Source organism: Paenibacillus sp. A3 (assembly GCF_001399685.1).
Classification (GTDB): domain Bacteria; phylum Bacillota; class Bacilli; order Paenibacillales; family NBRC-103111; genus Paenibacillus_G.
Map to the genome: position 1 here is coordinate 1 of NZ_JTHN01000072.1, position 47,938 is coordinate 47,938.

The window sequence follows — 47,938 nt, forward strand, 5'->3', positions numbered from 1 at the left end:
TGATCGCATCGACAACGACATCCCGTTCACCGATTTCACCATCGGGTTTGACACGGCGGTCAGCATCGTTGTCGATGCGATCAATAAGATTCGGGATACGATGAGCTCTCATGAACGCTCGTCCATTGTTGAGGTCATGGGCCGCCACTGCGGAGATATCGCCCTCTATGCCGGCCTGGCCAGTGGAGCGGAGACGATTCTGGTGCCCGAGGTGCCGTACGATCTGGACGAAATCGCCAATCGCATGACGGAAAACTTCTCCCAAGGAAAGCGTCACAGTATCATTATCGTGGCCGAGGGCGTAGGCAAAGGGGAAAATATTTCGGCGGAAATTATGAAGCGCAACGGAATCGAGCCGCGGGTGACCGTGCTTGGACATATTCAGCGGGGCGGTACGCCTACGCACAACGACCGGATTCTGGCTAGCAGCCTCGGCGATTTCGCCGTACGCCGACTGATCGCAGGAGATTCCGGCAAGGCATGCGGAATGGTCAAAGGCGAGCTTGTTGCGACCGATATTGATAAAGTCGTGCATACCAAAAAACAATTCAATATGGAATTATACGAGCTTTCGAAACGGTTATCCCAATAAAAGCACAAAAAACATGCAGTCTTCCGTGGGCGGAAGGCTGCATGTTTTTTTTCATACGTTAGGACTTATTCCGAGTCTGGGCTAACACGGCCACAATTTCAGTGGTAGGACGGTTTCCTCTTGCCGCATAACGGATCTTGCCGTCCCGGCCGATGACATAGACGATGCGCTGCTGCCCAAGCAGACCGAATAACGTCTGGCCCACATCGTACAGCTGGCGGATCGTCTCCCCGGAATCGGTGACAAGCGGAAAATCGTAGCCGAACTTTTGCGAGAACTGCCGGTGCTCTTCGAGGGAACCGGGATTGACGCCCAGCACCAGCGCATCATAATCGGCATACTGGGCCTTGGAATCGCGAACCGCACAAAGCTGCTTCGTGCAGATGGGCGTGTTGTCCTTCGGATAAAAAATAAGCACGATCGGCCGTTTCCCCAGATGATCGGCTAACCTGACCGCACCTTGCGTGCTTTCTGCGGCAAATGCCGGAGCCTTGGTCCCGATGGCAAGCAAAGGCTTCCCCTCCTATGGATGACGAAGTACATTAGTTGTATTGTAGCGAATTGCTGCTGGGGGAACAAGGCTAGAAATGCTGACGGACGCTACAGTGAATTATAAAACTCGACTAAATGCTCCCAAAGCTGTTTTCCGGCGTATGACTTGTAGTTCATCTGCTTAGCGCTGCCCATGTAGTAGGTAAACGGCTTATTGCTATGTTTGCGGAAGGTCGTTTCATATTCCTTGTATAAGTTATATCTATCGGGCTTGCTTGCGTCACCGTCGATTTCCATGTCAACGCCGATGTTTGCGCTTCGGAGCTTGATATAACTATCGTTGGCAGGAATAATCGGCTTGCCGTCCGTATAGCTCAAGTACCCGTTTGTTATGCTTTTGTCCACAACCAGCAGCGGTACTTTGTTTCCGTCAAAATAGTAATGCGGCTGCAGTAAAACGACATCGGCGATATTTTCGTTAATGACGTAAGCAAGACGTTTCAATTGATCGTTATGAGGGGTTACGTACGGAGCCCATGCCACATTGAGGCTGCCGTTGTTTTTGGCCCATTGCTTGATCGACCTCATCGTTTTGACTACGGTGTTATCGTTCATGTTGCTTTGCAGCGTTTTGGTCCAGTTTGCCCCGGTATATTTCGTACCGGTGTCGGCACCGTCCAAATAAATGTTCTCGAAGTTGATATAGACGCCTTTCACATGCTTGTCCCATTTGGCTTGTCCGATGGTCTTTTTAACTGCATCAAGAAATCCGGTGATGGAGTCATCGTATGTGTTTGCGCTGCTCTTCGAGTTTCGTGACGGGGTGGAGATCCAAAGCTTGGCTTGAGGATTGGCCGCGACGATTTTATTGGCCTGATTGGCGAAATCCGTTACATCCGCTGAAGCTGCCGTCGTTTTGGTCGTCACGATAATGAAATGGTCCGCGCCTTTGGATAAATTGACAATATCTTCGGTTTTGTATTCCGGTTGATTCGAGCCCGTATAGATCAATACGGATCTCATTTGCAGATTTGAGGAAGCCTGGGCTGTGGTAGTGAGCCCAACTGTCCCTGCTAACAGGACGGAACAACATAAAAGAGACAGACACCATGTTTTTGCCTTTTTCAAAAAAGATTTCATCACTTTTCCTCCATGTATATTTTGGTTTATATTTCCATAATATGCATTTTGTTTTGTTTCTTCAAATCTTTAATTTGTCTCTAATTCATTCAAATCGTGAAGCGGCATCGCTCCTTCGGCACTTGCTTCTTTTGGCCGATTTCGGTAGGATGGGGGAGCGGTCCATTTTGACAGGATGAGGAGGCAACTGCGGTGTACATATACAAGCTGGAAGTCGAATTGCAGGAGCAGCCCATCCGTGTCGTGGTCATGGCGGAAAACGACGAGCAGACGTTCGCACTGCTGGACGAGCTGTTGGCGCGTCATTTTGTCCGCAGCCCGGAAGTGCTGGGAGCGACGATCGTCGAGAAGAAACGCGCGGTCAAAGGCGCAGGTTATGTGATTGAGAGCAAAGAGCAGTAAACATTATAGGAAGCAAAGGAGCAGTCAAACGATGAAAATTACGATTATTGCAGGAAGCAACCGTAAAGATGCTACGAGCACGCAGCTGTGCCGGTATATTGCGCGGCTGCTTGATGAAAAGCAGTGCCAGGTTACGCTGTTCGATTTGTATGAGAAGCCGCTGCCGTTCTACAACGGGGACCTCGATCAGACGGATGCGAATATCGTCGAGCTGAGACAGCGTCTGCTGGAAGCTGACGGCATCGTGCTGGCGACGCCGGAATATCACGGAAGCGTATCGGGCGTCTTGAAAAACGCGCTCGATTTTACCGGCTTCGATCACTTCGACGGCAAAGTGACGCTGTCCGTCAGCTCGGCCGGGGGAGCCGTCGGCGTCAGCTCGCTGCAGCAGCTGCAGACCATCGTGCGCAACCTGCACGGCATCAATTGCCCGGAATGGATCTCCATCGGCGGAGCCCAGCGCAGCTTTACGCCGGAGGGCGAGCCGGAAGATGCCAAGACACGGGAGCGCGTGCTGAAGACTGTCGGCTATTTCGCACAGATGATTTCGACGTTTCGGAAATAATCGGGAATGAAAGGGGAGTGGGATCGCCGTGGCGGCGATATTGCAAAATGACTGGGCTCCTTTGCTGGAAGATCAGTTTCAGGCGCCTTATTATAACCGGCTGAGATCGTTTTTGAAGCAGGAGTATGCCACGCGTACGGTATACCCGGATATGCACGATATTTTTAACGCCCTTCATTATACTTCTTATGCGGATACCAAAGTGGTCATTCTCGGACAAGACCCGTATCATGGCCCGGGACAAGCTCACGGCCTAAGCTTCTCGGTCAAGCCCGGAATCCCGGCACCGCCTTCGCTGCAAAACATATTCAAGGAGCTGCAAAGCGACCTTGGCTGCTCGATCCCGGATAACGGCTGCTTGGTGCCTTGGGCCGAGCAGGGTGTGCTGCTGCTGAACACGGTGCTTACCGTGCGGCAGAGCGAAGCGCATTCCCACAAAGGACAAGGCTGGGAAACGTTCTCGGACCGTGTCATTTCGCTGTTGAACGAGCGGGAGAAGCCGATCGTGTTCGTTCTCTGGGGAAGCCCGGCCCAGCAAAAAATGCAATTGATTACCGAGCGGCGCCATTTCATCGTGCGGTCCGTTCATCCGAGCCCGCTATCGGCGCATCGCGGCTTTTTCGGCAGCCGTCCGTTCTCGCAGGTCAACGATTTTCTGCGAAGCATCGGCAGCGCGGAGATTGACTGGCAGCTTCCGAATTTGGGCGTACAAAGCCGCAGCAGCGGCACGGCCTGACCTTTTGTACAAATGCAAAAGCCCGCTCCTTTCGATGGAAGGAAGCGGGCTTTTCACTTATCTCGCAGGTAAGGTTTTTTACTTGTAATCGACGTCCGGCGTGTATGTATTGACGGCGTTCCATAACAGGAACTCTTCGGTGCCGTTATCTTTCAGCGCACGTACTTGCTCTTCGATCTCTTTTTTGCCGTAACGGATGTGGCCAGGTACCCAAGTGGCAGTGAAATCTTGAATCCAAGGCCGCACGACCGGCTTCAGAGATTGCAGCGGATCAAGCTTCTTGGTGGTATCCTTCATCGCCCCGTTGATCGTCACGTATGGCGCGGCATCCGGCACTTTGGCTCCGAACCAACCGTTCGAATAATGGCTCGGATAAATCATCGGGCAGATGACGTCGACGTTCTGGGATATTTTCTGGAAGTCTTGGCCGATGCCTTCGGCGGCCGGTACGGAAGCGGCATAGCCGAAGATATCAACCGATACCCGGACTCCCAAGGGGGTGAGCTGCTCCCGGGCGTACTTCACGAATTCGGCAACCGCTTCGATGCGGGAGCGCTCGTCTTTATCGTACTTCAGTGTATCGGCCCGCTTCTCGAAGCCTTCCGGGAACCGGACGTAATCGAACTGGATTTCCTTGAAGCCCGCCTTGGCCGCTTCTTTCGCAATCGCGATATTGTAGTCCCATACTTCTTTCTTGTACGGATTCACAAAGCTTTCCGGCGGATTTTTGCCATTGCCCCAGACGGAGCCGTCCGGATTCACAAAAGACAGATCAGGCCGTTTTTTTGCCAGTATGGTGTCTTTGAACACGACGATGCGGGCAATCGGATATACCTGGTGCTCCTGCAGCGTACTCATCAGCTTCGGCATGTCGGTAATAACTTTTTTCGTCGTCTCCATCGCGTTCAGCTCAGGATTGCCGGTATCGTACGTTATGTACCCCCAGTCGTCCTTCAGGTCGATGACCATCGAATTCAACTCGGTTTCGTCCATCAATTTCAGCAGCGTATTCATACGCGAGCCGCCTGCGCTGTGTGCCGTGACGTAGATGCCTTTCACCTTCGGCGCATCTTTCTGCGGGTCTTTCTTGTCCGCCGGCGTCAGCCGGTCGAACAGATTCCCGTCAGGGGAAGGCTGCTGGGCGACGGCAGTTTTGGAGTCGATCGAAGCTTGGGCCACCTGCTCGAATGTCGCATCGGGATGATCGGCGCTAACGCCCCCCCAGGCCATGAGGAACGCGGCCAATAAAAGTTCCATGAATCAGTCTCTCCTTGCTAGTTTGATATCTATCATTATAATAAAAGAGTCGGCAATCCGATAGAGAGCTTTGATAGATTTTAAATGACACATCAAAAAAGGACCGGTGCCCGGATGAACAAACAAATCTGGACGCTGCGGGGTCTGAACTTTTCATACTATGCGACCACCGCTGTTCTCCTGCCGTTTCTGCCCCTTTACTTTGAAGGAAAAGGCTACTCTTCCTCACAGATCGGACTGCTTATGATGATCGGGCCGTTTGTGACGATCTTCGCCCAGCCGATCTGGGGCTATTTGAGCGACCGCTACCAGACGCTGAAGACGATCATCTTCGGGCTCTGGGTCATGACGGTTTTGTCAAGCATCGGCATTTTCGAAACGAGCGGGTACACCCTTGCGCTGCTCTTTATGCTGCTGCTGTACTTCTTCATGCAATCGTCGGTGCCGCTGCTCGACACGGTGTCGATTAAATCCGCGCTGCAAGCCGGGAAAAGCTACGGTTCGATCCGGATGTGGGGCTCGATAGGATTTACGCTGCTGGCGCTATCGTCCGGTTATGTATTGGACGCCTTAGGCGGGATGAACAGCATTCCTTATGTGTATTGGAGCATCTGGGTGCTGCCTTTTGTGCTGCTCGTGTTTCTTAAAGACGAGAAAGGAACGGGAGAGCGCATTTCGCTCAAGGCGCTGGGCAGCTTGTTCGGAAACAAGCCGTTCCTATGGTTTCTGCTGCTGATCTTTATGCTCATGGTGCCGCACCGGATGAATGACGGACTGTTCGTCCTGTATTTGAAAGATTTAGGAGCTACGGATTCAATGGCGGGATGGGCCTGGGCGCTTGCGGCAGGAGCGGAAATTCCGACCTTCGCGCTGCTCGGCCGCTATATGCATCGGTTTCACGAGCTGGCGCTGCTGGGGATCGTCGCGGTGCTGTACACGATTCGCTGGTTGTTATATGGCTGGGTATCGGACCCGTCCGTATTGATGTTATTACAAGCGACGCACTGTATTACGTTCGCCGCCTTTTGGATCGTTTCGGTGCAATATGTCGTCCGGCTCGTGCCGCAAGAGCTGCAATCTACGGGCCAGTCGATGCTGTCCATGGTGTTTCTGGGGCTTGCGGGCATTGCCGGCGGTTCGGTCGGAGGCTGGATCAAAGACGAATGGGGCGGCTCGTACATGTATTACATGGGAGCGGGGATGGCTTGTATCGCAGCGGTGCTGCTGCTTGGTACACATGCGTATTATCGCAAAAAAAACCATCCGGCCTGATCGGGGACGAATGGTTTCATGTACTGGAATTATTTATTCGCTGTCGGCTGAACGGGTTCGCTTGCCGACGAAGCCGCAGGAGCCGCCAATTCTTTTTTCGGGGCTTCGGGCTCCGGAGGATTATCGTCGGAACGGCCGCCGTTGCCTGACGTTGCATCTTTAAATTCGCGGAACATTTTGCCGAAACCGCGTCCTAGCTCCGGAAGCTTGTTCGGTCCGAACAAAAGCAGAGCGACGAGAGCGATCAAAATGATGTGCCAAGGGGATAATGCTCCCATAGTTTAAGTACACCTCCGAAATGGTATGATCTAATCATACCATTTATTTAATTGTACTATAACACATTTTTGTTACAAAAAGACAACGATTTTAGGACAGTCCTAAAAATATTTTAAGAAAATCAATCAGGCCTCTTGTTCGTTCAAAAAGGTAAGCCGCACTTCTTTCAAATTCATCAGCGCCGAGCCGGTTATTATATCCGGCTTGACCGTTAGCGTATAGATACCAGGCCCGGGAATGCGCACCGTTCCAAGCTCGGCGCTTCCGAAATCGTACCAGCCGCCCTTCGGCTGCACCATTCCTTGAAGCCGCTGGCCGCACAGCTCTACGCCATACGTGCCTCCGGCTTCGCCTTCCGCCGCTCCGTATACGACCGTTACCTGGCAAGTTCCAGCCGTTTCTGCGCGGAACGTCCATTGGATATAGTCTGCGGGATTGATCCAGTCCGTGACAACGTCTCGGTCTCTTTTGCCGGTATCGTAACGCAGCGCGCTGCCGTGGATGTCGCCGTCGAAGGCGCCGAACCGGTTGATATAATCGCGCTCCAGCAGCCGTTTCACCGGATTGGCGTCAATCGCGCCTTCGTACTCGACAACGATAACGGTGATGTTCGGGTCAAGCGGGTCAGCAGGCACATCGATCAGCACGTCTTCGCTGTTCAACCGGCGATGGGGAAGCGGGCGCCGCTGCGGATCGGCCAGCAGGTACGCGCTTACGACGTCGTTGCGCAGCCCCGGAACGATCAGCCGCCCGCTTGCGGGCCATTCGAACACGTGCAGATAGAGGAGGCCGTCCTTTGTCGTGCAGCGACCCCACTGCGGCTTGCCGAGCGGGCTTCCGGTCGTCCCGTATACGCTCTCGCCGTTCGTTTTCAGCCATTGTCCGATCTTGCGCAAAATATGCTTCGACGGTTCGTCGAATTCGCCCTCCGGTGTCGGGCCTACGTTCAGCAGATAGTTGCCGTTCAAGCTGAACACGTCGATCATGTTGTGGAGAATGCTTGTCACGGATTTCCAGTTGTGATCCGTTTTCTTGTAGCCCCAAGAATCGTTCATCGTGTGGATCGATTCCCAATCTTTGCGGTTGATCCGGATGTGCAGCTGATTGTCGCCGGAATTGCCGTAATCCCCGAAGCCGTCCCGGCGCACGCGGCGGTTCACCAGACAATCCGGCTGCAGGCTGCGGACCGTATCGACAAACCTCTGTCCCTGCTCGTCGGTCACCTTATGCCCGCAATCGAACCATACGATGGCGACATCGCCGTAGCCGGTCAGCAGCTCCCGGACTTGCGGAAATGCCTTTTCCTCCAAATACCGCTCATACCGCGTAAATTTGTCCTCATCGTTCACCCACGATTCCAAAGGGTCCCATGCCCCGATATTGTTCGGATAATCATGTGTGTTGCCCTGGGAATCGGGATGATGCCAGTCCATCGAGTGGGAGTAATAGAAGCACAGCTTGATTCTTTCCTTGCGGCAAGCCGCGGCTAATTCCTTCATCGGGTCGCGGCCGAAAGGGGAGCGTTTGACGATATTAAAATCGTCTGCGGCCGAATTGTACAAAGCAAAGCCGTCGTGATGCTTCGCCGTGAACACGATATATTTCATACCGGCATCTTTAGCGGCCTGTACCCAGGCTTCCGCATTGAAGCTGACCGGGTTGAACGCTTCCGCGAGCCGCTCGTATTCCTTCACCGGAATTTCGCCGCGCAGCATAATGTGCTCTCCGTAAGCGCCCGGCACCGTCCGGCCTTTCCAGACGCCGCCCAGCAGCGAATACAATCCCCAGTGGATAAACATGCCGAAGCGCGCCTCCCGCCACCAAGCCAGCCTGCGGTCCTTCAGCTCTTCCTTCGGCGAGAGCGGGGTCGCCTGATCGGCCGCTTCCGCTTCCGCATTATCCATATACATATCCCGTTTGATCACCGAGAAGCCTCCATCCGTTCGCGGTTGATTGCTGCCGCGTTGCTTACTCCCATTGTACCCGGCATATGATATAATCCCTATGGATGCGGTTAACGCTTATTTGTACGAAATTAACCTTTTTTCGAACCGTCAAGTTACGCTCTTCGAGGTGCTGCGATGTCAAACAACGAACCGGATTTCTCGCTGCTCAGCCATTTGCTGACGGATATGAAGACGGAATTGCTCAACGCAAGACGGAGCAAATGCAATCCCGACTGGATTCAAAAGCCGTTCACCCCCGCGTACAGCAAAATTTATTACATTTGCGAAGGGGAAGGGCGGATGACGGTTGGCGGGCAGGAACTGTTCCCCCGGCCAGGGCAGCTTGTTTTTGCTCCGGCCGGGCTGGTGCAATCGTTCTCGGTTACCGATCCGGCCCGGACGTATTCGATGTATTGGTGCCATTTTACGTCCGACTTGAATTGGGCGGGACTTTTTTCGTTGTTCAAGCTGCCCTATTGTTTGACGGCACAGGAGCCTTCCGAAGCGATTGTACTGTTCGAGAGGCTGGCGGACGAGCATAGCGCAAAGAAAGGACCGGCCAGGTCGATCCGGATCGAGGCTGCGTTGTTGAGCGTCATTGCCTGCTATTTGGAGCAGGCGGTGTTGAGGCAGGAGGAGCAGACAGGCCTATCGTTCCGTCACAGCAAGCTTGGAGAGGTGCTGGACTACATTGACGCGCATTTGGCCGAGGAGATGACAATTGCCGAACTGGCCGACATCGTGCATCACCATCCCAATTATTTTGTGCGCTTCTTCAAGCGCCAGCTCGGGACGACGCCGATGACGTACATCTACGAGCGTCGGCTCGAAAAAGCGAAGCAGCTCATCGGTTCGACCGACATGACCATCGGCGAGGTGGCGCAGGCGACTGGCTTTCACGACCTTTTTCATCTGTCTAAAAACTTCAAAAAATCGGTCGGTATCGCGCCTACGGAGTACCGCAGCTTATCCCGCGGATTGCAGCTGCCTTCCGAATAGGGGCATAAAACAAGACCGCTCTTCCTGCCACCGTAGCGGAGGCCGAAGAGCGGTCTTATACTGGTTATGACGCTTTACTCATTCAATGAAGGAAGGCGTCCTTTTGATGTTCCGAAATGCTGTATTGAATAATTTCCATGGCATCGTCTGTTTCGAGAGCTTCCAGTCCGTTGCGCAGCACGATCTCCGATTCGAGCTCGCGTTTCTTAAGGAATGGATACAACTCCGGCGTAAGTCTCATGACAATGGTTGCCAATTTTACGGTTTCCACAAGCATCACCCTTCCCGTCATCTGTTGTTTAGAGATCAGGACTTACGAGTAATTCAGGTTAAGCCTTGGAAAAACGGTATGAAATTACTCCTCCAGTATAGCATATTTCTAAAGTTCTATGTACCGGAAATTTTGCTTAATTGCCTTGTTCGCTCCGGTCGGAGCGGCGGAACAAACCCATGACGCCTACGGTTTCGGTGATGTTGACGAAAGCCTGCGGATCCCATTGGCGCACCAGGTTTTGCAGCTCGTTCAATTCGTAGCGCGTTGTCACCGTCATCAGCATATGCTGCGGTTCCTTCGTATATGCTCCTTCGGTATCGATGACCGTGACGCCGCGCTTGAGCTTTTGCATTTTTTTCAGGAGCAAATCCTTTTTCTTGGTGATGATGAAGACGGTTACTTTCAAATGCCGGATATGAATCGTATCGATGACTTTGCCTGTAATGAACATGGACAGCATGGAGTACAGGGCCAGGTCCCAGTTGTTTTTGAAAAAGCCGAGGGCCACGATGACAATGCCGTTCAGACCGAACAGAAACGTGCCAAGCGAAAAATCCCGTTTGCGCGTGAGGATGGAAGCGATGATGTCAAAACCGCCGGTCGATCCGCCTACCCGCATCGAAATGCCGGTTCCGATCCCGACCAGCACGCCTCCGGCAACGGAAGACATAATTAAATCTTTGCTGACGGTCATCGTAGGGATCAGCTGCATGAACCAAGTCGTCAGTACAACCGAGACGACGCTCAAAATAATGAATTTGCGCCCGAGCGTCAGCAGCCCCCAGATCAGCAGCGGCGCATTAAAGATAAGAAACAAGAGCGAAATATTCCAATCCGTAAAATAACCGACCAGCATGGATACGCCGGAAATGCCGCCGCTGAGCAATTGATGGGGGATCAAGAACAGGTTGAAGCTCGAGGCGATCAGAGCCGAGCCAAGAAGACAGGCGATTAAAGAACCGGTCCAGGAACGTTGAAGCTGAAACATGAATGCACCTCCCGCATGCTTTTAGTATGAAGCGTTTTAACGGTTTTGAACCCCGAAAGCCGAAAAAGAGCCAAGCTTCCCTTGGGTAAGGGAAAGCTTGGCGGTCTTATTTGCGCTTGAACGATCCGGAACGCGAACTGGTGCTCGGCTTCGAGGAACCGGAGGAAGGCGTCTTATAAGTCGGTTTGGAGCCGTCGCTCTTTCTGGCCGAATCCCCTACGGTCGGATTGCTTTTCGGCGGTGTGCCGGTCTGCGGATTCGACGGTGTGGTCGTCTGTGAATTCGACGGCGTGTTTGTTTGTGAATTTGGCGGCGTCGTGCTAAAGCTTCCCTTGCGGTCGGACGTCGAAGGCTGCGGCTTGGTCGTCGAGCCTGTCGAACCTGTAGATCCCGCCGAACCCGGGTAAGGGACGGATTGGTACCTGCCGTAATCGTTATAGCGTTTGCTCGACGTATACCCCTTGTAATCGTAGCCCGAGCCGCGGCTGCTGTTGAACCATCCGCCGCCGAACAGGGATTGCAGCAGCGTTGCCGCAACATAGCCCTGAAGGAACGAGGAGTCGTAGTTTTCTTTGGCGTATTGGATGGAGTCAACCTCGACCAAGGTCGTCCCTTCGGCGTTCGGGTCCTTTTGTACGTTGATGATCTTATTATCGTAGACCAGGAACATCCGCTCTGCCGAATCCTTGCTCATTTCGGTCGGCTTTTCCTTGTCTGCGATTTCCTTGGCGACGGTCGGCACGTCTTTGCCAGCGACGGAATAAATTTTAGCCGTGCTCTTTCCTTGCCCTTGAACGTCGATTAACGAATAGTTGTCTTTAATATAGTTGCCGGCGTCGCCGCAAGCGGCCAGCAACGTAAATACCAGCAGGATGGCAATCCATTTGGATAATTTGTTGATCATGCGGCGGTCACCTCCGTTTCAAGCTGTTTATGAATCCGATTAGGAAATGAGGACTAACGGTCATCGGGAGCCCTTCATAAATTTAATTTGTCCCGCCGGTGTCGGGGAGCCTTCCATGGCGACATACTTTCCGTCCTGCCATTGCAGGAAGAAGTAACGGTTCTCCGAACCGAAATAGCGCCAGAACATGACCTCGTCTCCTGCGCGGAAATCGGTGTTCCCTTCGACACGCACCGTATCCGTGCGGTTATGCTCCATATGGTACGTTACTTCGCCGCCGACGTCGAGCACGGACGGCACGTCGTTCGGATCGTCAAGCGAACCTTCCACAAATTCGCATAAAAAACATTCGTACGTACGCCCTTTTTCCACAAGCAGACATGATATATGCTTGCCGTTTTGCAGATAATATGCAAAGCGGTGCGGCGCAAACCCGCGGTCAAAATAAACGGCCTTGCCGGATACGACATATTCTTCAAGGTCTACGTTAAGAATATCGCCGACCACCGTTTCCTCGAGCGGATTCGTTGGCTTCACTTCCGGCTCCGGATTGTTGCTTTTAATAATTGAACCGACTCGTTTCCATATGGACATGGGCATTTCGCTCCTTTTCAAAATCGACGAATATATTTATTATATACGATATTCGGCGAATTTGGGTTTCAAGTTTGAACAATTCTGGAATATGACAGCAGGGTATGGTATACTACTAAAGATATTCTTAAGTACGGCCTTGACTGTTCATATTGACACGGCTTGGAAGGTGTTTCATGAAGAGATTAAAAATAGAAGATAGGAGCGCACTTAAGGGTATAGACAAAAGAAAACCCTAGAACAAAGGAGATTGAAATCATTTGAAAACTTTCAGTGAATTCGGCTTAGAGCCAAAGGTACTTCGCGCAATTACGGAAATGGGCTTCGAGGAGTCGACCCCGATCCAGGAAAAAGCCATTCCGGTAGCGATGGAGGGACGCGACCTTATCGGCCAAGCGCAAACGGGAACAGGGAAAACCGCGGCATTCGGCATTCCGCTCATTAACAAAATCGACATTAAAGAAGAGCGGATCGTCGCTTTGATCATGTGCCCGACACGTGAATTGGCAATCCAGGTAGCGGAAGAGATCGAGAAGCTGGGACGCTTCAAGGGCATTCGCTCCCTGCCGATTTACGGCGGTCAAGATATCGTAAAGCAAATTCGCGCGCTGCGTAAAAAGCCGCAAATCATTATCGGTACGCCGGGCCGTCTGCTCGATCACATCAACCGTAAAACCATTAAGCTGGACGACGTGCAAACCGTCATCTTGGACGAGGCTGACGAAATGCTCGACATGGGCTTCATGGAGGATATTCAATCGATCCTGAAGCTCGTACCGGATGAGCGTCAAACGATGTTGTTCTCGGCGACGATGCCGATCAACATTCAGAAGCTGGCTCAGCAATTTTTGACCAACCCGGAGCACGTATCCGTCATTCCGAAGCAAGTTAGCGCGCCGCTGATCGACCAATCCTACATCGAGCTTCACGAGCGCCAGAAATTCGAAGCGCTCTGCCGCTTGATCGACATGGAAGCGCCGGACCTTGCAATCATCTTCGGCCGGACGAAGCGTCGGGTCGACGAGCTCTCCGAAGCATTGCAGAAGCGCGGCTATACCGCAGAAGGTCTGCATGGGGACCTGTCCCAAAATCAGCGTGACAACGTGATGCGCAAATTCCGTGACGGAAGCATCGATGTTCTCGTTGCAACCGACGTAGCGGCCCGCGGTTTGGACGTATCGGGCGTTACTCACGTCATCAACTTCGACCTGCCGCAGGACCCGGAAAGCTACGTGCACCGGATCGGCCGTACCGGTCGTGCGGGCAAGGAAGGCGCAGCCTATACGTTCGTTACGCCGCGCGAGATCGACCACCTGCATTTTATCGAGAAAATTACGCGTCACAAAATTTCCCGCAAGCCGATGCCAAGCCTGGCGGAAGCCATCGAAGGCAAGCAAAAAATGACGGCAGAGCGCGTGCTGGAAGCGATGCAAAGCGAAGACCACAATCAATATAAAGGTCTTGCGATTTCCCTGCTGGAGCAGCACGATTCCGTTCATCTTCTGGCTGCAGCGTTCAAGCTGCTTACCGGCGAGAAGAAAGACATCGAAATCGAGTTGACACCGGAAGATCCGATCCGTGCGAAGAAAAGAAGACCGGACATCCGCAGCAACGGACGCAGACCGTCGGGCTCTTACGGTACGGCTGGCGGCGCACGCCGCAACGATCGTCCTTACGGCGACCGCGGCGGCTATCGTGGCGGCGACCGCAACCGTCGCGACGGCGGCGGATACCGTGACGGCGGGCGCGACCGCGCCTACCGCGGTCGTTCGGACCGTGACAATCGCGGAGGGTACTCCCGTTCCTCCAACCGCTCGAACGAAGAAACACTCGTGTAATAAAAAAGAAGCAAGCGCGCCACTTCGGCGGGCTTGCTTCTTTTTTTGATAAAGAAAAAGGCAGGCCCTGTACGCATTCGCACATGCCTGCCATTTCCTAGTTAAATGCATTATTAGAAAAATAAGCCGCGGCTAACGATGACCAGCAGAATAAACAGAACCAAGATAACAGCAGTGGAAGTTCTAAATCCTCCTGCGAAACCACCCATCGTGACCAGCCTCCTTCCTGTATTTTACCACCAGAAACAGCGTTATCCGCACGGATAACAGTTCTCATGTGCAAGTAAAGCTCCTCGACATCCGGGCGCGGGTATCCCTTGCTTGCCCATGGGACATTACCGCTGCATGCAGATAACGGGATGACCGGGGCTAATTGCGGTTGGTACTTTAGCATATGTTCTTTGGATCATTATGTATGGACGGCTACCTAGATGGAATGAAATAGGCTATAATAAAACATATAGATGAAGGAGGGCATAGGATTTGGAATTTCGAGGAATCATGGGTGGGTTTTACCGTATTTCCGAATGGATCATGAGACTATCGGTTATCAACGTATTGTGGGTCATATGTGCCATTCCTTTCTTTTTCTTGGGGCTCGTTTTTTTGCAGTCTCAGTCGGCTGATCAAGCACTGCAAACGCTTATACTGATGGCCATTGTCGCGCCATTCACCATCTTTCCGTCGACGACAGCGATGTTCAGCGTGGCTCGCAAGTGGTTGACCGGGGAAGAGGATGTGCCGCTGTTCAAGACGTTTTTTCGCGGCTACAAGGATAACTTCGTCCAAAGCTTGCTTGGCGGTCTGATTTATATTATTATTGGCGTCATCTTGTACACCAATTTCCAGTTTTATGGTAATCAAACGGGGACCTTTGGCATTTTGCGCTTTCTGGTGCTATCGCTCACCGTGCTGTTGATCATTTCGTTGTTCCATTTCTTCTCGATCCTTTCGCACCTGCACATGAAGATTTTGCAAATCGTCAAAAATGCGCTGTTGATTACGATCGGCAATCCGGTGCGGTCGCTCTCGATGATCGTGTTGAACGGAATCGTCCTGTATGTCAGCTTTAGCATGTTTACGTTCCTGATTCCTTTTTTTATGGGCAGCTTGATCGCGGTCGTATCGTTCTGGCACTTTAACCTCATATTCGGAAAGCTGCAGGAGAAGCAACAGGAGCTGGCCGAGAAAGAAGCGGAACAGCAGCGCCTGCAGGCGGAAAACACCGATGATTCGGAGGTGCCCGAAGGGGACCGCAAGGCGGATAAGCCATAATTTTCCGCAGGTTCCAACAAGAAGAGCGGCGCAAAGGTTTACTTTCGCCATGGAGTGGACTATAATAAGAATACAACAAAATCCTGCGATGTGCGTTTCGGTTTTACAGTTGTTTTGAACCAATGACTGTTTCTTGGGAGACCTACATTGAATCGCGGCTGTCATGCCCTCGAAAAGGGACTTCAAAACCGATTCTGCGGACACCCACCTGCGAGAGCGGGTTTGAGACACGAAATCGGACGGCATATGCGGGTTTTTTTGTTGCGTTAAAATGTTAGCGTTCACAATAAAAGAGAGGGATGTTGGAGATGAAGCTCTTTATCGACACAGCCAATGTGGAAGAAATCCGCAAAGCACATGAACTCGGTGTCATCGCCGGTGTTACGACGAATCCGTCGCTCATTGCCAAGGAAGGAAAAGATTTCTTCGAAACGGTGAAGGAAATCATCTCGATCGTCGGAAACCTGCCGATCAGCGCCGAGGTGATCAGCCTTAAAGCTGACGAGATGGTGGAACAGGGTAAAAAACTGGCTGCTCTTGGCGACGGTATTGTCGTAAAAGTTCCTATGACGGAAGAAGGACTGAAAGCGACGAAACGTTTCAGCGAGATGGGCATCAAAACGAACGTGACGCTGATTTTCAGTTCGACGCAAGCTTTGCTTGCCGCACGCGCCGGAGCTACGTACGTCTCCCCGTTTGTCGGACGTCTTGACGATATTAACCAAATCGGAATGAATTTGATTAAAGAAATCGGCCAAATGTTCAAGGTACATAACATTAGCTCCGAAATTATTACGGCAAGCGTACGTACGACGACTCACGTCATCGACGCGGCGCTGCTCGGAGCGGATATTGCGACCGTTCCTTATAAAGTGATTCAACAAATGATCAAGCACCCGTTAACGGATGCCGGCATCGAGCGCTTCCTGAAAGACTGGGAAGGCGCCAACCAAAGCACATTCTAATAGCCAAGTGGGACGGGACAACCTTCCTGCAACAGGGCCCAAGCTGCGCAATATGCGACAGCAGGCCCTGTTTTTAATTGTCACACGCAATCGCGTTTCATTTCATGCCAGGCGATGCCGCCATGTTCGGATGCCGAAGAACGGATATAACGGAAGCCCAGACGTTCGTAGAACGAAATCAAATGCTTCTCGCATAGCAGCAGTACGGCTTCGAGCCCGCCCGCATCCGCTTGCTCCAGCAAAGCTCTCATCAGCCGGGCCCCGAGTCCGCTGCCGCGGTAATCCGGGTGAACGGCGACGGTCAGCACGCATAAAAATTGTCCGTCCGGGTCGCTGGCTCCGATCTGCTTCATTTCTTCATCAGCAAGGTTTTCATGAGACAGGCGAACGGCGTTTGCGATTCCGACGACCCGTCCGTCGTGCTCGGCGACCTTGAAATAACGGCCGAACGTCTGCAGGCGGTAATCGAACGCTTCGAGGGAAGCAGCGGCCTCCGGGGGATAGGACATCGTTTCAATCGCATAAGCTTCGGCCATATCGGCTGGCAGTGCTTGTCTTATCATCATCAATGAGCTTCTCCTTCAAAAAAATAGGAAATGTACAGCGAAATCGCAAACTTGTCCGGGATTCGAATCATAGACTGGCTTCCATGTTAATATACTGGTAGCAAGGGAATCGCAGAAATCAATTTTGTACAAAATATGAACGGTTTTAATTCGATAGCTCTTTCTCTTCCCTGCAAACAATGATATGATAAAAGATAGTGTTAACCGGAATAGATTGTCACTTCATTGAGGAGGGAAGGCTTTGCTAAAGCGCACCTTAATCGGTCTCATTCGCAGCCACGAAACAACAGGAGAGAAGGCTAAGGATCCGGCTTTGAAGACCCGATACTATAAAATCTCCAAAGATCAGGCATGGGACGAAGTCGTGAACATGTTCAAGAAGCTAAGCGGCTACAAACTTCTCCACGAAGTCAAGAACGTCGGCGAAATCGTAGTGGAACGGCGTACCATTACCGGCCGCACGCAGGATATCACCCTTACCATGTTCGGCATTAATCCGCTCAAGACGGCGATCGATATCTATTCGGCTTCCCGCGGCTCGCTCGGAGACCTCGGTTCGAACTACAGGACGATCCTTGATATATATAGGCACATCGACAAGCGGCTGGCCGCTTATAAAATAAACGATTAAAAAAAACAGCGAGGAGCTCCATGGCTGCCCGCTGTTTTTTTGTGTGTCATGACTGACGGTCGGAAACGAAATTAAACGAGCTTTTTCACTGCTTCGATCGCAGCTTCGTAGTTCGGATGCTCCGTCATTTCGCCGAGGTATTCCACGTATTGTACGGTATCGTTCGCATCGATGACGAAGATGGATCTCATCAGCAATTGCAGTTCGTCAATCAGCACGCCGTACGCTTGGCCGAACGAACGGTTTTTGTAGTCCGACAGCGTTACGACTTTATCGATGCCCGCAGCGCCGCACCAGCGGGATTGCGCGAACGGAAGATCCACACTGATCGTCAGTACAACGACATTGTCGCCGAGTTTGGCTGCTTCTTCATTGAAACGGCGGGTTTGTGCATCGCATACGCCAGTGTCCAAAGAAGGCACCACGCTGATCAGCTTCACTTTGCCGGCATAATCGGCAAGAGATGCGGTTTCGAGCAGGTTTTTGTTGACTGTGAAATCGGGAGCTTTATCGCCTGGCTTAACTTCCGTTCCGATGAGGGTAATCGGGTTGCCTTTGAATGCCGCTTTTGCCATGAGTACATGGGCCTCCTTCAATGTTTGAGAATGATTGGTATTTCACCAAAATATATTATAATCTTTTATAAGAGAACTTGTCCAATAGGAGTGCACAACTTTAAACATAAATAGGGGGAAGGAATAGCTTTGGAACTTAGACAGCTGCAGTATTTTGTAAAGGTGGCGCGCAAACAGCACGTAACCCAGGCAGCGGAAGAGCTGCATGTGGCGCAATCGGCGGTCAGTCGTCAAATCCATCAACTGGAAGAAGAGCTTGGTGTACAATTGTTTGTGCAAAAGGGCCGCAATCTGCAGCTGACTTCGGTCGGAAAGCTGTTTTTGTGCCGAGTGGAGGACATCCTGACCGATCTGGATCGCGCGGTGGACGAGGTCCACGAATTTCTCGACCCGGAGCGGGGCGAAATTCGGATCGGTTTTCCCCACAGTCTCGGTATTAACTTGTTGCCGACAGTTGTAGCGAGCTTCCGTAAAAATTACCCGAACGTCAAGTTCCGCCTGCGTCAAGGGACTTACAACAGCTTGATCCGCGACGTCATGAAAGGAGAAATCGATCTGGCTTTCATTTCACCTTTTCCGGAGAAGCATAATCACGTGGTCGGTGAAGTGCTGCTGCAGGAAGAGCTGTATGCCATTGTGCCGGAAGGCCATGAATTATCGGGAAACGATTCGATTAAGCTGGAGCAGCTCCGGGGCGAATCGTTCGTCATGTTCAGCGAAGAGTATTCGCTCCGCGCGATCGTATTGGAAGCTTGTGCGAAGGCGGGCTTTACGCCCAAGATCGGATTTGAGGGGGAAGAAACGGATACGATCCGCGGGCTGGTAGCGGCAGGCATGGGCGTCAGCCTGCTGCCGGAGATGGCATTGAAGGAAATCAACGAGCTTCAGCCGGTCAAAGTGCGCATTACGGAACCGATCGTTACGCGCAGCATTGGCCTGATTCGGCGGAACGGCGAAAAGCTTCCGCCCGTGGCGGAAGTATTCCGCAAATTTTTGCTCGATTTTTTCGAGAAAAAAACCGCCCGGGCTTAACATGTATATTCATGGACGCGGCCTCGGGTTTAAGCGATCATCGCGCTAATAGCGGTGACGCCAACCAGCCAGTCCATAAGCGGAACACGGGGAAGCCGGGAGCTTCTTGCTTTTTTTTCGGTCTCTTTCGCTTGCTCCAGCATTTGCATTTCAAGTTCGAACGGGTTCAACATGGTGTCTCTCCTCCTGAGGAAGCCTTTATTTTCGCTTGCTTGCGGCTTCTGGTTTCATTATACCTTGCGAAAGATGAATAAAAAGTGTAGCATATATTTTATTTCTTTCATCTTTTATGGACGCATGGACCGGCGAGGAGGCGTTTTCAGAATGATCGACTTCTACTATTTGCGCCTGCGCAAGAAATATGCGGAGGTAAAGGAACAGGCTGAGATTGAGATTACGCTGACGGAGCTGACGGATATATTTCAATGTACGGCCCGCAACGTCAACCTGGTATTGAAACGGATGGAAGAAGCGGGCTGGATTCGCTGGACTCCGGGCCGCGGGCGGGGACATCGTTCCAAAATCGTATTTTTGGCCAAGTGCGAAACGATTGCGCTGGAAGCCGCTCAAGCGTTAGTGAAGAAAGGCGACATCCAGCAAGCGTTCGCTTATTTGGAAGAGCACTCCGCATTGCCTGCGCTCAAGGACCAGTTCGTTTATTGGCTGGATTCTCACTTCGGCTACCGGCCCGAGGTGAAGAACGATACGCTGACGGATACGCTGCGGCTGCCCTATTCCAAGCGGATTGCTTGTTTGGACCCGGCGCTCATCACCTTTGTCGTAGAATGTCATATGGTACAGCAAATTTTTGACGTATTGGTCAGAATGAATACGAAGACGGGCAAAATCGAGGGTGGGCTTGCGCACTACTGGACCAACGGGAATAACGGTAAGGAATGGACATTTCATTTGCGCAAAGGGGTACTCTTTCATCACGGGAGAGAAATGACCTCGGAGGACGTCAAATATTCCATCGAACGTCATCACAGCAAGGAATTGGGCTCCCCGTTCCACTGGCTGTTTGCGGATGTGGATCGCATCGAAACGATCGGCAGCTACGCCATACGCATTCATTTGCGGCGACCTAATCCGTTATTCCTGCATCATTTGAGCTACGACCGCGCTTCGATCGTTCCGCAGGATGCGGTGACGGAGCTTGGAGATGCGTTCCGCAGGATGCCGATCGGAACCGGTCCTTTCCGTGTGGTCCAAAATGACGACAATATGCTGGTTTTGGAGGCATTTCCGCGTTATTTCGAGCGGCGGGCGCATCTGGACCGGATCGAAATTTGGTATACGCCCGAGCTGATGCGAAAAGCAAGTCATCTTCAACCGCCGAACTATATGATGCGGCACCAATGCGACACGGCTGAAGAGCTGCCAGAAGACTGGCAGACGATTCAAACCATTGGGCGGGATTGCAGCTTTTTTACGTTTAATTTAAACTTGCCCGGACCGCAGCAAAATCTGTCTTTTCGAAGGGCCGTCGTGCATGGCGTTGACCGCAAGCTTTTGGTGCCGTCAAACTCGCCGGGAGATGTGACGTTCGCCAAGTGGTTTTACGAGGAAAATCGGGAGCCTAGCGATACGGATGAGCAATATGATCCGATGCTCGCTAAACGGCTGCTGGCGGAGAGCGGGTATGACGGGGAAGAGATGCTGCTAGTGCACGCGCCCCATCACAAAGGGTTTGCAGAGAACTTGCAGATCCAGCTAAGCGACATTGGCATCAAGGTAAAGCTGAACGAAGTGATCTGGGGAACGCCGGAAAGGGAGGAACAGGTAAAAAGCTCGCATTTCACCTTTAACCGCAATGTCTTGGATCATGACGTAGAGCTGTCGGTTATCGAACTGTTTCTTGCAGACAATTGTGTCGTTCGGATGCATCTTGGCAACGAGTTGAAGCAGCAGACCGATTTCATCATCGAACGCCTGTACCAAGAAGGCTCACCCGGAACGCGCGGCGCGTATTTGAATCGGCTGCGGCAGCTTGTAACCGATCAGGCTTACGTCTTGTTTCTGTTCCATCATACGCAGCGTACCGTATTCCATCCTTCATTAAGAAACGTCTCTTTGAACTCGCTCGGTTGGGTCAGGTTTCGGGATCTGTGGTTCGAACCGACGATGGACGCCCTGGAGCAGGGCGCTAATACCGAATGAAAAAAAGCCGCCGGATCACTCCAAGAAGGAGCGGTCCGGCAGTTTTCGCGTTCGGTGTATCGAGCTTAATCGTCGCTGCGGTTAGTGAAAATCATAATATACTTGATCAGCTCGAGCAGCGAGATCAGCGCAGCGGCTACATAAGTAAGCGCAGCGGCGTTAAGTACTTTGGCTACGCCCCGTTCTTCATCGTTGGTGATAAAGCCTTCGGCAACCATCAGGTCGCGGGCCCGGTTGCTGGCGTTAAACTCTACCGGCAAGGTCACGAGCTGGAAAGCGACGGCGGCGGAGAAGAAAATAATCCCCAGGCCAAGCAATCCGGTCCATTGGAACAAAAAGCCTGCGATCAAGAGCAGCGGCGCAATACCGGAAGCCAAGTTCACGACCGGGAACATCCGGTGGCGGGCAACGAGCATTGGGTAATTCACCTTATGCTGAATGGCGTGACCGACCTCGTGGCAGGCGACCGATACGGCCGAAATGGTGCTCTCGTAATAAACCGGCTCCGACAATCGTACGGTGCGGGCGATCGGATCGTAGTGATCCGTCAGCGCGCCGGGAATCGGCTCTACCGGAACGTCATACAATCCGTTGGAGTCCAGCATGCGGCGGGCCGCTTCGTATCCCGTCATACCGGATTGCACGGATACTTCGGACCATTTGTTGAAAGTTCCTTTAACCCGGAACTGCGCCCAAATGGAGAGTATGAACGCAATGATAATAAGGAAATCCATAGGGTGAAAAAGCATCGATCCATTCCTCCGTTTGTAAATATCGTTTCGATTAGGAAAGAGGGCCTTTACCTAACAGCAACAATAAAGCCTCGATGCATGCCGCGGTGGGCTGCGTGAGAATTTTGTTCAGGTTCTTCATTTGCGACGGCTTCAGCTTCTCAAGCATCGGGCCGATTTCCTTCGCTTCCTTCTCAAGCTGCATAAGTAACAGTTGCAAAGATGTCAGCTTATCTGTCACTATTTCATCTTGGCTAACCTTATTCCATTGCAGCAGACTAGCCTTGATTTCCTCTAAGGTATACTTCTCCCTCTTCATACTTTCAATACGTTTCAGACGCGCTAAGGTTTCATCGCTGTAGTAACGATAATTCGTATCGGATCTTTTCTCCGGTTGAATCAGCCCGAGCTTCGTATAGTAATCGATCGTTCTGGGGCTGACCTCCGATAAACGCGCCAACTCGCCGATTTTGTAAAGCTTCATCTCCCCATCGCATGTCACCTCATTTTATATAGATACTGGAATAGGTGCTCTTCTATTCATGATACTGAATCCAAACCATACAGTCAAACGTTACGCTTTAACCGCTGGAATAAGCGGCTCCGATTGCCTGAAGTTTATCGAAGTTCGAATATACGCGTTATTTTATATGACGTAAGCGATAGGGGATACAGCGAAAAAAGGTATAAAAAGCCGTATTATCCAAGGGTGATGTTAGATTATATTTCGTAATTTATGTTTTGTGACTGAAAATTCTATTGTCAAAACGGTATATCGTGTATATAATGACATTATAAATTTCAGAAAATGTTATAAAAACTAACATTAAAGAAGGAAGTGGTCGTTTTGTTTAAAAGGTTATTCTTATCCGTGGTAATTATGTCAGCTTTGTTGCCTGCAAGCCTCGCATTCGCTGCGGACGAAGCGACACCCGCCCAGCTCCAAGGTGCAATCGATGCGGTATGGGTTATGCTGGCGGCGATTCTGGTCATCTTCATGCAAGCGGGCTTTGCGCTGCTGGAAGCAGGTTCCACCCGGATGAAAAACGCCGGCCACGTCGCAGGCAAAACCGTATTGACTTTCGGCCTTTGCGCGATCGCCTTCTGGGCCGTCGGCTTCGGCTTGGCTTTCGGAGACGGCAACAGCTTCTTCGGGACGACCGGCTTCTTCGTTGACGGGACGGAGGAACAAGCCAAAGCGGCCTTCGGTTCCCTATCCGCGTCGGACGTACCGATCGCCATCAAGTTCCTGTTCCAACTGGCGTTCGCCGGGGTATCGCTTGCGATTGCCTGGGGCGGTTTTGCCGAGCGCGGCAAGCTGGCGGTCTACTTCATCTTCGGCACGCTGTTCACGGTCGTTATCTATCCAATCGTAGCTCACTGGGTATGGGGCGGCGGTTGGCTCGCGCAAATAGGTATGCAAGATTTTGCCGGCTCCACGGTCGTTCACTTGCAGGGCGCAACGGCTGCGCTTGTCGCAACGCTGCTGCTTAAGCCGCGGATCGGCAAGTATAATAAGGATAAAACGCCGAATTTGATTCCCGGGCACAACCAAGTTCTCTCGGTTCTCGGCGTAATCATTCTCTGGATCGGCTGGTTCGGCTTCAACCCGGGCTCGACGCTGAGCGCGATGAACGACGGCTTCTTCGGCTACATCGCCTTGACGACGAATCTTGCGGCAGCGGCAGGTGCGGTAGCGGCTATGATCGTGTCCTGGATGTATTTCGGCAAGGCCGATATTCCGAGCATGCTGAACGGCGTGTTGGCCGCCCTAGTGGCGATTACCGCAGCTTGCGCTTTCGTTACTCCGCGCGACGCTGTCATTATCGGGGCGATCTCCGGTATCCTGACCTTCTTCACGGCGCAATGGTTTGAAAGGGCGGGCGTCGACGACCCGATCTACGCCTTCTCCGTTCATGGGATCGCGGGCATTTGGGGTACGTTGTCGACCGGACTTTTTGCAACGCCGGAGCTGGCCGCAAAAGTTGGCGTGGGGAAAGCCGGTTTGTTCTACGGCGGCGGCTTGGAGCAGCTTGGCGTGCAAGCGCTTGGCATTTTCGGCGCCTTCCTGTTCGTCCTGATTCTGTCGTTCGTTATTTTGTACCTGATCAAGGTTACGATCGGCCTTCGGGTAACGGAAGAAGAAGAAATCGTCGGTCTGGATTTATCCGAGCACGGGACTTACGGGTATCCTGAGCAAATGAAGAAGGCGGCGCATGGCAGCGCAGCTACCACGGTATAGAGTAGAAAAGCTGAAGGGGATGTCGTCATGGACTGTCTCGCACTTGAAAGGTTTCGAGAGGAAACGTCCCGGGTCCGGAGCTTGCATAAGCTGAGGGCGCTTCGGGATCAAGTTAACGAGGAGTTCGGGCGCCGTCTCCTTTTTGCCGATGCGCTGGAATGGAACCGGGAGCTCAACGAATGCCACGATGCGTTAATCCGCCGCGTCATTGCGCTGTCCGAGGAGCGTCTGAAGGAAGAACGGGGGGAAGACGCACCGCTTCCCTATGCGTTCTTGCTGTTCGGCAGCGGAGGGCGGGGGGAGCAGACGTTGTGGAGCGATCAAGACAACGGCTTGATCTACGCGGACCCTTCATCGGCCGATGAGCGCATGCAAGCGGATTGTTACTTCGCTCAACTGGCGGCACGTATTACGGAAGGCTTGGAAGCGGTCGGGTACCCGCCTTGCCACGGGCAAGTCATCTGCACCAACGAGCAATGGCGCAAGCCGCTGCAGGATTACCGTCGGATGGTAAATGATTGGATCCAGGAGCCGGACTGGGAGCATGTGAGATATTTGCTAATTACAGTCGATGCACGTACGGTGTACGGGGATGAGGCGCTAGGTCGCGCACTTATCGAGGAAATCTACCGGTATACCGCGGCCGCTCCGGCCATGCTGGAGCATATGCTGCGCAATACGCTGCATCATAAAGTATCGATCGGCGTGTTCGGACAATTGATCAGGGAGCGGTACGGGGAAGATGCCGGCGGAGTCGATGTGAAGTACGGCGCATACATCCCGATTGTCAACGGAATCCGCTTGTTGGTGGTAGAAGCGGGGATCCGCCGTTCATCAACCGAAGAGCGAATAAAGTCATTGATCGCAGGCGGGCACATTTCGGAAGAGATCGGCCATGATTGGCTGGAGGCTCTGACGCTGGCATTGAAGCTGCGGTCGATGACTCCTTTTCAGATCGAGGAAGACCGATATGTGACCCGCGGCAAGCTGGCCGCAGACCAGTTGACGAAAGAACGGGTGACGGAGCTGAAGCAATGTCTTCGCATCGGAACGGACTTGCAGAAGTACGTCAAGAAAAGCATTTCTAAGGAGACAAATAAAGGTTAGGTGATCGGCTTATGAAGGATATGCGGCCGGCCGGCCGGATGTGGCATCTGTATAAAATGGGCGGGCTCACTCCGGCGATCACGTCGATGTTCGATGCGCAAAGCGCGCAGCAGATGGCCTTTATCCGCTCCATCATGAAGGAACAGCGCAAAAACTCGTTGTATGAAATTTCTCTAAGCACGGTGGAACTGGTCGTTTTCGATTTGGAAACGACCGGTTTTTCGCCGTACAACGGGGATGAAATTATTTCATTCGGGGCCGTATCCGTCACGGGGACTGAAATAAAGGAAGAGAGCACCTACTACAGCCTGGTCAATCCGAAGAAAAGCATCCCCGGGGAGATCGAAAAGCTGACGGGGATTACGAGCGAGATGGTAGCGGATGCGCCGGACTTGCTGCATGCGCTGCGCGGATTTTTGGAATTCGTCCGGCAGAAGGTGCTGGTCGCTCACGGTTCCGGTCACGACAAGCATTTTTTAAATGCGGCGCTCTGGCGGACGTCCAAAGTCAACCTGAACCACCGTCTGCTCGATACGATGATGATTGCCAAATGGCTTCATCCGAAGCTGAAAAGATACGATTTGGACACGCTGCTCGACCTGTACGGCATCGAAGTGACGAAGCGCCATCACGCGCTGGAGGATGCGCGGATGACCGCTCGGTTATGGACCGGGCTCATGCGTGAAATCAAGTCGAAGGACGTGCAGACGTTAGGGGAGTTGTATGCGCATTTGAGCCATCATTAAAGCATTTCAATCCATAACGATTTCATACAAAATCGCCTCAAGCCTGGAATGCTCCTGCTGCCTTTTCCGAAAGGCAAAGGCATTGACCTCGGGTAAAGCCGGATTGCGCAGCGAAACAATCCAGTGACTAGGCGTTGTGTGCCAAAAAGTCGCTAGGTCTTGATCCGACGGATAAGGAGCGGTTCGGGGATGGGAATGAACTATCCCTATCAGTTCTTGCTTTCCGCCGGCAGCGTATAGGGCCCGGACAAGCTCCTGGGGGTGCAGCTCGAAGTTGTGCAGCGGATTTGCCGAGGCGTTGGCGACCGGCACATAGGTTAAGGCTGCAGGAATGCCTTCTGTAGACCCAAAAAGAAGGCCGCATGCTTCGTGCGGCATCGATTCAATGCAGTGGCCGATCATTTCGGACCATGCTTGTCGGTCAATTCGAATCTGCAAACGATTCATCGGAAGAGGCGCCTTTCGTTATCTTTTGCGCCATTATACTACATTTGCCCGTTTTCCCGCTCGCTGGAAAATTTATGAATATATATAGTACCAAGTAATAGAACTTTGTTATAATAAATGATGGATACTTGGAACTGAAAGGAGAATAGTGTGGATAAATTTGAAGAGAATTTAATTAAAACCAGAGAGCAGTTGTTAAATGAGATTTCTTCTCTAAGTTTTGATGAATTCAATCGACGATTTGAGATGAATAAATGGAGTATAGCTCAGGTTTGTCATCATTTGGTTATTTCGGAAAGTTTGATGGCAAAAGCAATTATGTTTGGGCTTGATCAAAAGAACCAAAAGAATCCAACCAAAACAGAACACATACCGATTCGCTTTGTATCAGACAGGTCCAATAAGATTCAAGCGCCTAAGATTACAGAACCAAGTTCCGAACCTTTTCAAGTTCTGCAAATCGTTCAACTATTAAGCGACTCAAGAAATAAATTGATGGATGTTTTTAGCAAGATAGATGACAAGTCCATTTTGAAGGCAATAGTAGTAAATCATTCCGTTTTTGGTGACTTGCCATTAGATCAATGGGTTGAACTATTGTATTTACACGAGCAACGGCATATAGAGCAAATTAAAGATCTGAAAGCGCTGTGTTAAGGGAACGATGGTTGAGACAATTTTAAACAACTTTATTTCTAACCCGGTCTGTAACTCAGACCGGGCTTACTGCATTACCCTCCGATCTTCCCTTGCGGTTTGACGAAGAAAAAGGCAAGGATTAACGTCAGAAACGACAAAGACGTAACGGTAACGAATACAGTTTGATGCGACTTGTCCATCATCCAGCCGAACAGCGGAGGGCCGAAGGCGACGCCCAGAAAACGCAGGCTGCTGTATAACGACGTGATCATGCCCCGCTGTTCCCGTTCGACGGAGCCGGTAATCATCGTGTTTAAGCAGGGCAGAAGCATGCCGGTCCCAATACTGCTCAGAGTCAGCAGGCCGATAAATACATAAATGCTTTTGTTGTAGAACAAAATGCATAAACCGAGCGACACCGTCATGAGAACAAGGCCGATATTGATGAGCCAGCGCATCAGGGTGCCGTTTTTTTTGATGAGCGAGCCGGTCGTATAGGAAGTGACCACCATGCCGAGGAGCGGAATGGCGAGGACGAGCCCTTTCATCACCCCGTCGATATGATAAGGGGCGACCTCCAGAATATCCGATAAATAAAATAGGACGCCGAACAAGACGAACAACGCCATGGAGCCCGCAAAAAACGACGTGATCAGCCAGCGCCCCTTCTGCTTCAAAATGGCGCCGATATTCCGCAGGTACTCGCCGAGCTTGGGCGGGGCTTGCTCCTTTTTAGGCTCCTTCAACAGAAACATGACGGCCAGCAACGATAACAGACAAAAGAACGGAAAAGCGAAAAAAGCGGCATACCAGACGATTAGCGCAAGCAGAGAGCCGAGAATCGGACTGACCACTTTGCCGGTACCGTTCGAAGCTTCCGTCAACCCCAGAGCTTTGCTCTCCATCCCTTCTTTGTACAGATCCCCGGCCAGCGCCATGGCAATAGGAGCGGTCCCCGCTGCGCCCATCCCTTGAACCGCCCGTGCAATGATGATCACGGTATAAGAATTCCAAAGGGCGCCTAAGCCCGCCAAAATTCCTGCCCCTCCATAAATGATCAACGAAGGAATCATAATCGCTTTGCGGGAAAAACGGTCTGACAAGTACCCGGCGATCGGGATCACGAGGCCTGCGGTGACGGAAAACAACGTGATCACCAAGCTGCTCTGGAATTGGGAAATACCGAGGCGCTCCTGCATATCGGGCAAAATGGGAACAAGCATCGAATTGCCGAGTACCAGTACCAGCGGTACGCTGGCGATAGCGATAAACTCCCAGACGACCCCTTTTCCGCCCTTGTCTGCTGCTCTCGGGCTGTCGCTGCCGGTGGCTTGCTTATCTTTTGAGGCCGAGTCATCGATATCGCTTTCGAACGTGATCCGCAGCTTTTTCGTTTTTGCTTTCTCCATACGATATTCAACCTCCGCTAATAACCAAATCGTAAAGTTAATGTGCCCTTCCATGGAAGGCGCCATGCTTCCCGGCTTTATCCAGCGGAGCGTGATCGGCTAGTAACGTTTTCCGGCAAATGGGGAATACTGTAACCGTAAGCAAGCCGGAGTATAGACAGGAGAGAGACGATGAAGCGAAACTTGCTGATATTCGGATTTGCATTGGCTTTGGCGGGGCTGGCTGTATTTCAGAATGACCGGATCGAGCGGAAGACATCGGTCTCGGCCGCGGGCCGGCCGGAATTAAAAGTGGAATCGCCGGTGCCTGCGTTTACTCTGAAGGGACTGGATGGGGGAGAATATCAGGTCGGCGGGGTCCGGGACAAGCCGCTGATGGTGAATTTCTGGGCTTCGTGGTGCGGACCGTGCCGAGAAGAAGCGCCTGCCTTAAAACAGGTATACGACCGATACAAAGGACAGTTCGATCTTTATGCGGTCAACGTGACCAGAGGGGATGAGCTGGAGGCGGTCCGGCGCTTCGTCAACCAGGCGCAATTTTCATTCCCGGTGCTATTGGATACGAGCGGAGAGGCGGCTGACGCTTACCGGCTGTTATTCGTCCCGACAAGCTTCCTGATTGACCGGCAAGGGCGCTTGAAGGAAGTTATTCATGTGCTGCCTCCTGACCAATTGGAGGACAAAATCAAACGGCTGATCGCAAGCTGAATTTGGCATCCGCACTGTTGGCATCCGTTACATCAAAACAAGCCGCAATGTCTCCGGCCGGAGGATTGCGGCTTGTTTGCCATCATTATTTTAGTGATTTACGAGCCCGAGGCGCTCCCGGTTTTCTTCCGGTTTGTCGGCCACCCGGGTCATGCCGAGCAGCGCATACCGGATACTGTCGACAAGGGCGTGCCAGCTCGCTTCGATAATATTTTCCGATACGCCGACGGTGCTCCACGTGCTGTTGAAATCGGTCGATTCGATCAGCACGCGAACTTTCGCTGCCGTGGTGTCCTTCTCGTCCAAGACGCGCACTTTGTAATCGGACAAATGCATGTTGTTGATATCCGGATAGTATTCGACCAGACATTTGCGCAAGGCATTGTCCAGCGCGTTTACGGGACCGTTGCCTTCGGCGGCGTTGTAGATCGTTTTGCCGTGTACGTTCACCTTGACGATCGCTTCGGAAAGCACCGGCTGATCGGCCGATTTGGCCACCATAATTTTAAACGAATCGAGCGTGAACACTTCCTCCAGCTTGCCGTAGGCGTCCCGGATCAGAAGCTCCAGCGTGGCGTCCGCACCTTCGAACTGATAGCCCTGATGCTCCATCTCTTTGATTTGTTCGATGAGCTGCTTGGTCTGCTGATTGTTCGTATCGAAGTCCAAGCCCAGCTCCTGAGTTTTGAAGACAAGGTTACTTTGTCCGGCAAGCTCCGAAACGAGCACGCGCTGCTTGTTGCCGACCAGCTCGGGCTTGATATGCTCGTACGTGCTGGAATCGCGCAAAATCGCCGAGACGTGAATTCCGCCTTTGTGCGCGAAGGCCGCAGAACCGACGTAAGGCTGGTTAACCGGCATATGCATGTTGGCGATTTCGCTGACATAGCGCGCCACGGTGGACAGGCTGGCCAATTGCTCCGCGCCGATCACATCGTACTTCAGCTTTAATTGCAAATTCGGAATGACCGATACGAGGTTGGCATTGCCGCACCGTTCTCCGTAGCCGTTGATCGTGCCCTGTACTTGCCGGGCTCCGGCCATGACGGCGGCCAGGCTGTTCGCTACGCCGAGCTCGCAATCGTTGTGTGCGTGAATGCCGATCGGACAGGATATCGAGGACGTTACTTTGGTCACGATGGCCGAAATTTCGTGAGGCAGCGTGCCTCCGTTCGTGTCGCACAGCGCAATCCAGTCGGCACCGGCTTCCTCGGCCTTCTTAATCGTCGCGAGAGCGTATTCCGGGTTGCTCTTGTAGCCGTCGAAGAAGTGCTCCGCATCGTAAATGACTTCCAGCCCGTTTTTCTTCAAAAAACGGACCGAATCGTAGATCATTGCCAGATTTTCTTCCAGCGTCGTCTGGATGGCCGTGTGCACTTGGAAATCCCACGATTTGCCAAAGATCGCTGCGGCCTGAACGCCGACTTCAAGAATCCGGTTCAGGTTAGGGTCGTTTTCCGCCAACGTCTCTTTGCGTCGCGTACTGCCGAAAGCCGTAATTTTCGCATGGGACAATTTCAATTCCTTCACACGCATGAAAAACTCAATATCCTTGTTATTGCTGCCGGGCCAACCGCCTTCAATATAAGAAACGCCCAGCGCGTCCAGCTTTTGGGCGATTTTGAGTTTGTCTTCGACGGAGAGGCTGACGCCTTCGCCCTGAGTACCGTCTCGAAGCGTAGTATCGAAAATTTTAACCGTGCCCGCCATAATGATCCTCCTGTTTCTTTTAACATTTTATTGCGCTAAAGTATAATTTATAATTATAGCACAATCTACCGGCCAAAGGGTATTGCCAATCCTAAAATAACGCTGGCTTGACCCCGATGCTGCGGGCGAATTATGCTGTAAGTAAGAGGACGGGAGGCGGATGCCATGGTTGAGACAAATGGGAGTGCCAACGGCTATCCCGTGAACGGCAGAGTGATTCTCCACATCGATATGAACGCGTTCTATTGCTCGGTGCATGAAGCGGTAGAACCCGAAAAATATAAAGACAAGCCCATTGCGGTAGCCGGAAGCGTAGAGCTGCGCAAGGGCATTATCGTGACTTGCTCCTATAAGGCGAGGGCGCGCGGAGTGAAGACGGGGATGCTGGTGCGGGAAGCCGACAAGCTTTGCCCCGGTTTAATTTTGATTCGCCCCGATTTTGACCTGTACAGGCAGTTTTCCAGACGGTTTATGAAGATTGCATACGAATATTCGCCGCTTGTCGAAGCGGTGTCGATAGACGAATGCTACGTCGATATTACCGGTTCCAAGATGTTCGGAACCCCGCTCGAAATCGCCGAAACGATTCAAAAGCGGATCCGCGATGAGCTTCTTCTGCCTTGTTCGATCGGCGTCGCCCCGAACAAGCTGCTGGCCAAAATGGCTTCGGATATGAAAAAGCCCAACGGCATCTCGGTGCTTCGCAAACGGGACGTGCCGTCCGTGCTGTGGCCGCATCCGTGCGCCAACTTGTTCGGCATCGGCAAGAAGACCGCCGAAAAGCTGAAGCGGCTGCAAATCCATACGCTCGGCCAGTTGGCCAATGCCGACGAGCGGCTGTTAAGCGACCGGTTCGGCGTGCTCGGTCCGGCTTTGAAGCGGGCCGCCAACGGCGAAGACAATTCGCCGGTTAATCCGGATAAAGAACAAAGCAAATCGATCGGTCATGCGACGACCTTGCCGGTGAATTATACGGACCGGGCCGACATCCACCGGGTATTTCTGAATTTGTCCGACCAAGTCGGGCGGCGGCTGCGCCGGCAGGGCTTGGTCGCGGAAACGGTACAGATCTCGATACGCGATCCCGATATGAAGACGATCACGCGTGCCTCGAAGCTGCCCGAGCCTTCGGAAAGCGCGGACGACTTCTACCGGGTAGCCTGCCAATTGTTCGACGCGCATTGGAAAGAAGGGCTCCCGGTGCGATTGCTCGGCGTGACGCTGCAGAATCTGACAGCCAAGCAAGAGCTTGCCGTACAGCTCGACTTGTTCAGTTATCAGAAGCAGCCAGAAAAGGAAAAGCTGAACCAGGCGATGGACGCGCTCCGCGACAAGTACGGCGAAGGCGTGATTTTGACTGCGGGGATGCTTGGCGACGATCCTTCCACGCTCATCCGCAACACCAAGAGGCGCGGCACGTCGCTGCAAATGGATCATCTCCGGTTAAAGGGATTGGAGGAGGACGAGTATTGACGACGATTATCGGATTCGCCGGTTATTCCGACAGCGGCAAAACGACGATGGTTTCGCTGCTGGTTCCATATTTTGAGGAACGGGGCATTAAGGTTGCGGTTATAAAACACGATGCGCACGGGCATTATAAGGAAGCTCCCGCAGCGGACTCCACTTTATTTATCCGATCCGGGGCATCGGCTTCCGTCGTTTTGTCTCCGGATGCCGTAAGAACATACGAACGCAAAACGGTCACGCTTCAGGATACGGTCGAACGGTTAAAAGGAAGCTACGGGCTGATTTTAATAGAAGGCTTCAAGCGGGAGTCGTACGATAAAATCGCCGTATTCCGGACGGAGGAGCAGGCGCGGATCGTACAACAACTCGCTGTGCCCCCGATTGCTTGCATAGCTCCGGATCGGAAGCTGGCAGAAGCCGCGGCGCCGGACATCCCTTTCTTCTCAATGGACGCCGTAGAGTCGATCGCCGAGTTCATTCGCTCCCGCATGAAGAATCCATAACGAAGCGGTATCATATCGTTCGCTACTTTCTATTTGAACTTTGTAAGCTTTTATATTATATTTTAGGATGTGGTTACACAATCAAGGGAGGAAGATTAGACATGGCAAAATACACTTGGGTGGATAAAGAAACCTGTATCGCTTGCGGTGCCTGTGGAGCGACGGCACCGGACATTTACGACTACGACGATGAGGGTCTTGCAGAAGTAATTTACGAAGCTGACGGCAACAAAGGCGTAACCGAAATTCCGGAAGATCTGTACGATGATCTGCAGGATGCTCAGGACGGCTGCCCTACAGATTCCATCAAAGTCGCAGACGCTCCTTTTAACTAATACTCCGAATGCCTATAGCTTCATAGCAAAGAGCCTGTTTCCCTAGCGGAGGCGGGCTCTTTTTATTATGGCATAAGTTTGAAATAGATAACTTCGGTTCGGAATTTTATGGTAAGATGAATAGCGGAAACTGCAAGAAAAACAGGGGGCCTTTTCATGAAAAAGGGATGGAGCAAGTCCGGCGTTATCGCAGCGGGCAATGGGGTTATCGTGCTGCTGTGCATCGTGCTTTTGACGACCGGGGCGCTTAAGGTATTATCCGACAGTTTATACGACTTTAACGTGGAGCAAACCATGACTCAGGCCCCGCACGAGGATATTGTCGTCATCGGCATCGACTCCGACTCCATTCGGGAAGTAGGGCCTTACCCGTGGGACCGCAAAGTATACGCAGAGCTGATCAAACAGCTTGAAAGCGCTGGCGTCAAAGCGATCGGTTTCGATATCGAGTTATACTCCGAAAGCGACAAGCCGGAAAGCGACCGCGCGCTGGCCGACGAATTGGCCAAACACAACAACATCGTCATTCCATCCCATGCGAACCTGGAAAATAAATTCGACCGTTCGATGAAGGTGAAGGCAGGGGAGCTGCTGACCGCCCGCTCGGTAACGGAACCGATCCTGGCCTTCCGGCAGTCGGTTGGAAAATCGCATATCAATGCGGCGTACGATAGCGATGGCGTCATTCGCTCCAACTGGATGCAGATCGATTCGCCTCAAGGGGTATATCCGTCGTTTGGGCTTGCGATGGCACAGCTTGCTGGAGTCGATGTAAGCCGGTATCTGAACTTGCCTTTATTGGACGGCCGTCCCAAGTCGGAAATGCTGATCCGCTGGGATGCGAAGGAATTTGATTTCGAAACGATTCCGTTCGCCAAGGTGCTGAAGGGCGGCGTGCCGCTTCAGACGTTCAAAGACCGGCTTGTGCTTGTCGGCTATACGGCTCCCGGCTCGGACGAGGGCGTTACCCCGGTGGAGAAACATATGCATCTGGTGTATGCGCATGCGAATATTTTAAATCAGATCTTAAAGCAGCAGGTCGTGCTGCCCGTAGACAAGCGGATTGATTTTGCGCTCACGCTTCTGGTCGTTCTGCTGCTCGGGTGGGTGACTTGGCGGCTGCGGGCAATTAGCGGAGCGGTTTTTACGCTGGCGGTCGTCGTGCTTCTGTTCGTCGGACAATACGAGTATTTCGCGGCCTACTCGCAGTATCTGGACATTGTCGATGCGGTGGCTTGCGGACTACTTTCTTATTTTGGAAATTTATCTATGAAAACCTATTTTGAGACGAAGCAAAAAAATTACATTACGAAGCAGTTCGGACGCTATATTTCTCCCGACCTCGTCAAAGAGATTGCGAGCAGCGAGCAGGAAATTCAGCTCGGGGGGATCAGCAAGGAACTAACCGTTATGTTCCTCGACGTCCGCGGGTTTACCCCGCTGTCCGAGAAGCTGAAGCCCGAAGAAGTGGTCGACTTCTTGAATATGATGTTTAACTTGATCACGGAGCGGGCCCTCGAAAACCGCGGCACGATTGACAAATTTATCGGAGATGCGGCGATGATCCTGTATAATGCTCCGCTGGACGTGCCCGATCATCCATATTATGCGGTCAAAACCGCCTATGAAATTCAGAAGGGGATGGAGAACGTGCGCGCCGAGGTGCTGGAGAAATACGGCGTCTCGATCAGCGTAGGCATCGGTATCAACACCGGCGATGTCGTGGTCGGCAATATCGGGTCTTATTTGCGGGTCGACTATACCGCGATTGGCGACAACGTGAATACGGCCGCCCGCATCGAGTCCAATACGCAGCCGAATCAGATCCTGGTGTCCGAAGCGACTTACGAGCTGACGAAGCATGCTTTCGATTATCAATTTGCCGGGGAGAAGTTAATGAAAGGCAAGAGCGTTCCGCTCAAGCTCTTTGAGGTGCTGGGAATGAAAGGCATCATTTGACGAAATTCGTTGAATAATGCCGTTTCTCACTTTACAATATGAATAGATTTTTGGATTCCGGAGAGGGGTTTTATTGTGGCGAACGCAGTGCGGATCAATAGACGGAAGCGGAAGCCGGCTTTGGCTTGGGTGCTTGTTTTCGCTATGCTGTTTCAAGGAGTGGCCGCTTTAGCTCTCGCAAGCCCGGCGAATGCGAAATCATCCCGGTCGGCGGCTGTCGTTGAAGTAAAGGGAGAAGCAACGTACAAGAAATCGGGCGGCTCGCGGTCCTACGCGGTATATCAGGACTTGAATTTGAATCAGGGCGATTCGATCGTGACCGGTCCGTCCTCCTCGGTCGTGCTGCGGGTCGTGGACCGCGAGGACGAGATTACGATCGGTGAAAATTCCGAAGTATACATATCCGACTTAGTTGAGAAAAACGGCGGCAAGAAAACCAAGGTGAAGTCCTGGGCAGGCAGTTTATGGGCGAAAGTCAAGTCGCTGGTCGGCTCGGAGGAGGAATTCGAGGTCGAGACGCCGACGGCGGTTATGGGCGTCAGGGGAACGAACTTTATGACGTCTGTCAATTGGAAGACGGGGGAAACGACCATGGCCGTTGCGGCGGGAATCGTTTCCGCTTCGGAAGCTGATTCCGCTGCGGATCGTAAGCAGACGGAACGCGTGTCTGTGTACCCGGCTCAGCAGGTGAGGCTCGATTCCTCCGGGCCGAATAACGATCCGAGGACCCGGGCGGAGTATGCGGACCCCAAAGCATTGGTCGACGTTCTGGATAAAAAAGTGCTTGAAAGCTTTATAAAGAATATTGGGGATATCCAAAAAGAACAAGATAAAATTAAAGAACAGCTTAAGGGAAATCTGGATAAAGGCGTGGGAAAACCGGACGGGCGTTCGATATTGAAAATCAGTACGGCGGCAGATCTGGAAGCTGTCACAACCAATTTCGACCGCTTTCTGTCCCTGTTGGCCAAATCAGCCGTAGACGCAGGAAAGCTGACTCAAAAAGCTGTGGACGACGCCAATGCGAGCATTGGCGACGCCTCGAGAAAGCTTGATATTAACAATCCTCCTGCCTTAGATAAAAATGCAGGCATCGATCCGGAAGTAGAGCAGTTAAAGCAACAGGCGGAGTCGAAAAATACCGCATATGAGCAGGAGCAAAGGGAGCTGCGCGATAATCAGGCAAAGCTTGCGGCTTTGCTGGATCGTATTGAAGCCGACAGGCAGCGAATACAGGATCAGAACCGGAAAGCCGTTGCGGAAGCGGATCAAAAGGCAACGGATCAATATACGAGTACGCTTAGTGCGGACGAAAAGAAAAAATTCGAGGAGAGTCAACGGAAAAACGCCAATCAGCCTGCGCCCGATTCGTCCTCCCGTCCGACTTCGCCTCCCGCCGATTCCGGGAGCGACAGCGGTTCGGGAGGCGGTTCCACGGACGATCGTCCTTCCGCTCCCGTGCTGATCAGCCCGACAGCGGAAGCGACGGTGCGGAATCCGGCGCAAATTAAATTGAAAGCCGCCGCCGGGACAACCGTCCGTGTGCTGAACGGCACGGAGGAAGTCGGACGCGCAGACGGACTGGGAGATAGCGAAGTCACCGTTACGCTTCGGGCGCTGCAGCCCGGAACTTATAATTTGACGGCGCAGGCTTTCCGCGAATCCGCAGCAAGCGTGCCGGTTTCGATTCCGCCGATTCATATTTTGGGAGTAGGTCTGGCGCAAGTCGGCGGCATCAAGGACGGGAAGATCAACCTGGCGTTGACGATGAAAGGTTTTACAGCTGCTACGCCGTTCTATTCCGTCGAAGCGCATCTGCTTTATGATAAGGCGTCACTGGACTACAGAGGTCCGGCAGACCTGACGTCCGTTCCGGGCACCGTATTCTATGGCTCTCAAACGGCAGAGACGCTTCGTCAAGTAAGCGACGTCTCCAAGAGCGAATTGATCTACGCGGCGACCGCCTTTGAAACGCAAGGCTCCGGCGCAATAAAGCCGATTCAATTAAGCGGTGATACCTTGCTCGTAAATGTACCATTATCGGTTGTCGATTCGGCCGCCGGTTCCGCCAAAGTTGATCTGGGCTATATCAAAATCATCGACAAACAAGGGAATACGGTATACGAAAGCAGAGACATTCAATCGATTAGCGTCGGCACGAAGTAAGGTACGGGGAAGGAGCAACCTATGAAGAAAGCAACGAAACGAATCGCCGTGTCGATTCTGATGTCCGCCATGATTGGCGCATCGAGCGCGCAAGCCGCCGCTTGGTCGAAGGACGCCCTGCTGGGCGAGAACGGTCAACCGCTAACGGAGATGACGACATTGGCCGGAAACGGCGGCTTGGGGAGCGCGGACGGAGCAGGCGCGTCCGCTTCCTTCCGGATGCCGAGAGGATTGGCCGTATTGAAGGACGGTACGGTGCTAATTTCGGATTCCCGCAACCAGCTAATCCGCAAATTATCGCAGGGGACGGTCAGCACCTTCGCCGGGGCAGCATATAAACAGGACGGCAAAGGCTTCCCTGTCGGCGCCCTGTTGGACGGGAAGAGCGATGCCTCGCTTTTCAACGAGCCTCAAGGACTTGCGGCCGACGCCAACGGCAACGTATACGTAGCCGATTCGGGAAACCATGCGATCCGTAAAATCGATACCGCCGGTCAGGTCAGCACCGTTGCCGGTAGCGGATTACTCGGAAGAAAGGACGGCAAAGGGAAGGATGCTTTGTTCTATCGTCCGACGGATGTGGCCGTCGCAGCCGACGGTACCTTGTACGTGGCGGACTCGCTCAATCATGCGATCCGAAGCATCTCGCCTTCGGGCGATGTCAAGACGCTGAACGCCTTGTCGTCCCGCGTCGTAGAATTGTTCCCCGGACAAGTATCGCCCGCGGGGGATTTTGCCGACGGGGATTTGAAAAGCGCCAAATTTAACGAGCCGACCGCTCTTGTGCTGGACGGCAAAGGAAATTTATTCGTAAGCGATTCCGGGAACCAGCGCATTCGATATATCGATTTGCAGCAGGGGAAGGTAACGACGCTGGCGGGCGGAGGTCAGGCAGCAACGAACAAAGAGCTGCATGTTCCGGGCGGTTTCGCCGATGGGAGCGCGTCGGATGCGAGATTTAACTTTCCGATGGGCCTTGCCTTGACGGAGGAAAGCGGACTTGTCATTGCTGACAGTCAGAACCATGCGATTCGTTACTTGCTGGACGGGCAAGTCAGCACCATTGCCGGGACATCCGGTCACAACACCGGAAGTGCCGACGGGATTGAAGGAAGCGCTGCGCTCCATCGTCCGATGGATGTCGGAGTTCGTGCCGACGGATCGATACTGGTGGCCGACGCCTACAACAACAAGCTTCGCGAAGTCCGTCCGTATCGGTTGCCGGACGGTTTTCCAAAGGATGGCGCCGTCAAAGTCGTCGTGGACCGGCAGAAGATCGCGTTCGAGGCCCAGCCGGAGATCGTCAACGGAAGAACGATGGTTCCGATCCGGGCAATTACGGAAGCGCTTGATTATAAAGTGACGTTCGACGATGCGGCACGGGCCGTGCAGCTCGCCAAGGGCGGCGAGACGATCGAGCTGTATATTGGAAAGACCGGGATCAAGCGGACGGTAGCCGGACAAGAAGCAACCGTCAAGCCGACGGATGTCGAGCCGTTTATTTCGCAAGACCTCACCTTCGTACCGGTACGTTTCTTTGCCGAAGAAATCGGAATGGACGTTCAGTGGGACGAAGCGACACGCACGGCGATCCTGCGCAGCAAAACGAAATCGTCAAAGTGATATGGAATCTCGACAAAATAAGACCTGTTCCGAGAAAAGCTCTTAGGGCTGAACTTCTCGGGATGGGTCTTTTCGATTAGGTTTACACCGGAAGAAAGGATGCGGGAAGCGAAGCAAGAGTATTAAGAAAAGCACTTCTCCCGCCGATATAGTTTGCAGGAAGGCGGAAAGAGAGGGGCGTCCCGTGAAACCGAAAGATTCGAAGGATTCGGAAGAACAGCTTCAGCTCTTTTTCAAACAGGATCCGTTTTATTTAAAAAAATACGTCAAAGAGCATCCGAACAATAAAATGGCGTGGTATTTGCTCGGACGCGACTATGAAGCGCAGGGGAAAAAGGGAAAAGCGCTGTACTGCTACGCGCAGGCCGGGGAAGTCTATGAAGCGTACGAGAATCAGAAAGTGGCTCTGCCTCCTGAAGAAATCGAACCGATCCATCGCTGGGGCACGGAACGTCAAAAAAACAGACGGAAGCGGCTCGCTCGCCTGATGGCCGTCGGTCTGCTCGCGTTTGCCGGTCTGTTGTTTGCCCCAGAGCTGGGGCGTATATTCGAGAAAACGGAAGAAAGCGCCCGCACTCCGGTCATCGTGCTGCCGGAAGGGATGACGTCCTCCGAGCTGCAGGAAACGAAAGTGTATTACCTGGCCGGTGAGAAGAGTCAAGCGAATGTCGGGGCGGCCCTGCAAGAGATGCTTCTGCGGGAAAGAATTAGCAGCTACGCCATTTTGGCCCGGGGGATTCCGCTCGCCGGGACCCCTTGGATCAGCTGGCTGAAGAAGCCGGAGACGCTGCTTTCCGTCGAAGCGAAAGCCAATGCGGCGCAGCAGCAGATCAATTATCATGACGCGGCCGCTTGCAGCTGCCAGCCAAGCGATACGCAGAAAGCGGATAGCATTGTGGCAGCTTGGATGACGAAGCAGGAACAGGATCTCGTGCTTCGCTCCGCCGTTGCGGCTTATATCCGGCGTACGGGGCAAGCGCCGGCGCAGGCTGCGCAGCTTACGGAAGCGTATCCGAACAACGTGCTGCCGGGGCTGACTCCCTACATGAAGGAAACGTTCGACCGGGACAAGGAGTCCTTGGCTGCGGAGCTGGGCACATGGCTCAAGCAAGCCGGGGCGCAGCCTGCGGCTTTCAACGGAACCCCCGTGCCGCCCAGAACGGGACAAAGTAGTTTGACCAAGCCGTTAACCGAACCGATGCGGATTATTATCGATAAGCAGGCTCACCGGCTGTCGGTCGTCAGCGGCAACATCGTCGTCCGCAATTATCCGGTAGGCTTAGGAGCGGACCGGACACCGGAGGGCAGCTTCGTCATCTCGGAAAAGGTGCGCAATCCGAACGGAAAGTCGAACGGGGAGTTCGGGAGCCGGGGGATGACGCTGTCCGATACGAACTATGCGATTCACGGAACGAACCGGCCGTCCAGTATCGGCAAGGACGAGTCGCTAGGCTGCATCCGCATGGCTAAGGAGGATGTGGAGGAGCTGTTCGATCTGGTGCCGCTCGGAACGAGCGTGACAATCGGCAAGGGCGCGTTGTCCAAGGAGGAATCACGCAGCCCCGCACCGTATGGGGTGACGCCGCAAAGTGTGGATACGAATCCGGGGAAGAAGTACAACTGGTTGAATTAGGGAGCTTGGTCGTCCAAGTCGGCTGTGGCTTTAGCATGAAAAGCATCACCTTGATAGTCGGTGGAGTATGCCCTTACGGCCGCTCTTGAAACTCGTGATATTCAGATTCCATTTTGCGGTATTATCACGAATTTCAAAGGCGGGCAGCGCAAGCGCTTCCTACAGGGCATGCTCCACCTGTTTACCGGTGACATTTTCAAAAGACCTCTGCCATAGCCTTTGTCAGAAGACCAAGCTCTTGTGCGGAAGGATAGAAAGCGCTAACAAACCTTAATGGTTGAAAACAAGCAGAACGATCATGCCGAGAATGACGACGCCGAAGATGGAGCCGGCCCACACGATCAGCTTCTTATTAGGCTCATCCTTTGTTTTCCGCTGCGCATAGGGGGATATTTTCTTTTTTTGCATAGACCTCAGCCCTGCCTTTTTGTTGGATTAAGCATATTTTAACATAATGTATTGTTTTAAGTTGTATGGATTTTGTGACTTGTCCCCTTTATTTTTGTTTCGTAAAGCGCTAAACTGTCAAAAGAGACTAACGAAGAGACACGTGCGGGGAGAGGACAGAAGCATGCTTTACAAAAAAATCGCAAAGCCGGTGCTGTTCGGGATGGACCCGGAGAAGGCGCATCATCTCATTATCGACGGATTGCATACGTTTGCCAAGCTGCCTGGCGGACGGAGGCTGCTTCGCGCGATGTGGGGCGTTCGGGCGTATCCGGAGCTGGAGAGCGAGCTATGGGGAATCCGTTTTCCGAATCCGGTTGGCTTGGCGGCAGGGTTGGACAAGAATGCGAAAGCGGTCCCCGGATTTTCGAATATCGGCTTCGGCTTCATGGAAGTCGGCACGGTGACGCCGAAGCCGCAAGCCGGCAATGAGCTGCCGCGGCTGTTCCGGCTCCCGGAGGACGAGGCGCTCATCAACCGGATGGGGTTCAACAATGTCGGAATCGAAGGCATGAAGCGAAACTTGCGCAATCAAGGCCAGCGCACGATTCCGCTTGCCATCAATATCGGAAAAAACAAAACGACGCCCAACGAGCAGGCGGAAGACGATTACCGCGCCTGCATTCAAGCGCTATATGGGTATGGAGACTTTTTCGTCGTCAATATCAGCTCGCCGAACACGCCGGATTTGCGCAATCTGCAGCATGGGGACGATCTGTCGCGTCTGCTTGCAGCCGTGAAGGACGAGATCCGCAAACAACATGCCCGCTTCGGCGGACGGGAGAAGCCGGTGCTCGTGAAAATTGCGCCTGATTTGGAGCCGCAGGAAATCGAGTATATGGTCGAAACGATTGTACGGAGCAATGTCTCCGGCATCATTGCGTCCAATACGACGATCGCCAGAGACGGTCTGCGCCATGCGAACCGGGGGGAAACGGGCGGATTAAGCGGCCGTCCGCTGACGGAGCGCTCCACCGAACTGATTCGAACCGTATACCGTTTAACGGACGGGAAGCTTCCGATTATCGGATCGGGAGGCATTTTTACGGCCGAGGACGCCTATGCGAAGATTCGGGCGGGAGCCAGTCTGGTCGAAGTATACACCGGCTTGATCTACGAAGGGCCGGACGTGCTGCGGCGCATTAATCGAGGACTTCGCACATTGCTTCGGCAGGATGGATTTACGCACATATCGGAGGCGATCGGATCGGGGCATTAAGGCAAGAAAGATTTGGAGGTCGACGGAATGGACGGACGCGATTGGAAAAAATTTCTTCTGCCTTACGAACAGGCGGTTGAGGAATTGAAAGTCAAATTCAAGACATTGCGCGCGGAGCTCAAAAGCCGGGATGAATATTCGCCTATCGAATTCGTAACCGGCCGGGTCAAAAGGACTTCCAGCATTTTGGAAAAAGCCAAACGGCTGAGCGTTCCGATGGATCAGCTCGAGACCGGGATCGAAGATATTGCGGGCATTCGGATCATGTGCCAATTCGTTGAGGATATCGAACGGTTGGCCGAATTGATCCGTGCCCGGGAAGATATGACGCTATTATATGAGAAAGATTATATTACTAATAAAAAGCCAAGCGGTTACCGCAGCTATCATATGATTGTGGAATACCGGGTCCAGACGGCGCTCGGCATGAAGCGCGTGCTGGCCGAGATTCAGCTGCGGACGCTGGCGATGAATTTCTGGGCGACGATTGAGCATTCGCTGAACTATAAATACCGGGAAAGCTTGCCGGAGGATGTTGTCGCACGGCTCAGCCGGGCGGCGGAAGCTGCTTACCAGCTCGATCAGGAGATGAGCAGCATCCGCGAAGAGATTGTTGAAGCACAGAAGCTGTTCGAGGACAAATCGAGCATCGTAGCCAAGGTGCTGAACGGCATTCAGGAGCTGTATTTTCATCTGCGGGTACGGGAAGCCGCGCAGTTTCAGATGCGCTTCAACGAGCTGTGGGATACGGACGATGTCTGGCTGCTGAAGAAGCTGTCGAATGAGGTGGATCAGGCGGTGAACCGGGCGAAGAAAAATTCCTTGGCCTAAAAATCCGGTGAAGCCGGGCCAGAGGCCTGTTATTCACCGGCCTCCGCTGGAGGCGACCGAAACGGAGGCGAGACGGTGACGAAGTCATACGATCGTTTATATGTAGAGTTCGTGTATTATTTCAACGTGGCGCGCGACTATTTCGAATGTCACGAAGTGATGGAGGAGCTTTGGCTCGAGGAAGGCAGACATCCGTTGTACCAAGGCCTGCTGCAGGTGGCAGTGGGCCTTTACCATTACCGGAACGGCAATACGAGCGGGTCGATCAAGCTGTTTACCGCAGCCTTGGACAAATTGGACAATTATCCGGAGGACGCGCTTGGGATCGACTTGGGCCGGCTTCGCGACGACAGCCGCCTGTACTTGAACAAGCTGGCCCGTGCGGAGGAGCAGCCGTTTGCTTTCTACGATCTGGACATCCGCATTTTGGATGCCGAGCTGGAAGCATTGGTTGAAGAGCTGAGGCTGCATCCGCCGGAGCCGCATGAAGAGGATTAGCCCGGAATTCGTCGGCGATGCCGGCGCTAGGACCGGCGCGAAACGAGTACGGCTTGCAGTCCGACCCCGCAAACGGTAAGCCACGCCGCCCCGGCGGCAAATCCGGCGACAACGTCGCTCGGATAATGAACCCCCAAGTAAATGCGGCTTACGCCGATCATGATGATCAGACAACCGGCCGTTACGGCGAGCAGCAGCTTCAGAACGGGAGACTTGACAAACATCAAGAAGAGCATGGCCAGCATGCCGTAGAAGACGATCGATGCCATGGAATGTCCGCTGGGGAAGCTGTAGCCCGACTCTTCGACGATCCGCCGCAGCATAGGCCGCTCCCGTTCGAAAATTTGCTTCAGCAGTTGGTTGAACAGCATGCCGCCGGTGACGGCTACCACGAAAAAAAGTGCTTCCCATTTCTTCTTTCGCCACACCATCAGAGATACGCTAACGGGCAGCAGCACGAACAACGTCTGAAACGCTCCGAATAGGGTAATCCCCTTCATCCATACGGTCAGCTTAGGACTGATATGCGATTGAATCCAATCGATGTAGGTCCGGTCAAAACGCTCCAGTTGATTTTCCTGTAAATCGTGTGCGAACTTAACAAAGATCAGAATCGACAGCAGCACGATGACGACTGCAGTCAAAATATATTTTCCGGTCAGCAATGCTTGATTGGGTTGCATAGGGGGCCCGTACAGCTCCTTTTGAAAAAAGATGAAATAAAAGAAACAGCGGACCGCAATCCGCTGCTTCGTCGTATCCTTGGGCGTCCACCGACAGCCGGCAGGATTATTTTTTATGCTTTTCGAAAAAGGCTTGGAACGCTTCGGCTTTTTGTTGGCCTACGAGACGCTCGACTTCTTTGCCGCCTTTGTAATAAACCAGGGTCGGGGATGCTTCTATGTTGTATTTTTGCCATCCGTTCTTGAACTCTTCAAGATTGAACTGCTTGACGTCAATGTTGAAATCCTTGGCGACCGGCATAAGCACAGGCGTTGTCACCTTGCAGTGCGGGCACGTCGAACCGAAATAATACAAGTAGAAGTCTTCCTGAGCTGCAATCTTCTTGTCGAGCGCGTCAGGCAAAATGATGTTTTGGTAGTTCGGATCGTCCAGAAGCGCCAGCGTGGCCGGATTCAGCTTGTCCGGCGCAATGCCGTATACGTTATTCGCGTACTTTCCGAATTTCGCCTGATTGGACTGTTGATTGACAAAATAAAGAGCTCCGAACAGAACGACGATAATGGCTAAAAAGATACCTAACTTTTTCATGATTCCCCTCTTCCTACCGAGATAAATGGTCGCTCTAAAAACATTCGTTACTTATGCAAAGTTTCCTCCTTCTATCATACAATAAAATTGAAGGAATTTCGACATTGGCGTGGAATACATGGGTAGACTAGGGACGTCCAAGAGAATGGCGGGGGAACGTTACACTATGAAACGCATCATCGAAGTTCTTGGCAAGCGGGAAAACGCCATATTTCTAGGAATGGGCGGCGTGCTGCTGCTAGGCGGATTGGTATGGGGCGCTACGTTCTGGAACGCCGGGGCCGTGGAGCCATCGGTTCCGCCAACTCAGACCGAATCGTCCGGGGAAAGGGCCAAAGTGATCTCCGATCCGGATGCTAATCGCGCTCAAGATTCTACGTCCGGGTTTCCGCCGCTGGAGGTCACGCGATCCAAAATAAACAAAGGATATATGGCAACGGTAAAACAAGGACGGGTGCTGGAGCAGGTTGCGGCACCGGACGGCGCCACGATGGTGTACTTGGTCCAGCGCACCAAAACAGGCGATAACGGAGGCAGCTCCCGGATCGATGCGCTGTGGATGGCCCCGCAAAGCGAGTCTGCCGAGAGCGCGCCGATTGCCCAGATCGCGGGGACGGACGAAGACACGATCCGGCGTGCAACCCGATTGTGCGGGTTTACGAATAAAGACGAGTTTGTATACACGACCGTTAAAAACGAGGGAAGCGAGCTCGTGTATTACGTCAACCGCTTCTCGATGAAGCAGCGTACGTCGACGCCGCTCTTGGAGCTGTACCGCCATGATTCGAACGGGCGGCCCGCCCCGGCGGTGCTCGAAGCCAAGCTTGCGCCGGATAAGCGGCATGTGCTGGTCCGCGACGAGCGAAGCGGGATCGCAAGCTACGATTTGAAGACCGGAGCGCAGACGCGGATCGTTCCCGGCTCCGAAGCCGTACGTGTTGGGGAAACCTTTCTGCTGGCGCCAGAAGCTGGCGTAGGGCTCTATGCCGCCGGGCGGTTTCAAAGCGACCTATGGTGGTTCGATTGGAATACCGGGGGAGCCAGGCAGCCATTTGTTGCCGAACCGGGAATGGTGGACGCGGGAATGGATGCGGGGCGGAAGCTGATTTATTATAATTGGACCTATGACCGAAAGACCGAGTTGGCGCCGGCAGGAGATAAACGAACGCTGCTTGCCTCGTCCGGCGTGCAGCTTGCCGATGTGAAAGCCAATCCGCTCAAGCGGTTCAGCCTGCCGAAAGACTCGAAGGAACATCTGGAATTCGGAGGCTACAACGAGGAGCGGAAAACGGTGCTGCTGCATCAATTTCAATTGGAGCGGACAGCCGCACCGAACGGAACCTCGGCTGTGATCAAGAAAACAACCGCGTGGCTGCTCGGGGATCTGAAGACAGGAACGATGCAGCCGCTCCAGCAGGTGGAGGTGCCGGACGGGTGGGAGCTGAAGGACATGGCGTTCGGCAGCGTCTTGACGGACGGCGGGAGCGATACTCCGGCGGAGCAAGTATTCGTCAATATGCAGGACCGGACATATTACAGGGCGAAGTGGAAGACGAAGCAGCCGATGGTGCTGCCGGAGGAGGACCTCGTCTTGTTCGCCGACGAGCCGAGCAAGCGGGTGTTCGTCAGTTCGCTCACGCGGCCGGATCTGGTCGTTGCGGCCCTGAATTATAAAAAGTACAATTGGGATAATCAAGAGTTCGCGTGGTTGAACGGGCATTGGATGTCACGATACCACAAGGCGGCGGAAGGCGATAAAATCTTTTTCTTCCAGATTAACTGAAACGAGTGACGACAATGACGGAGCCGATGCTGCCGGAAGCATTTAAACAAAAAATAGAGGGCTTGCTGGAGGCCGAATATTCGGCCTTTCTGGCGTCTTATGGGGAGGAGCGGCATTACGGCCTGCGGGTCAATATTCTCAAACTGTCCGTAGAGCAGTTTCGCGGCTTGACCCGCCTGGAGCTCGAACCGGTTCCATGGGCGGCAACCGGCTTTTACTACCGGGAAGGAGACGGGCGGCCGGGGAAGCATCCGCACTACCATGCGGGACTATATTACATTCAAGAGCCGAGCGCGATGGCTCCGGCGGAGCTGCTTGACGTCCGCCCCGGCGAAAGGGTGCTGGATTTATGCGCCGCGCCGGGCGGAAAAACGACACAGCTTGCGGCCAAGCTGCAAGGAACCGGGCTGATCGTGGCGAACGACGTGCATCCGGACCGGGTGAAGGCGCTTGTGAAAAATATTGAGCTGAGCGGCGTACGCAACTCCGTCGTGCTGAACGAGGATCCGGCGAAGCTGGAAGGAGCCTTTGCCGGCTACTTTGATAAGATTCTGATCGATGCGCCCTGTTCGGGCGAAGGCATGTTCCGCAAGGAAGAGGATATGGCCAAAGTCTGGCGGCCGGACTGGCCGGCGAAGTATGCCGAGATGCAGCGGACGCTGTTGAGGCAGGCGGCTCATATGCTGAAGCCGGGCGGCCTGATGGTCTACTCGACCTGTACGTTCTCGCCGGAGGAGAACGAGGCGATGATCGCCGCGTTTCTGGACGAGCATCCGGCGTTTGCGGTCGAGCCGGCCCCCGCCTTCGGCGGCTGGGCGCCCGGCCGGCCGGACTGGCTCGGCGGGCGCTACGCCCGCGGGGCCGAAACGGCCGGCGCCGCGCGCCTGTGGCCGCACCGGCTCGCGGGCGAGGGCCACTTCGCGGCCGCGCTGCGCCGCCGCGGCGAGCCCGCGCCTTTGGCGGCGGCGGGGCCTGCGC

At 53.1% G+C, this 47,938-nt stretch carries 50 protein-coding genes and 1 other RNA gene; 30 read left to right on the forward strand and 21 right to left on the reverse strand.

The genetic code is table 11. The features are described 5' to 3' along the window. On the forward strand, positions 1–592 hold a 592-nt coding region (locus QJ48_RS10480; RefSeq protein ID WP_193394418.1), incomplete at its 5' end, for a 6-phosphofructokinase. A 58-nt stretch (positions 593–650) separates the two neighbouring features. Here the strand turns inward: QJ48_RS10480 and QJ48_RS10485 are convergent. Together QJ48_RS10485 and QJ48_RS10490 are read right to left on the reverse strand one after the other, a co-directional pair. Next, a complete protein-coding gene (locus tag QJ48_RS10485; RefSeq protein WP_054973565.1) occupies positions 651–1,103 on the reverse strand; it encodes a peroxiredoxin in 453 nt (150 codons plus the stop codon). Positions 1,104–1,192: 89 nt separating this feature from the next. Beyond that, entirely contained in the window at positions 1,193–2,107 is a 915-nt protein-coding gene (locus tag QJ48_RS10490) for a hypothetical protein (protein ID WP_157261584.1), read from the reverse strand. A gap of 309 nt (positions 2,108–2,416) precedes the next feature. On the opposite strand from QJ48_RS10490, the gene QJ48_RS10495 reads away from it, so the two are divergent. The 3 genes from QJ48_RS10495 to QJ48_RS10505 are packed head-to-tail and all read left to right on the forward strand — an operon-like array spanning position 2,417 to position 3,927. After that, positions 2,417–2,626 (forward strand): DUF3906 family protein, encoded by a 210-nt coding sequence (locus tag QJ48_RS10495; protein ID WP_054973567.1) that lies wholly within the window; start codon positions 2,417–2,419, stop codon positions 2,624–2,626. Between the two features lie 31 nt (positions 2,627–2,657). Then, complete coding sequence (locus tag QJ48_RS10500; protein ID WP_054973568.1) at positions 2,658–3,191, forward strand: NADPH-dependent FMN reductase; 534 nt, start codon at positions 2,658–2,660, stop codon at positions 3,189–3,191. Positions 3,192–3,219: 28 nt separating this feature from the next. Continuing rightward, positions 3,220–3,927 (forward strand): uracil-DNA glycosylase, encoded by a 708-nt coding sequence (locus QJ48_RS10505; RefSeq protein WP_054973569.1) that lies wholly within the window; start codon positions 3,220–3,222, stop codon positions 3,925–3,927. 78 nt (positions 3,928–4,005) lie between these two features. Here the strand turns inward: QJ48_RS10505 and QJ48_RS10510 are convergent, their stop codons facing one another. Then, positions 4,006–5,184 carry a putative glycoside hydrolase gene (locus QJ48_RS10510; RefSeq protein ID WP_054973570.1) on the reverse strand — a complete coding sequence of 393 codons (1,179 nt, stop codon included), beginning with the start codon at positions 5,182–5,184 and terminating at the stop codon, positions 4,006–4,008. 114 nt (positions 5,185–5,298) lie between these two features. Between QJ48_RS10510 and QJ48_RS10515 the strand changes: the two genes are divergently transcribed. Further along, positions 5,299–6,456: an MFS transporter gene (locus QJ48_RS10515; RefSeq protein ID WP_054973571.1), complete on the forward strand. Its 1,158-nt coding sequence runs from the start codon at positions 5,299–5,301 to the stop codon at positions 6,454–6,456. Positions 6,457–6,485: 29 nt separating this feature from the next. On the opposite strand, the gene tatA is transcribed toward QJ48_RS10515, so the two are convergent. Further along, complete coding sequence (gene tatA, locus QJ48_RS10520; RefSeq protein WP_054973572.1) at positions 6,486–6,734, reverse strand: twin-arginine translocase TatA/TatE family subunit; 249 nt, start codon at positions 6,732–6,734, stop codon at positions 6,486–6,488. Positions 6,735–6,860: 126 nt separating this feature from the next. Next, positions 6,861–8,660, reverse strand: coding sequence for an alpha-L-fucosidase (locus QJ48_RS10525; protein ID WP_054973573.1), 1,800 nt, complete (start codon positions 8,658–8,660; stop codon positions 6,861–6,863). Positions 8,661–8,816: 156 nt separating this feature from the next. Between QJ48_RS10525 and QJ48_RS10530 the strand changes: the two genes are divergently transcribed. Continuing rightward, the gene (locus QJ48_RS10530) at positions 8,817–9,680 is read left to right on the forward strand and encodes an AraC family transcriptional regulator (protein ID WP_054973574.1); all 864 of its coding nucleotides are present in this window, start codon (positions 8,817–8,819) and stop codon (positions 9,678–9,680) included. 82 nt (positions 9,681–9,762) lie between these two features. Here QJ48_RS10530 and QJ48_RS10535 read toward each other — a convergent pair whose 3' ends face one another. The 4 genes from QJ48_RS10535 to QJ48_RS10550 all read right to left on the reverse strand — a co-directional run bounded on the left by QJ48_RS10535 (position 9,763) and on the right by QJ48_RS10550 (position 12,440). Beyond that, positions 9,763–9,957 carry a hypothetical protein gene (locus QJ48_RS10535; RefSeq protein ID WP_054973575.1) on the reverse strand — a complete coding sequence of 65 codons (195 nt, stop codon included), beginning with the start codon at positions 9,955–9,957 and terminating at the stop codon, positions 9,763–9,765. Between the two features lie 130 nt (positions 9,958–10,087). Further along, the gene (locus tag QJ48_RS10540; protein WP_054973576.1) at positions 10,088–10,942 is read right to left on the reverse strand and encodes a YitT family protein; all 855 of its coding nucleotides are present in this window, start codon (positions 10,940–10,942) and stop codon (positions 10,088–10,090) included. 106 nt (positions 10,943–11,048) lie between these two features. After that, positions 11,049–11,846, reverse strand: a complete 798-nt coding sequence (locus QJ48_RS10545; RefSeq protein WP_193394419.1) for a DUF4247 domain-containing protein — start codon at positions 11,844–11,846, stop codon at positions 11,049–11,051. A gap of 60 nt (positions 11,847–11,906) precedes the next feature. After that, entirely contained in the window at positions 11,907–12,440 is a 534-nt protein-coding gene (locus tag QJ48_RS10550; RefSeq protein WP_054973577.1) for a DUF4178 domain-containing protein, read from the reverse strand. Between the two features lie 260 nt (positions 12,441–12,700). On the opposite strand from QJ48_RS10550, the gene QJ48_RS10555 reads away from it, so the two are divergent. After that, positions 12,701–14,278: a DEAD/DEAH box helicase gene (locus tag QJ48_RS10555; protein WP_054973578.1), complete on the forward strand. Its 1,578-nt coding sequence runs from the start codon at positions 12,701–12,703 to the stop codon at positions 14,276–14,278. Positions 14,279–14,391: 113 nt separating this feature from the next. Here the strand turns inward: QJ48_RS10555 and QJ48_RS38640 are convergent, their stop codons facing one another. Continuing rightward, the gene (locus QJ48_RS38640) at positions 14,392–14,487 is read right to left on the reverse strand and encodes a sporulation protein YjcZ (RefSeq protein WP_082420454.1); all 96 of its coding nucleotides are present in this window, start codon (positions 14,485–14,487) and stop codon (positions 14,392–14,394) included. A gap of 274 nt (positions 14,488–14,761) precedes the next feature. Between QJ48_RS38640 and QJ48_RS10560 the strand changes: the two genes are divergently transcribed. From QJ48_RS10560 to fsa, 3 genes are all read left to right on the forward strand, one after another. Next, positions 14,762–15,553, forward strand: coding sequence for a YesL family protein (locus tag QJ48_RS10560; protein WP_054973579.1), 792 nt, complete (start codon positions 14,762–14,764; stop codon positions 15,551–15,553). A 77-nt stretch (positions 15,554–15,630) separates the two neighbouring features. After that, positions 15,631–15,812, forward strand: a non-coding RNA gene (gene ssrS / locus QJ48_RS35305) — 6S RNA. Between the two features lie 49 nt (positions 15,813–15,861). Further along, entirely contained in the window at positions 15,862–16,518 is a 657-nt protein-coding gene (gene fsa / locus QJ48_RS10565; RefSeq protein ID WP_054973580.1) for a fructose-6-phosphate aldolase, read from the forward strand. A gap of 80 nt (positions 16,519–16,598) precedes the next feature. Here fsa and QJ48_RS10570 read toward each other — a convergent pair whose 3' ends face one another. Continuing rightward, complete coding sequence (locus QJ48_RS10570; RefSeq protein ID WP_054973581.1) at positions 16,599–17,084, reverse strand: GNAT family N-acetyltransferase; 486 nt, start codon at positions 17,082–17,084, stop codon at positions 16,599–16,601. 241 nt (positions 17,085–17,325) lie between these two features. Between QJ48_RS10570 and QJ48_RS10575 the strand changes: the two genes are divergently transcribed. Then, positions 17,326–17,715, forward strand: a complete 390-nt coding sequence (locus QJ48_RS10575) for a DUF1499 domain-containing protein (protein WP_010491409.1) — start codon at positions 17,326–17,328, stop codon at positions 17,713–17,715. 71 nt (positions 17,716–17,786) lie between these two features. Here QJ48_RS10575 and tpx read toward each other — a convergent pair whose 3' ends face one another. After that, positions 17,787–18,290 carry a thiol peroxidase gene (tpx, locus tag QJ48_RS10580; protein ID WP_054973582.1) on the reverse strand — a complete coding sequence of 168 codons (504 nt, stop codon included), beginning with the start codon at positions 18,288–18,290 and terminating at the stop codon, positions 17,787–17,789. A 129-nt stretch (positions 18,291–18,419) separates the two neighbouring features. On the opposite strand from tpx, the gene QJ48_RS10585 reads away from it, so the two are divergent. After that, positions 18,420–19,322, forward strand: coding sequence for a LysR family transcriptional regulator (locus QJ48_RS10585; RefSeq protein ID WP_054973583.1), 903 nt, complete (start codon positions 18,420–18,422; stop codon positions 19,320–19,322). Positions 19,323–19,351: 29 nt separating this feature from the next. Here QJ48_RS10585 and QJ48_RS36800 read toward each other — a convergent pair whose 3' ends face one another. Further along, positions 19,352–19,495: a hypothetical protein gene (locus tag QJ48_RS36800; RefSeq protein ID WP_157261585.1), complete on the reverse strand. Its 144-nt coding sequence runs from the start codon at positions 19,493–19,495 to the stop codon at positions 19,352–19,354. 151 nt (positions 19,496–19,646) lie between these two features. Between QJ48_RS36800 and QJ48_RS10590 the strand changes: the two genes are divergently transcribed. Further along, complete coding sequence (locus QJ48_RS10590; protein WP_054973584.1) at positions 19,647–21,482, forward strand: ABC transporter substrate-binding protein; 1,836 nt, start codon at positions 19,647–19,649, stop codon at positions 21,480–21,482. A gap of 65 nt (positions 21,483–21,547) precedes the next feature. Here QJ48_RS10590 and QJ48_RS10595 read toward each other — a convergent pair whose 3' ends face one another. Next, positions 21,548–22,231 carry a zinc metallopeptidase gene (locus QJ48_RS10595; RefSeq protein ID WP_054973585.1) on the reverse strand — a complete coding sequence of 228 codons (684 nt, stop codon included), beginning with the start codon at positions 22,229–22,231 and terminating at the stop codon, positions 21,548–21,550. 34 nt (positions 22,232–22,265) lie between these two features. Beyond that, positions 22,266–22,697, reverse strand: a complete 432-nt coding sequence (locus tag QJ48_RS10600; protein WP_054973586.1) for a MerR family transcriptional regulator — start codon at positions 22,695–22,697, stop codon at positions 22,266–22,268. A 363-nt stretch (positions 22,698–23,060) separates the two neighbouring features. Here QJ48_RS10600 and QJ48_RS10605 point away from each other — a divergent pair, with 363 nt between their 5' ends. The 3 genes from QJ48_RS10605 to QJ48_RS10615 are packed head-to-tail and all read left to right on the forward strand — an operon-like array spanning position 23,061 to position 26,308. Next, positions 23,061–24,455 carry an ammonium transporter gene (locus QJ48_RS10605; protein ID WP_054973587.1) on the forward strand — a complete coding sequence of 465 codons (1,395 nt, stop codon included), beginning with the start codon at positions 23,061–23,063 and terminating at the stop codon, positions 24,453–24,455. 27 nt (positions 24,456–24,482) lie between these two features. Continuing rightward, entirely contained in the window at positions 24,483–25,562 is a 1,080-nt protein-coding gene (locus tag QJ48_RS10610; RefSeq protein WP_054973588.1) for a DUF294 nucleotidyltransferase-like domain-containing protein, read from the forward strand. 11 nt (positions 25,563–25,573) lie between these two features. Beyond that, the gene (locus tag QJ48_RS10615; RefSeq protein WP_054973589.1) at positions 25,574–26,308 is read left to right on the forward strand and encodes an exonuclease domain-containing protein; all 735 of its coding nucleotides are present in this window, start codon (positions 25,574–25,576) and stop codon (positions 26,306–26,308) included. Positions 26,309–26,314: 6 nt separating this feature from the next. On the opposite strand, the gene QJ48_RS10620 is transcribed toward QJ48_RS10615, so the two are convergent. Then, on the reverse strand, positions 26,315–26,755 hold the full coding sequence (locus QJ48_RS10620; RefSeq protein WP_054973590.1) for a M67 family metallopeptidase: 441 nt from the start codon (positions 26,753–26,755) through the stop codon (positions 26,315–26,317). A 150-nt stretch (positions 26,756–26,905) separates the two neighbouring features. Here QJ48_RS10620 and QJ48_RS10625 point away from each other — a divergent pair, with 150 nt between their 5' ends. Beyond that, on the forward strand, positions 26,906–27,412 hold the full coding sequence (locus QJ48_RS10625) for a DinB family protein (protein ID WP_054973591.1): 507 nt from the start codon (positions 26,906–26,908) through the stop codon (positions 27,410–27,412). 74 nt (positions 27,413–27,486) lie between these two features. Here QJ48_RS10625 and QJ48_RS10630 read toward each other — a convergent pair whose 3' ends face one another. Continuing rightward, a complete protein-coding gene (locus QJ48_RS10630; protein ID WP_054973592.1) occupies positions 27,487–28,803 on the reverse strand; it encodes an MFS transporter in 1,317 nt (438 codons plus the stop codon). Positions 28,804–28,974: 171 nt separating this feature from the next. On the opposite strand from QJ48_RS10630, the gene QJ48_RS10635 reads away from it, so the two are divergent. After that, positions 28,975–29,511 carry a TlpA family protein disulfide reductase gene (locus QJ48_RS10635; RefSeq protein WP_054973593.1) on the forward strand — a complete coding sequence of 179 codons (537 nt, stop codon included), beginning with the start codon at positions 28,975–28,977 and terminating at the stop codon, positions 29,509–29,511. A gap of 90 nt (positions 29,512–29,601) precedes the next feature. Here the strand turns inward: QJ48_RS10635 and cimA are convergent, their stop codons facing one another. Then, positions 29,602–31,221, reverse strand: coding sequence for a citramalate synthase (gene cimA / locus QJ48_RS10640; protein ID WP_054973594.1), 1,620 nt, complete (start codon positions 31,219–31,221; stop codon positions 29,602–29,604). 165 nt (positions 31,222–31,386) lie between these two features. Here cimA and QJ48_RS10645 point away from each other — a divergent pair, with 165 nt between their 5' ends. The 7 genes from QJ48_RS10645 to QJ48_RS39160 all read left to right on the forward strand — a co-directional run bounded on the left by QJ48_RS10645 (position 31,387) and on the right by QJ48_RS39160 (position 40,910). Then, positions 31,387–32,694 carry a DNA polymerase IV gene (locus QJ48_RS10645; protein ID WP_054973595.1) on the forward strand — a complete coding sequence of 436 codons (1,308 nt, stop codon included), beginning with the start codon at positions 31,387–31,389 and terminating at the stop codon, positions 32,692–32,694. Then, positions 32,691–33,194 carry a molybdopterin-guanine dinucleotide biosynthesis protein B gene (gene mobB, locus QJ48_RS10650; protein WP_082420455.1) on the forward strand — a complete coding sequence of 168 codons (504 nt, stop codon included), beginning with the start codon at positions 32,691–32,693 and terminating at the stop codon, positions 33,192–33,194. Before QJ48_RS10645 ends, mobB begins: the two co-directional genes overlap by 4 nt. A 101-nt stretch (positions 33,195–33,295) precedes the next feature. Then, a complete protein-coding gene (locus tag QJ48_RS10655) occupies positions 33,296–33,529 on the forward strand; it encodes a ferredoxin (RefSeq protein WP_010491381.1) in 234 nt (77 codons plus the stop codon). Between the two features lie 156 nt (positions 33,530–33,685). Then, positions 33,686–35,488, forward strand: coding sequence for a CHASE2 domain-containing protein (locus tag QJ48_RS10660; RefSeq protein ID WP_054973596.1), 1,803 nt, complete (start codon positions 33,686–33,688; stop codon positions 35,486–35,488). A gap of 75 nt (positions 35,489–35,563) precedes the next feature. Continuing rightward, positions 35,564–37,654, forward strand: coding sequence for a FecR domain-containing protein (locus QJ48_RS10665; RefSeq protein WP_054973597.1), 2,091 nt, complete (start codon positions 35,564–35,566; stop codon positions 37,652–37,654). Between the two features lie 21 nt (positions 37,655–37,675). After that, a complete protein-coding gene (locus QJ48_RS10670) occupies positions 37,676–39,277 on the forward strand; it encodes a stalk domain-containing protein (protein WP_054973598.1) in 1,602 nt (533 codons plus the stop codon). A 184-nt stretch (positions 39,278–39,461) separates the two neighbouring features. After that, positions 39,462–40,910 (forward strand): L,D-transpeptidase, encoded by a 1,449-nt coding sequence (locus QJ48_RS39160; RefSeq protein ID WP_054973599.1) that lies wholly within the window; start codon positions 39,462–39,464, stop codon positions 40,908–40,910. A 270-nt stretch (positions 40,911–41,180) separates the two neighbouring features. Here the strand turns inward: QJ48_RS39160 and QJ48_RS38045 are convergent, their stop codons facing one another. After that, positions 41,181–41,318, reverse strand: a complete 138-nt coding sequence (locus tag QJ48_RS38045; protein WP_193394420.1) for a hypothetical protein — start codon at positions 41,316–41,318, stop codon at positions 41,181–41,183. A gap of 163 nt (positions 41,319–41,481) precedes the next feature. Between QJ48_RS38045 and QJ48_RS10680 the strand changes: the two genes are divergently transcribed. The 3 genes from QJ48_RS10680 to QJ48_RS10690 all read left to right on the forward strand — a co-directional run bounded on the left by QJ48_RS10680 (position 41,482) and on the right by QJ48_RS10690 (position 43,905). Then, on the forward strand, positions 41,482–42,576 hold the full coding sequence (locus QJ48_RS10680; protein ID WP_054973600.1) for a quinone-dependent dihydroorotate dehydrogenase: 1,095 nt from the start codon (positions 41,482–41,484) through the stop codon (positions 42,574–42,576). Between the two features lie 27 nt (positions 42,577–42,603). Further along, on the forward strand, positions 42,604–43,407 hold the full coding sequence (locus tag QJ48_RS10685; RefSeq protein WP_025851556.1) for a GTP pyrophosphokinase family protein: 804 nt from the start codon (positions 42,604–42,606) through the stop codon (positions 43,405–43,407). Positions 43,408–43,482: 75 nt separating this feature from the next. Further along, positions 43,483–43,905, forward strand: coding sequence for a DUF309 domain-containing protein (locus QJ48_RS10690; protein WP_054973601.1), 423 nt, complete (start codon positions 43,483–43,485; stop codon positions 43,903–43,905). A gap of 26 nt (positions 43,906–43,931) precedes the next feature. Here the strand turns inward: QJ48_RS10690 and QJ48_RS38650 are convergent, their stop codons facing one another. Both QJ48_RS38650 and QJ48_RS10700 read right to left on the reverse strand, forming a co-directional pair. Next, a complete protein-coding gene (locus tag QJ48_RS38650) occupies positions 43,932–44,588 on the reverse strand; it encodes a phosphatase PAP2 family protein (RefSeq protein ID WP_063858064.1) in 657 nt (218 codons plus the stop codon). A gap of 106 nt (positions 44,589–44,694) precedes the next feature. Continuing rightward, positions 44,695–45,177 carry a thioredoxin family protein gene (locus QJ48_RS10700; RefSeq protein ID WP_054973602.1) on the reverse strand — a complete coding sequence of 161 codons (483 nt, stop codon included), beginning with the start codon at positions 45,175–45,177 and terminating at the stop codon, positions 44,695–44,697. 166 nt (positions 45,178–45,343) lie between these two features. Here QJ48_RS10700 and QJ48_RS10705 point away from each other — a divergent pair, with 166 nt between their 5' ends. Both QJ48_RS10705 and QJ48_RS10710 read left to right on the forward strand, forming a co-directional pair. Continuing rightward, positions 45,344–46,960, forward strand: a complete 1,617-nt coding sequence (locus QJ48_RS10705) for a hypothetical protein (protein ID WP_054973603.1) — start codon at positions 45,344–45,346, stop codon at positions 46,958–46,960. Between the two features lie 14 nt (positions 46,961–46,974). Next, the coding region (locus tag QJ48_RS10710) for an RsmB/NOP family class I SAM-dependent RNA methyltransferase (protein WP_157261586.1) at positions 46,975–47,938 on the forward strand (964 nt) is incomplete at its 3' end.

What these genes read in the sequence shown, in the direction of transcription:
- QJ48_RS10630 (WP_054973592.1), bottom strand. Translation starts at nt 28,803, where the DNA reads ATGGAGAAAGCAAAAACGAAAAAGCTGCGGATCACGTTCGAAAGCGAT.
- QJ48_RS10590 (WP_054973584.1), top strand. Translation starts at nt 19,647, where the DNA reads ATGATCGACTTCTACTATTTGCGCCTGCGCAAGAAATATGCGGAGGTA.
- QJ48_RS36800 (WP_157261585.1), bottom strand. Translation starts at nt 19,495, where the DNA reads ATGTTGAACCCGTTCGAACTTGAAATGCAAATGCTGGAGCAAGCGAAA.
- QJ48_RS10550 (WP_054973577.1), bottom strand. Translation starts at nt 12,440, where the DNA reads ATGTCCATATGGAAACGAGTCGGTTCAATTATTAAAAGCAACAATCCG.
- QJ48_RS10670 (WP_054973598.1), top strand. Translation starts at nt 37,676, where the DNA reads ATGAAGAAAGCAACGAAACGAATCGCCGTGTCGATTCTGATGTCCGCC.
- QJ48_RS10655 (WP_010491381.1), top strand. Translation starts at nt 33,296, where the DNA reads ATGGCAAAATACACTTGGGTGGATAAAGAAACCTGTATCGCTTGCGGT.
- QJ48_RS10540 (WP_054973576.1), bottom strand. Translation starts at nt 10,942, where the DNA reads ATGTTTCAGCTTCAACGTTCCTGGACCGGTTCTTTAATCGCCTGTCTT.
- cimA (WP_054973594.1), bottom strand. Translation starts at nt 31,221, where the DNA reads ATGGCGGGCACGGTTAAAATTTTCGATACTACGCTTCGAGACGGTACT.
- fsa (WP_054973580.1), top strand. Translation starts at nt 15,862, where the DNA reads ATGAAGCTCTTTATCGACACAGCCAATGTGGAAGAAATCCGCAAAGCA.
- QJ48_RS10600 (WP_054973586.1), bottom strand. Translation starts at nt 22,697, where the DNA reads ATGAAGCTTTACAAAATCGGCGAGTTGGCGCGTTTATCGGAGGTCAGC.
- QJ48_RS10535 (WP_054973575.1), bottom strand. Translation starts at nt 9,957, where the DNA reads ATGCTTGTGGAAACCGTAAAATTGGCAACCATTGTCATGAGACTTACG.
- QJ48_RS10700 (WP_054973602.1), bottom strand. Translation starts at nt 45,177, where the DNA reads ATGAAAAAGTTAGGTATCTTTTTAGCCATTATCGTCGTTCTGTTCGGA.
- QJ48_RS10620 (WP_054973590.1), bottom strand. Translation starts at nt 26,755, where the DNA reads ATGAATCGTTTGCAGATTCGAATTGACCGACAAGCATGGTCCGAAATG.
- QJ48_RS10685 (WP_025851556.1), top strand. Translation starts at nt 42,604, where the DNA reads ATGGACGGACGCGATTGGAAAAAATTTCTTCTGCCTTACGAACAGGCG.
- QJ48_RS10610 (WP_054973588.1), top strand. Translation starts at nt 24,483, where the DNA reads ATGGACTGTCTCGCACTTGAAAGGTTTCGAGAGGAAACGTCCCGGGTC.
- QJ48_RS10570 (WP_054973581.1), bottom strand. Translation starts at nt 17,084, where the DNA reads ATGATGATAAGACAAGCACTGCCAGCCGATATGGCCGAAGCTTATGCG.
- QJ48_RS10660 (WP_054973596.1), top strand. Translation starts at nt 33,686, where the DNA reads ATGAAAAAGGGATGGAGCAAGTCCGGCGTTATCGCAGCGGGCAATGGG.
- QJ48_RS38045 (WP_193394420.1), bottom strand. Translation starts at nt 41,318, where the DNA reads ATGCAAAAAAAGAAAATATCCCCCTATGCGCAGCGGAAAACAAAGGAT.
- QJ48_RS10490 (WP_157261584.1), bottom strand. Translation starts at nt 2,107, where the DNA reads ATGAGATCCGTATTGATCTATACGGGCTCGAATCAACCGGAATACAAA.
- QJ48_RS10530 (WP_054973574.1), top strand. Translation starts at nt 8,817, where the DNA reads ATGTCAAACAACGAACCGGATTTCTCGCTGCTCAGCCATTTGCTGACG.
- QJ48_RS10645 (WP_054973595.1), top strand. Translation starts at nt 31,387, where the DNA reads ATGGTTGAGACAAATGGGAGTGCCAACGGCTATCCCGTGAACGGCAGA.
- QJ48_RS10635 (WP_054973593.1), top strand. Translation starts at nt 28,975, where the DNA reads ATGAAGCGAAACTTGCTGATATTCGGATTTGCATTGGCTTTGGCGGGG.
- QJ48_RS10680 (WP_054973600.1), top strand. Translation starts at nt 41,482, where the DNA reads ATGCTTTACAAAAAAATCGCAAAGCCGGTGCTGTTCGGGATGGACCCG.
- tpx (WP_054973582.1), bottom strand. Translation starts at nt 18,290, where the DNA reads ATGGCAAAAGCGGCATTCAAAGGCAACCCGATTACCCTCATCGGAACG.
- QJ48_RS10615 (WP_054973589.1), top strand. Translation starts at nt 25,574, where the DNA reads ATGAAGGATATGCGGCCGGCCGGCCGGATGTGGCATCTGTATAAAATG.
- QJ48_RS38650 (WP_063858064.1), bottom strand. Translation starts at nt 44,588, where the DNA reads ATGCAACCCAATCAAGCATTGCTGACCGGAAAATATATTTTGACTGCA.
- tatA (WP_054973572.1), bottom strand. Translation starts at nt 6,734, where the DNA reads ATGGGAGCATTATCCCCTTGGCACATCATTTTGATCGCTCTCGTCGCT.
- QJ48_RS10510 (WP_054973570.1), bottom strand. Translation starts at nt 5,184, where the DNA reads ATGGAACTTTTATTGGCCGCGTTCCTCATGGCCTGGGGGGGCGTTAGC.
- QJ48_RS10705 (WP_054973603.1), top strand. Translation starts at nt 45,344, where the DNA reads ATGAAACGCATCATCGAAGTTCTTGGCAAGCGGGAAAACGCCATATTT.
- QJ48_RS10500 (WP_054973568.1), top strand. Translation starts at nt 2,658, where the DNA reads ATGAAAATTACGATTATTGCAGGAAGCAACCGTAAAGATGCTACGAGC.
- QJ48_RS38640 (WP_082420454.1), bottom strand. Translation starts at nt 14,487, where the DNA reads ATGGGTGGTTTCGCAGGAGGATTTAGAACTTCCACTGCTGTTATCTTG.
- QJ48_RS10515 (WP_054973571.1), top strand. Translation starts at nt 5,299, where the DNA reads ATGAACAAACAAATCTGGACGCTGCGGGGTCTGAACTTTTCATACTAT.
- QJ48_RS10545 (WP_193394419.1), bottom strand. Translation starts at nt 11,846, where the DNA reads ATGATCAACAAATTATCCAAATGGATTGCCATCCTGCTGGTATTTACG.
- QJ48_RS10595 (WP_054973585.1), bottom strand. Translation starts at nt 22,231, where the DNA reads ATGCTTTTTCACCCTATGGATTTCCTTATTATCATTGCGTTCATACTC.